General features: G+C 47.3%; 18 protein-coding genes. 3 read left to right on the forward strand and 15 right to left on the reverse strand.

Annotation, left to right across the window (positions count from 1 at the left end; genetic code table 11):
* Nucleotides 1–38: 38 nt before the first annotated feature.
* Nucleotides 39–1232: a purple acid phosphatase family protein gene (locus AB4Z17_RS20170; RefSeq protein WP_441961656.1), complete on the reverse strand. Its 1194-nt coding sequence runs from the start codon at nucleotides 1230–1232 to the stop codon at nucleotides 39–41.
* A gap of 238 nt (nucleotides 1233–1470) precedes the next feature.
* Here AB4Z17_RS20170 and AB4Z17_RS20175 point away from each other — a divergent pair, with 238 nt between their 5' ends.
* Genes AB4Z17_RS20175 through AB4Z17_RS20185 form a run of 3 tightly spaced genes read left to right on the forward strand, consistent with a single transcriptional unit; the run spans nucleotide 1471 to nucleotide 4702 of the window.
* The gene (locus tag AB4Z17_RS20175; RefSeq protein ID WP_441911187.1) at nucleotides 1471–2184 is read left to right on the forward strand and encodes a polyphosphate polymerase domain-containing protein; all 714 of its coding nucleotides are present in this window, start codon (nucleotides 1471–1473) and stop codon (nucleotides 2182–2184) included.
* A 1-nt stretch (nucleotide 2185) separates the two neighbouring features.
* Nucleotides 2186–2902: a DUF4956 domain-containing protein gene (locus AB4Z17_RS20180; protein WP_441961658.1), complete on the forward strand. Its 717-nt coding sequence runs from the start codon at nucleotides 2186–2188 to the stop codon at nucleotides 2900–2902.
* Between the two features lie 18 nt (nucleotides 2903–2920).
* Nucleotides 2921–4702 carry a CotH kinase family protein gene (locus AB4Z17_RS20185; RefSeq protein ID WP_441961660.1) on the forward strand — a complete coding sequence of 594 codons (1782 nt, stop codon included), beginning with the start codon at nucleotides 2921–2923 and terminating at the stop codon, nucleotides 4700–4702.
* A gap of 66 nt (nucleotides 4703–4768) precedes the next feature.
* On the opposite strand, the gene AB4Z17_RS20190 is transcribed toward AB4Z17_RS20185, so the two are convergent.
* From AB4Z17_RS20190 to panD, 14 genes are all read right to left on the reverse strand, one after another.
* A complete protein-coding gene (locus AB4Z17_RS20190) occupies nucleotides 4769–5500 on the reverse strand; it encodes an MOSC domain-containing protein (protein ID WP_441961662.1) in 732 nt (243 codons plus the stop codon).
* A gap of 169 nt (nucleotides 5501–5669) precedes the next feature.
* Nucleotides 5670–6359: a 4'-phosphopantetheinyl transferase family protein gene (locus tag AB4Z17_RS20195; RefSeq protein WP_441961664.1), complete on the reverse strand. Its 690-nt coding sequence runs from the start codon at nucleotides 6357–6359 to the stop codon at nucleotides 5670–5672.
* A 54-nt stretch (nucleotides 6360–6413) separates the two neighbouring features.
* Entirely contained in the window at nucleotides 6414–7757 is a 1344-nt protein-coding gene (locus AB4Z17_RS20200) for a M20/M25/M40 family metallo-hydrolase (protein WP_441961666.1), read from the reverse strand.
* A gap of 43 nt (nucleotides 7758–7800) precedes the next feature.
* Complete coding sequence (fabD, locus tag AB4Z17_RS20205; protein WP_441961668.1) at nucleotides 7801–9072, reverse strand: ACP S-malonyltransferase; 1272 nt, start codon at nucleotides 9070–9072, stop codon at nucleotides 7801–7803.
* A complete protein-coding gene (locus AB4Z17_RS20210; protein ID WP_441961670.1) occupies nucleotides 9066–12278 on the reverse strand; it encodes a non-ribosomal peptide synthetase in 3213 nt (1070 codons plus the stop codon). Before AB4Z17_RS20210 ends, fabD begins: the two co-directional genes overlap by 7 nt.
* An 18-nt stretch (nucleotides 12279–12296) precedes the next feature.
* Complete coding sequence (locus AB4Z17_RS20215; RefSeq protein ID WP_441961672.1) at nucleotides 12297–13022, reverse strand: thioesterase II family protein; 726 nt, start codon at nucleotides 13020–13022, stop codon at nucleotides 12297–12299.
* 41 nt (nucleotides 13023–13063) lie between these two features.
* Nucleotides 13064–14035, reverse strand: a complete 972-nt coding sequence (locus AB4Z17_RS20220; protein ID WP_441961674.1) for a hypothetical protein — start codon at nucleotides 14033–14035, stop codon at nucleotides 13064–13066.
* Nucleotides 14036–14123: 88 nt separating this feature from the next.
* On the reverse strand, nucleotides 14124–23531 hold the full coding sequence (locus AB4Z17_RS20225; protein WP_441961676.1) for an amino acid adenylation domain-containing protein: 9408 nt from the start codon (nucleotides 23529–23531) through the stop codon (nucleotides 14124–14126).
* Nucleotides 23441–27409, reverse strand: a complete 3969-nt coding sequence (locus tag AB4Z17_RS20230) for a condensation domain-containing protein (RefSeq protein ID WP_441961678.1) — start codon at nucleotides 27407–27409, stop codon at nucleotides 23441–23443. Before AB4Z17_RS20230 ends, AB4Z17_RS20225 begins: the two co-directional genes overlap by 91 nt.
* A gap of 64 nt (nucleotides 27410–27473) precedes the next feature.
* On the reverse strand, nucleotides 27474–28265 hold the full coding sequence (locus AB4Z17_RS20235) for a CPBP family intramembrane glutamic endopeptidase (RefSeq protein WP_441961680.1): 792 nt from the start codon (nucleotides 28263–28265) through the stop codon (nucleotides 27474–27476).
* Complete coding sequence (locus tag AB4Z17_RS20240) at nucleotides 28262–29062, reverse strand: CPBP family intramembrane glutamic endopeptidase (RefSeq protein ID WP_441911166.1); 801 nt, start codon at nucleotides 29060–29062, stop codon at nucleotides 28262–28264. Before AB4Z17_RS20240 ends, AB4Z17_RS20235 begins: the two co-directional genes overlap by 4 nt.
* Before the next feature lies 1 nt (nucleotide 29063).
* Nucleotides 29064–29918 (reverse strand): CPBP family intramembrane glutamic endopeptidase, encoded by an 855-nt coding sequence (locus AB4Z17_RS20245; RefSeq protein ID WP_441961682.1) that lies wholly within the window; start codon nucleotides 29916–29918, stop codon nucleotides 29064–29066.
* 30 nt (nucleotides 29919–29948) lie between these two features.
* Nucleotides 29949–42047: an amino acid adenylation domain-containing protein gene (locus AB4Z17_RS20250; protein ID WP_441961684.1), complete on the reverse strand. Its 12099-nt coding sequence runs from the start codon at nucleotides 42045–42047 to the stop codon at nucleotides 29949–29951.
* Between the two features lie 29 nt (nucleotides 42048–42076).
* On the reverse strand, nucleotides 42077–42460 hold the full coding sequence (gene panD, locus AB4Z17_RS20255; protein ID WP_441911160.1) for an aspartate 1-decarboxylase: 384 nt from the start codon (nucleotides 42458–42460) through the stop codon (nucleotides 42077–42079).
* Between the last annotated feature and the right edge of the window lie 6 nt (nucleotides 42461–42466).

The raw sequence follows: 42466 nt of genomic DNA on the forward strand, positions 1-42466 counted from the left end.
AATTTCTTAGCTTGCAAAGAAATCGGCTTTTTGTAATGTCACTTCATTTTAGCATTGGCATCTCCGTGCTGTAGCACGAACTCATCCAGCTTTGCACCTTCCACGTCATAGGCTTGATAAGTTAAATTGTCGCCATTTACCGTAATCCCTGCAAACATTTGCTTCTCATTCTGAAAATGAACCTTATGATAAAACTTATCTTCCTTTTTCTCATTGAATTTTTGCCCTGCTGTATTGGTTACCACATATACAGTGCCCGCTCGGTTTTGCACCGCTTGATCACCGTCGCCTGTGATTTGACCATCACGAAGCGGATAGGATCTGGAGTATTCATGATTATGACCTTGCAGCACCAAATCAACCTCGAATTCATCAAATAGCGCTGTCCAATCCTTCACCTTCTTGTTCGTATTGCCTCCATAAGGCCCTTGATGCAGAGCAACGATTTTCCATGGCTTATCCGTGCTCTCCAAATCTTTTTTCAGCCAGCTTGTTTGCTCCTTTATATTCGATTCCGAATTTAAAATAACAAAATGAACAGAACCATAATCAAACGAGTATGTCGTTCCCGCATTCGATCCCTTAGCGCCGCTCGCAGGTAAGTTGAAATGAGAAACAAATCGCTTGGCATCTCCATCCACTTCATCATGGTTGCCCGTAACTGGCATAAATGGAAACTGTGTTACCCACTTGCCTGCTTTTGCGAAAAGCTCGGTCCAGGCATGCTCATCGGTGGGCTCTTCTGTCAGATCACCATTATGGACGATAAAGGCAGACGCCGGAAAAACGTTAAACGCCTGATCCAGCGTATTTCCCCACAGCTCAAAATCCTGCTCCGTCACGCCTTGCGAATCCGTTACGTTTATGAAAGTAAAAGCATCGCTTGCTTCAGCCTCCGTCCTAAATTGTGCAGCATCGCTCCATGCCTCTTTTTCTCCGCTGCCTACTCGGTACGTGTATATGGTTCCCGGCTTAAGGCCGGTTGCTTCTGCTTTATGAACACCCCGCAAAGTATCCTCACCTATGTCAATCGATGATGTTGTACCCTTAAAAGTCATTACATGAGCCTCTTCCCAATCGCTAGGGACGGCTCCTTCAATGATCTGAACAGTTGAATCGGAGTGTGCATTCGTACTATGCCAAGTGAAGGCGCGGCTAGTTTTTGGATCGCCCTTCAACGTAGTCACAATCGCGGCTGGCTTCACCGACTTATTGGCCTTTAACCATTCCATGCCAATGGCTCCCACAACTAATAAGGCGCAGCATATGAGCAGTATCATCATGTCTTTTCGGATTTTTATCCTAGTCACACTCCTTCTTCTCTATCTAATTTTAATTATATCTTAACAAAAAGCTGTTGCACGGCGCATTCAGCAATCTTTCAGCCAGCCTTAAGTTAAGAATAAGTAAAGGCCCGTAGAATAACATTTGTAAGCAGCGAGGGGCGCTGAACATGAAATGAGGTGTGAGATGAACAAGAACCTAAACTATCGCCATGAATTGAAATTTTTCATTAACTATCATCAATACTTTATTATTCGCCAGCGGCTAAAGGAGCTGATGGAACAAGACAAACATGTCGGTCCGTCAGGCGAGTACCATATTAGAAGCTTATATTTTGATGATATAAACAACAAAGCTTTGCATGAGAAGCTTGGCGGCATTCGCGATCGGGTCAAATATCGTATCCGCATATACAATGGCCAAGACCATGTCATTCATTTTGAGAAAAAAATTAAATTCAAGGACTACATCGCAAAGGTGAAGGAACCGCTAACGAGGGAAATGTACGACAAGCTTATGGATGGCGATTACGACGTCCTTAGAGGGCCGGACAAGCCGCTTTTGAACGAAATTCACAATGAAATGAAGCATCATTTGCTGCGTCCGAAGGTCATCGTCGATTATGTCCGTGAGCCATATGTTTACGCTAACGGCAACGTACGCATTACGTTCGACAAGGAGCTGCGCACCGGGCTTCATGCCGTTAATATTTTTGATGAAAAGGTGGAGCCCGTACGCGCACTCGACAATGATTTAATCATTCTTGAGGTGAAATATGACGAATACATTCCAGCCTTTATCCGAATCGCTTTGCAGCTGGAAGGACTAAACCGGCAATCCGCATCAAAGTATGTCATCTGCCGAAAACATTTGAAGTTCAACACATGGGAGGATTATTAAAATGGAAACCACTACAACTGCCGCGGCAGCAACGGAGACGACAACAAATTTTGCCGATCTTTTAAAAAATTCAGTACTGGATAACTTTGCTTCTGATATCAGCCTTTCGAAAATATTGATTACGCTAGGCGTCGCTTTTTTACTCGGCTTCTTCATTTACTTGCTTTATAAACGAATATTTAGCGGCGTGCTTTATTCAAAAAGCTTTAACGTTTCGCTGATCGGCATGACCATGATTACAGCAGTTGTCATTATCGCAATTAACTCCAATCTCGTGCTGTCGCTCGGTATGGTTGGCGCTCTGTCCATCGTCCGTTTCCGTACTCCAATTAAAGATCCAACCGATTTAATTTTCCTATTCTGGGCTGCTGTTGCAGGTATCGTTACTGGCGCGGGCTTCTTTACACTAGCGGTAATTGGTTCGGTTGTGGTTGGTCTTATTCTGTTCTTCTTCGTTAAGGGCGGATCGGTGGAAACACCTTACCTGCTTGTTGTTAACTGCGACAGCGATGCTACCGAGCAGCTTGTTCACAAGCAAGTCGGCACGCTCGTTAAACGTTATAACGTGAAGCAAAAAACAGTGACGCAGGGCAATATTGAAATGACGCTGGAAATTCGCCTTCGCGACGAAACCGGACGTTTCGTTAACCAACTGACGGAGCTGGCTGGCGTTCGTAACGCCGTACTTATTAGCTATAGCGGGGACTATGTATCCTAATTATCGGGAGGTGTTTTCATGAAAGCGAAAGCGCGTGTAATCTTATTATGCTTTTGCTCCATTCTCCTGGTTACTTTACTCGCTGGATGTGCCGCAGGCGGTACATCCTTCAGTCTCAGCAGCTCTGGTGCGGCAACGGGTACAGATGAGAAATCAGCGGATGAGCAAAAGCTAGATGAAACGGTTTTTCCTAAAGATAAAATCGTAGATGTAAAAATTACGATCGACGAGGATGCGTTCCAAAATATGCTGGACAACGCCAGCGCGGAGGAATATAAAGAAGCCTCGGTCGAATACAACGGTCAGAAGTTCGATAACGTAGCCATTCGAACGAAGGGCAACCTCAGCTTGAACAGTGTCGTAAGAATGACCGATTCCGATCGATACAGCTTTAAAATTTCATTCGATGAATATGTTAATCAAACCTTGCAAGGAATAAGCAAAATTAATTTAAATAACAACTACAGCGATGCCTCTTATATGCGAGAGTTTCTATCGTATGAGCTTGCTGAGCAAATGGGACTTCCAACCCCAAAATACTCATATGTCAATGTTTACGTCAATGGCGAGCTTTGGGGCTTTTATTTGGCTGTCGAGCAGATTGGCGATGCCTATCTTGAACGTAATTTCGGCAATGCATATGGTGCGCTTTACAAAGCAAACGGCGGCAACGGCAGCGAGCTCAACTGGCTCGAAACGATCGATGCCTATACGGGACTCGATTTGAAGTCCGACAAATCAAATGATGATATTTTGCTCGATATGCTGGATGAACTGAACAATGGCGCAAGTTACGAGAGTGTGCTGGACGTTGATGAAGCGCTTAAGTTCATTGCCTTAAACGCAGTAGCCGGCAACTTTGACAGCTACCTCTCTGAGAAAAAACATAATTATTATTTGTATGAGGATGACGGTATTTTCAGCATTTTGCCATGGGATTACAATATGTCCTTTGGCGGTTTCGGCGGCTCCAGCGTGCTCATTGATGAGCCAACTACTGGCGCGATAGCCGATCGGCCGCTTATTGACAAGCTGCTTAAAGTGGATGCCTATAAAGATAAATATCACGAAATCGTTACTGATATGTTAGAAGGGTATTTGGCAACCGATACGTTTCAGGCAAGGGTCGATGTAATTAAAGCTATGATCTCGGACTATGTAAAGGCAGACCCTTCCTCCTTCTACACGTATGAGCAATATGAGCAAGGTGTTGCTCAGGTTGTTTCCTTTAACTCGCAGCAAACCAGCACCATTGCACAGCAGCTCGCCGGTACCATGCCTGCAGCAGGCGACGGATCTGGCAGCGGCGGCGGGATGGGTGGCGGTGGTGGAATGGGCGGTGGTGGCGGATTCGGCGGCAATCGGCCAAACGCTCAGGAGGGTAACGGTCAAGCCGATGCGGGAAACAGCAATGCTGCTGTTAACGCAGGAGCCGGACAGCTTAATGCCGGAATTACAGCGAACAAAGAGCTGAGTCCGCAAGGTGCTGTGGCAGATGGCGTCGTTCAGCAAGTAGTTGACAACACTACCTCCCCTACTACACAGGGCACTCAAGGCGATGCGGGCATGGCGCCGCCAGATGGTCAAATGCCTAATCAGCAAGGCGGCATGCAAGGCGGGTTTGGCGGCCAACGACCAAATGATATGGGTGGCGGCATGGGCGGAGGCTTCGGCGGCCCTGGCACGCAGCAAACTCAGGCACAAGGCAGTCCTAAAGAAGCCGCGACGGCTGGAATCGCCATCGTGATCCTGCTTCTCTCCTGTGCATTCATCGTCTTCTATAAACGTAAACGACTATAAGCATTCTAGTTCAAAAAAAAAAGATCGCGCCCCCTTGCCACAGTGGCATTCGGGCAGCGATTTTTTTCAATCCATAAGAAATACCTTTTCGCCTACTTCAATGTCTCCTGTCTTTTTTACAGAAGCATACACCCCGAAGTTTAAATTCATCTCTGTGTTAATTTTTTTCAATAAGGAAGCATCACGTGCTAGCGAATCTGGATCAAGCGTAACCATGGAGCAGCGATCACAATATTTATCCACTTGCAATTCAGCACCGCCTACCGTTATTCGTCTGCCTAGCCACTCTTTTTCTCCAAAAGCGCCTTCCTCTACTGTAATAAGTATATTTGCTCTAAAGCGCCGCGCGTCCAGCTGTTTTCCYCATATCGCTTCGAGCTTTTGCAAGCTCCTATCGGTGATGATGAGGATACTGCCTTCATCCACCGCTTTAAGGTCAGGACTTTGTGCTTTATAACTGAGCATCCGCATCTTCTTCTTGGAGTACTTCTGCATTTCAGCTAACAGCTCCTCGTCCCAGCTGAAGGTCTGACCCTCTGGAGAAGTTATTTCTAATAGGGGATGCTCTGCGCTCGTGCGTTCATCAACCAGCTTCGCTTTGTATGCCAGCATCGCCGGAATTTCTCTTGCAGTAAAGAAGCTATCCCAGCCTTCCTTTGTTTCATCATAAAAAGCATAACAACGGTCGCCCATTAATCCGTATCTATCGATTTTACAGGCATCCAGTTCCTCTCCTGCAAATGACTTAATCGGGTACCTGCTTATGCCACTAATTTCACCAATCAACGTTAATGTCAATCCAACAACCTCCATACATCCGTTTACTTCCATACATAAATATCTTTGATTATAGTATAAACACAAAAGACGCGCGATAAGCGAAGTCCACCTTTCGATACAGAAAGGGTTTTCGCTTATCACGCGCCATGTCGTTTCACATGAATGGTACAAACGCAATGTATTACAATTAGAAAAAGAGGTGTATTAAATCCTCCATGCTCCAATGCTGCAGCTGATTAGGGAAACCTTTTGGAGCAGTAGTACAAGCCGCCAGCTTATAGCTTCGGTTCAGTTCATATTGTTTGAAAAAATAAGCTTCCGTTCTCGGAGTTAAAGCGATGGAGCTATCCTCACCAATATGTATTGAGAAGGAATCAAGCGGTATGGACAACCCTTTACCCTTTGCTTTTATGTAACTTTCCTTCAGCGTCCAAAGATCATAGAAATAAGCGGTTCGCTCCTCCCCTCTCAAACAAAACAAACGTTCATATTCCGTTTTCGAAAAATAAGATTTTGCTATGCTTTCATCTATTTCACATATTTGTTCCACATCAATGCCTACCGGGGAAGAGCTTATAAATAGGGCAGCCCAATCTCCAGCATGCGAAATATTAAAGTGAAAATCTTCGCAACCGATAAGTGACGGCTTACCATATGAATTGTAAGTAAACTGAATCTCTTGATTGGATAGGTCTAGGTTTCGCACAATTGCAGCACGTACAAGCACTTCACCAAATAAAGTCCGATAAACATCACATTGCTGTCGCAATCGACTTATTTTTAAACGCTTCTCTTCTGATACGAGACTTAACAATTGCCGGTAGTCATTCGACGTGATGTTTTGCGGTATTTTCAAAACCATGATTTCAGCCTGCACAGCTTGCTGCTCCTTTCCCCCTCAACTTATCCTTAATGCACTCGTCTGAATCTATTATAACCTCGAATTTCCATAACGCGCCATCACTTCATGAATAGCTTTTGCCCCAAAACGAATAGCAACAACAGGCACACGCTCATCTGCAGCATGGATCAACTCCGAGAAATTCATGTCCTCTGGGAGCGTCATTGGCAAAAAACCATACGTTTGAATACCTAATGTTGAAAAATGTCTCGCATCTGTTCCACCCGGCAGCAGCATCGGAATGGGCACTGCAGCTTCATCCGCTTTCTTCAGGACATCTGACAGCAATTCAAACAATTCCATTTCCGGGCTTTCTGGACAAGGGTCATGACGAATCACCTCTAACGTTATTTGATGTTTTATGGCATGATCGTACAGCTCGGCTATGAACTGCTCTGGAGTAAAACCGGGCAGCATCCTCCCATCCATCTCCACGATGATTTCACTTGGATGCACATTGATTTTTTCGCCGCCATGCACAATCGTAGCACTTATTGTGTTGCGAAGCAGCGGTTGAAACAGCTTTCCCTTGTCACCCATTATCCTCAGCATGAGATTGCTCAGGCGTGGCCGAAGCAGCCCTTTCAATAATAACCTCGGCAATAGGGGCAATGCCGATGCCATGGATTGAATCATATACGACGCTGCGGGCGTGACATGAATCGGCAGCTTGACCTTATTTAACGCTCCCAGCATATAGGCAAGCTGCGCCATGCTTCCTTCATTTTGGCCAAGAGAACCATGTCCGCCTCCTCCTCTAACAGTAGCTCTAAGGAAACAAATTTGTTTCTCTGCCACCATAATCGGATAAAATTTTTGGCCGCTTACTTGAAAGGAGAAGCCACCAAACTCCCCTATCGCATAGTTCACACCAGCAAAAAGATAAGAATGATGTTTAACTAAGTAGGAGGCTCCTAAATCCCCGCCTGCTTCTTCATCACTTACAATAGCCAAAATCATATCGCCTTGTAATGCTGTTTTCTCTGCATGGGCTCTTAGAAAGGCGGCAAGCATCATCGCTACACCGCCTTTCATATCTAGGCTTCCTCTCCCCCATACGTAACCATCGATAATCTCACCCCCGAATGGATCGCGGCTCCATGCTTGCTTCTCTACACCTACAACGTCAACATGCCCGTACATGAGAAAAGGAGGTGCATCTCCGCACCCCTTTAATCGTGCAATTAAATTAGGTCTATGCTCTTCTTGAGCAATAATGATCGTATCGCTGATTCCCGATTCAAGAAGAAGATCACGAATAAAATAAATACAATCTCGCTCATTGCCTGGCGGATTCGTTGTATTAAACCGTATTAATTGCTGCAATAGATATTGAGGAGACTCATATATTGGCCCGTCCAAGCTGCTAATCATCGTAAAGTCCTCCTTGGCATGGTTGACTTCCCTTTTACATCCTTTAACTTCTATTTGAAGCTAAAAATCGACTACCTAATTTATCCTTAAGGCCGTTGTCTTGAAGCACTTGTTCCAATCGATCCTGCTGTTCGTTCTCTGGAACAAGCTTCGTATGGAACGCAGAGATCAGCATCTCATAAGCCTTAACCAGATGCTTCCACTCTGCCCTGCCACGAGAAAGCTGAAGCTCATTCAACATCGTCTGAACCTCGCGGTAAGGTACAACTACACCTTGCTCATACTGCTCTAAATCCCTGTTCCGATTACGCATGCACGTAACGATAGTCAAACATTGAATAATAAAATCTAACGAATAGTGTTGCCCCTCATCCCGGCCCTTCTCAAGGAGCTGTTCCCTATCCGGTTCGTGGTCGAAAGAAAGCACCCTCAGGGCTGTACTATTGTTGGCTAGTTTCTTCAATATCGATTGGGGGCCCATCTCAACCGCTTCCGAAACCCCGTTCTCCAGCAAAAAACGGATAACCGCTGTCCATTGTACGGGTGCGGTAATCTGCTCAGCCAGCACTGCTGGAATCTCATCCGCACTCCGATATAATCTTGCAGTCACACTGGAAACAACCGGATGCTGGAGTGTTCCAAGCTTCAGTCCTTTAAGCTCCTCTGCAAATAGCTGCGCTGCCGGTGCCATAAGAGGACTGTGGAACGGCGCGCTCACATGAAGCGGGATGACAACGCCTCCCCGCTTGGAGATACGCTGCACCGCTTCGTTCAATACTCCTTTATGTCCAGAAATGACAACCTGATCATCTGAATTAATATTAGACACTACAACAATTTCAGCTCCACCCTGAAACGAGGAACTAGCGTGCTTGCAGATCGCTGCAACTTCAGCTGCGCTAAGCGACATTACCGCCGCCATTGCACCACTGCCGGCATCGTCCGCATCACGCATGAGCTCACCGCGACGATGAACGATACGGACAGCGCTGTCAAATGGGATACCCCCTGCACAAGTCAAGGCGGTAATTTCTCCAAGGCTATGACCGGCTAAAAATTGCGGAGCCTTCCCCAGCAGGTCTCTGTATATTTTGTACATTGCCATCCCTACAGTTAATATAGCTGGCTGTGCATATTCCGTCCTTGTCAATTCCTCCATGCTGCCCTCAAACATAAGTTTTGTGAAATCCATGTTTATCGCTTCATTCGCTTCATGAAAGGTCTCTTTGGCGAGCTCATATTTCCTATACAAATCCTTGCCCATGCCAACATACTGTGAGCCTTGACCGGGAAACAGCAATGTACCGCCTACCATACGCTTTCAGCTCCCTCTTCTAATTCTGCCATTACAACCTTGAGAGATGCTAGATACAGAGTGAGCAATTCATCCACATTTGCTATGTCCCATGAAAGAGCATCATACAGACATCGGATGTTTAACTCGTCTTCACTAAACTCAAGCTGAAGCGCAAAGCCGATTAGCGGCATATAGGACTCCATTCCTCTCAAGTCGGTTGAAGAGAACCATGGTATGATTCCATTGTCCAATGTACGGAAACCAGCTGCTGTCGCAAGCGAGGAAAAGGTATAATAGTYGCCGTTTTCCAGTTGATCAGCTACTTCAGGGATCATTTCCACAACCGTCATATAGTGGGACATATTCAGCGTCACAGGCACCATCCGATCTCCTACACCGTCTTTGACGATGACTGTAACTTCATCGGACATCGTAATATCGGAGAGCACGTACATATAAAGGACAAGCAATATATCGACGATATCTGATCCAATGTCTTCTGATAGCTGCATCAATTTTCCGAGCAGCGCTTCATCCAGCTTGCATAAACGGGGAATGGCTGCATGATCCATACCCGTTTCTCTGCTTATGATGCGATTAGGGAAAGTTAAACCTTTCAGCCCTGCTAGTCCATCCATATCTCCTTCTTCACTGAATGGTGCATCCATTAGCGCAGCCATTCCGCGGAGTGTCGCATGTCCGAACAAATCTGCAACGGATACACGAGAAGGGTAGTGCTGCTCCAAGTTGTGATGTAAAGCAACAAGCAGGATGGAGTTGCCTCCTACCTCGAAGAAGTTGTCTTCAGCGGCAAAGTCGACTGTATGCAGCACCTCTTGCCAAAGAGCCGCTACTTTCCGCTCCGTATCGGTATCCAGCTCAAGCAGCTGCAGAGCAAATGCGGCATTATCCCGCAAACGAGCCACTTCACTCTGCTTTGGCAGCGCCTTGCGATCAATCTTTCCATTATTATTCAATGGCAATGCTGCAAGCCAAATGTAACGCTGCGGCACCATATATTCAGGCACTCGACTTGCCATAAAGCTGCGAAGCTCTGATGTCGACAATTCAGACTCTGCTGCATAATAAGCGCATAACAATCCGCCATTAGACTGCTCCTCTTCCAGCAGCACCGCCGATTCAGTAATGTCCTCGTGCCGTGCGAGCATCATTCCAACTTCCTCCAACTCGACGCGATGTCCGCGGATTTTCACTTGAAAGTCACTGCGCCCGAGAAATTCGAGGTTTCCGTCGTTTAAGTAGCGTGCAAGATCACCTGTTCTATACATTCTCTCACCGGGATAAAAAGGGTCGCTAACGAACTGTTCCTCCGTAAGCTCCGGCTTTCCAAAGTAGCCTTGGGCCAATCTTGTCCCCGCTATGCAAAGTTCACCAGCTACTCCAGGAGGCTGAAGACGTCCCGCCTTATCCAAAATGTACGTTCGTACTCCAGCAAGCGGTTTGCCTATTCCAGGATGATTATCCTCAATCCGCTGTATCGTTGACCATACCGTCGTTTCTGTCGGCCCGTACACGTTGTATATTCGAAGCTGTGGATAAGGCTTCAGCCGATTCCATAGGGTTGGAATAAACGGCTCCCCGCCAATGATCAAATCTTTTAAATAGCGCAAGCATGGTCTCTCTTCTTTGCCAGCCAGCAGCATTTGCAGTCTCATCGGGGTAGTTACCATCATCTCAACATCATGTTTGACGATGAGACGATCGAGCAGGTCTGGGTCTCTGCGCTCCGCTTGTGATGCTAGAATCACCTTCATCCCATAAAGAAGCGGCATAATTAAGTCATGTATAGATACATCGAACGCAGCGCTTGCTAAAGCAACAATCGTTTTTCCTGGTACATATTCTACTTGCTCTGCCATTCCTTCTATGAACCGTATCGCACTCTCATGCTGAATCATGACACCTTTTGGTCTGCCTGTTGAACCTGATGTATAGATCACATAAGCTAGATTTTGAGAGGAATTATCCTGCTCCATGCTGTTTGAGAGTATATGTGAATCCTTCTCTTCCCTGCCAGCAGCGTACTGCTCGTCTCTCTCATCGATACAAACAATATTGCCTTCATATTGAGAAGCTTTCGAGAGGTAATCGTGCTGCGTTAACAAAACCTGTGCCTTAGTATCCTCCAGCATGTAATGAATGCGATCCTCTGGGTATTCCAAATCAATGGGCAAATAAGCGCCTCCAGCCTTCCAGATGCCAATGATGCCAACTACCAGCTCGACCGTTCGCTCCACCATCAGTCCAACCACAATTCCTGAACGCACGCCTTCGCTGCGCAATCTACTAGCAAGTTCGTGGGCCCGCTGATTCAGCGTGTCGTAAGTAAACGACTCCTCGCCGCAAATAAGTGCAGTCTCATGGGGGCGAGATTGAGCCTGCTTCTCGAATAGGTGATGCAGGGTTATGCTTGATTCACCAGCTATTCCCTTTCTATACAAAGGCTTAGCTTCAATCGATGAGCATGAACCAATACAAAGTGATTTTATTAATGCTTGAACTTCATCTTCATCCAATATGGCTGCATCTCTAAGGAGAACGTCGTCGCCTCGAACTAACAGCTCCGCTGCCCGATGAACATGATTAGCTAAATTTTTCATCATTGTCGTGCTGTAAGCAGAGCTATTGTATGTCATAGTAAGCGTTATGGCGGGTGATTCTGACTCTTGGACATTGTACGAAAAGAGCAAACCAACCCCGTCAGCGCTCGGTTTCCCATAACTATTTTCCAAGGTTACGGCTACAGCCTGTCCCGAATTAAAGCTGCTTGTTCTGGCAGAATCCATCGTTTCTAGTTCCAAAATATGTCCCTTGTTACTATCCTCGAATTCATTCAGAGCTCCGTCTAATTGCTTTAGCAATGACTGAAGCATATTTTGCTCATCTACCCTGATTTGAAGCGGAATCCATGTCCCGTCCATATGACTTCCGAATCTCTGAGACGGAATGCCGATCGTTAATTGGTCATCCCCTTTATATTTATAAAGCATGATATAAACCGCAGTAAGCAGTACGCTATACAATCGCTGATTGGAATGTTCAGCATATCGGAGCAGCATTTCTGCGAGCTCTTTGGGTAAATGGATGCGCTGCTCCATAGAACGATACTCCGCTTCTCTGCTAAGCAAGTCCGAGGGAAACCCTCCATCCTCTCGCCACAAATATTGATTTCTCTGCCCAGCGTCTATGAATACCTTATCCATATTTTTTGCTCCTCTCTATTATGAATGGATGATTTCTTTGGCAGCCAATGTCCTCAGGAGCGTATCATTTAGGAGCGCAACGACTTGCTGTTCCCGTTCATGTATGAAAAAATGGCCTCCTTCGAAGTTGACGATTTTACAGGTCTCCGTCGTTTGTGACTGCCAATCTTCTGAAGTCCCGTACAGGCTGCTGTCCTCAGAGCCATTCATAACAATGAGATGAAGAGGGAGCGGTCGCTTAATCTCTGGCTTGTACGTGCCAACCAGCTTAAAGTCAGCTCGCAGTATAGGCATAAATACGTCTCGCAGCTCCTTATGCTCGAACAGCTCAGCAGATGTTCCGCCAAGGCTTAATACTTCTTCAATAAAAGCTTTATCGGGAAGCTGATATATTTCTCGGTTCACATGGCTGGAATGAGGCGCCCCATACCCTGACATAAAAACTACGGAGGGGAGCGTCCATCCTGCTGCATGAATGCTATGAATTAATTCATAAGCGATCAAGCATCCCATGCTGTGGCCGAATAAAGCATACTGATTTTGTGTATAGTCGCGGATTAAATGCAATATATCTTTAACTGCCTCATGAATATCCTCGTAGAGCGGCTCACTCATACGGCTTCCTCTCCCAGCTAATTCAATCGGAATTAATTGAATAGAAGGATCCAGCTGCCGCGACCATTTCTTATAGACCTGAGCCGAGCCCCCCGCGTAAGGCAAACAAAGCAACGGTATACTATCCATAATTAGGAACGACCACCTTGTTAGGAAGCTATTTGATTTTGTTAAACACCACTAGCCAGCGTACGCCAAAATATTTTTTCCATCGCAAATAGTTTTTCTGCTAGAGCTATCTCTCTATCTCGCTGAAATTTATGCGTAACAAAAGATTGCTTGATCGCATTCCAGCCGTCACAGATCATCTCCAATTGATCCTTAAGGGATTCGTATAATGTCACATTTATTTGCTTCTGCTCTCGCAGCGTTCGAATAAGACCTTCATTTGCAATATGCCGGTTGCATATAATGTTGATTCCAATGAGTGCATACGTAATATGAGCACTATATTTATCCGGGCTTGAATCTACTTGCCACATTCCCTCCATGGAGAAATCGTCAAGCTCACGCGTAAGCCGTTCCGCATTGTCAACAACTTCCGATAAGTTCAATTCATACGGTTTAATCGTTGAATGAAGATTATAAATATAATAGGCAGGGCCATTATAGTTTTTGTTGATATTGTATTCTGAATTTTTGAATGCTTTTCTGAGCCGATCTTCAGGAACCTCATGTTCACTATAGCCAGCAAGCGTATCGTCAATGACATAGAAGGACGAGCGTTCATTATCGTAACCATTAAACAGCGAATAATGGTACCAATGAAACTTTTTCCAAGCCATGCTTCCCGGCAGCCAATAAAATAAATCGACATTCACACTTAAATTGCGCCCACCGTCAAGCACCTCTTTTATTTCATCTATAAACATTTCCTTATCGCGGAAGTGCCCCGGCTCAATCCACTTCATAACACCGGTTAATGGGAATTTGGTCCAATCGTCGAGATAATACAGCGTATCAATCGTCGGATATCGAAATTGCTGGTCTGTCGCTGCAGACCAAGGATAATATCGATGAATGTTCAAATATGCTGCATATCGGTAGCTGGGATGAGCAGAAACAGCGATTGAATAGGCTTGATTGAGCATACAGTTCGCCCAGAATTCATTAAATGGTTGTCTGTCCAACGTAACTTTCATCCGCTTATCCTCCTTAATAGATCCAAACTCGTATCATTTAATCGTTTCTCGGCGGTACAGCGCGAAGGAAATACCGCCGAGAAGGATGTTATTTCGGACCATCTTGCAGCGATAGATCGCTTAGTTTCATCAGAGGGCTGGCAGCAGCCGTCATTTCCTCTACGGTTGCACAATAATGCTGAGCCATGCGCGTAATCGTATCTGAGTGGAACAGTGCTGTGGCATACTCCAAGCTGCAAATCATTTCTCCACTGCTCTCCACAACCTCCAGCGTCAAATCGAATTTACTAACTCCCGGCTCTAACGGCTGAAGCTCAAAGGTTAAATCGCCACCTTGCATGACAGAACGATCCATATTTTGCAAAATGAACATCGTGTCGAACAAAGGATTTCGACTCAGATTTTTCCCAAGCTCCAATCGCTTCACCAAATCCTCAAACGGATACTCCTGATGCTCCAGCGCTTGCAGTACATCATTATGAACATCGGCGATGTAACCGCCAAGTGTTCCTTCAGGCTGTGGTCGGCATCGAATCGCAACTGTATTAACGAATATGCCGATTTGGCCCTCAAGATCAACATGGTCACGTCCTGCTGTCGGCGTGCCAATAATAATGTCTTGTTGCCCACTGTACTTGCCAAGCAAAAGAGCATAAGCACCAAGCAGCACCGTATACAATGTTGTCCCCAGCACTTTTGCCATGTGTTGCGCTCGTCTCGTAAGTTCCTCATTCAACCTAAAACTATATCTGCGACCCTCGAAGCTCTGCATCGCTGGTCGCGGATTATCCGTCTGGAGCTCCAGTAATGGCAGTTCGCCTGAGAACATATCCAGCCAGTGGCGCTCATGCGCCTCGTACCCTGGACCATTTAATTGAGCTTCCTGCCAGACGGCATAATCTCTATACTGCACCCGCAGCTCTGCAAGCTCATTGCCGGAGTACAATTCGATCAATTCTTTCAGAAGCACACTGACCGATACACCATCCGTAACAATATGATGCATATCAAGCAGCAGCAAGTGAGAGCTGGAGCTTAGCGGAACAAGAGCTKCCCGCAGCAATAAGCAGCTGCCAAGATCAAATGGTCGTATGAACCGCGCCATTAATCTAGTGATGGTTTCATGCATTCCCGTTTCCGACAACAAACGTTTGGCAGTCATTCGCGCCCATGCATTGCCATCCAGCTTAAATGCGGCAGATGGATGAATCCGTTGCTTGAATTGTCCATCTTCATAATGGAAAGACGTCCGTAGACTCTCATGCCTCATGATTAAAGCGGTGAACGCCTGCTCAAGCTTCTTCGCATCCAGATTCCCACGGATATGCAGTGCAAAAGGGACATTATACATCGTTGCTTCTCCAGACAGCAGAGATAAAACATATTGCCTTCTTTGAGCGCGCGACATCGGGAAATACGCCCTGTCCATCTGACGCGGAATCGATTCATAGGTTTGCTGGCTTTGACCTTCAATTACTAGAGCGAGTGACTCTAGTGTCGGATTCTGAAACAATTCTCTCAGCGGCACGCGCACACCAAATTGTAAGCCTATCCGACTGACCAAAGTTGCCGCCTTTAACGAATGTCCACCTAACTCGAAGAAGCTGTCTGTCGCTCCGATGTTATCCGTCAATAGCAGATCCTGCCAGAGCATAACCAGCTTGCACTCCGTCTCCGTACTCGGCTCCCGGTAATGTCGTACATTCCGTTCTGTCTGCTGCGGTCTTGGAAGTGCCTTGCGATTTATCTTGCCTGTTGGCGTCATCGGTATTTCATCCTGCAGCATCACATAGGTTGGAATCATATAAGCAGGCAGCTTGCCTCTCAGATGCTCGATTAGCTCCTCAGTTACACCGAGAGAATGCCCGTCTACGCTCTCTAACCATACGGTTTCTTCCTTATGGATACTTTCGAGTGCTGCTGCAACATAATGATCTAAGTACGAGGTCATATTTGGCAGATCAGCATCATCAGCCTTTTGTAGGACAACATAAGCGCAGAGAACTGGCTCACCCTCAGGCTCTTGAAACGCGATGACAACCGCTTCCTTCACACGCTCATGCTGCAGCAGCTGCTGCTCCACCTCACCGGTTTCAATGCGATGCCCTCGTATTTTCACCTGATGATCGCGGCGGCCTGCGTATACAAATTCACCATTCGCCAGCCTTCTGCCAAGATCACCCGTGCGGTACATTCTCTCCTCTGCATTAAACGGGCTTGTGATGAATACTTCTTGATCCCATTCCGGATGACGAAGATAACCCCGACCAACGCCCGCTCCTCCGATGCAAATTTCACCAATCACACCTGTTGGCTGCAGCTGCAGCTCTGGACTCAGTACGACCATTGCTGCCCCTGCAATAGGTGTGCCAATCGTAATAGCTTCACCGCTAGTTACTTCGCACACCGATGTCCATACTGTTGTTTCCGTTGGGCCATAGAGATTGAAAATACGTGCACTCGTCACCGCACGCAGTCTCTCCAGCAGATCCATCGTCAACGGCTCCGCGCCAATCATGACTACGCTTAAGGATTTCCAAACCTCACTTTGGCTCACCTGCGCCATCCACCACTTGAAGCGTGATGGCGTAATTTGCAGCACCTCTACCCGATGCTTTTTTATAAGCTCCTGCAGCAAATGAGCATCGCTGCGTTCCACTTCATTACACAGCACCATTTTCATTCCCATTGTTAATGGGAGCAGACTCTCTACGATGAAAATATCAAATGATACGGTCGCCATTGCCAATAGGCTTTGGCCTGCTTCAAATGGAATTCGCTCACGGAATCCACTCACGAAGCTTGCCAGTCCGCGATGCTCGATCATTGCACCCTTCGGCCTGCCCGTTGAGCCGGAAGTATACAGTACATACGCCAGATGCTCCGGACGGCTTACGATCTCCAGATTCCCTCGTTCAGAGCTATACAGATCAGCATCATCCAAAAACCATTCTTCTGCTGCGCTCATGACAAAACCCGCATATTTCCTTTCTGTCAAAAGCCATTGATCGCCGCAATCCTCCAGCATCCACTGGATACGGTCAGCAGGGTATGCCGGATCTATAGCGACATAAGCGCCTCCCGCTTTCAAAATGCCAAGAATGCCGATCATCAACAGGGGTGAACGGTCTGCCATCAGCGCTACAATTCGCTCCGGTTCCACCCCGCGGCTGCGAAGCGTATGTCCCAGCTGGTTGGATCTATCATTTAGTTCGCGATAAGTCATCTGCTCCGATTCAAAAAGGACTGCAACCGCATCTGGAGTTTTTGCTGCCTGCCGCTCTATCTCTTCGATAACGGATCGCCATTTGAACGGGACACCTGGTAACGATGAAACTTGTCGCTGCATATTCAGCGGCATTTTAGCGGGTGCATCTCCTGGTGCTACAGCCCCTTCATCATCAGCCCCACTGCTGTTCATCCACGCCATACTATCCACTTCCGCAAGCAGCTCCAACTTTTCTTCATCGTTTAGCAGCTCTAGTTCGCCAAGAGTCCGCAATCGATTTTCGCTCGACGTCATTGCTTTAATAATCGCGCAGTAGTGGTGCGCCATCCTGATGACCGTCTCCTCATGAAACAGATCCGTTGCATATTCCAAGCTGAAGGCAATGCCTTCCGCGCGCTCTACAGCTTCAAGTGTCAAATCAAACTTGCTGACACCGTGTTCAAACGGCTGCGGCTCGAAGCTCAAACCGCCCGCTTGCAACGCTGAATGCTCCATATTTTGCAAAATAAACATCGTATCGAACAACGGATATCGGCTCTTGTCCTGAACGAGGTTTAGCCGCTCCACCAGCTTCTCGAACGGATACTCCTGATGCTCCAGCGCCTGCAGCACATCCTCATGCAATTCGGCAACGTAGCTGCTAACCGTATGTTCGAGCTGCGGTCGACAACGAATGGCTGCTGTATTGACGAACATGCCGATGAGTCCCTCCACATCAACATGATTGCGTCCAGCTACTGGCGTACCAATAATAATATCCTCTTGTCCGCTGTACTTCCCAAGCATAAAAGCATAAGCACTCAGCAGCACTGAATATAGTGTCACACCTTGCTCTGCCGCCAAACGCCGCGCCCGCTGCGCAAGCTCCCCGTCTAGATGAAAGATATATTTTCGCCCCTTGAAAGTTTGAACGATCGGGCGTTTCCTATCTGTCGGCAATTCCAGCAGCGGGAGCTCGCCTTCAAACTTCTTCAACCAGTAACGCTCATGCGCCTCGATTGCTTCGCCGCCTAGCTGTCCCTCCTGCCAGACCGCATAATCCCTATATTGCACCCGCAGCTCTGGCAGTTCATTTCCGCCGTATAATGCTGTTAATTCCTTTACCAGCACACTCATTGAAACGCCATCCGTCACAATATGATGGATGTCCAGCAGCAGCAAGTAATGCTCTTCTTCCAGTTGAAGAAGTCCTGCCCTTAGCAGCAGCCCGCTTTCCAAATCAAAAGGTCTTATAAACTTCGTAGTGAGCTCATTCAGCCATTCGGATTCGGCGCTCACTTCATCACCAGATGCTCCCAACCACTTGCCAGCTGGTACTAGCTCCTCTACAGCATCCTCGAAATGAAATGCCGTCGCTGGATGAACTCGCTGCCTGAATTGTTCATCCATATAATGAAACGAAGTTCGTAAACTTTCATGCCTAGCGACCAATGATGAAAACGCAGCTTCAAGTCTCGAAGCATCCAGCTTGCCCCGAATTCGCAGTGCAAACGGAACATGGTACATCGTCGATTCTCCTGTTAGCAGCCCCAGCAAATATTGTCTTCTCTGCGCATGCGACATCGGATAATGCTCCTGATCCATCTGGCGCGTAATCGATTCATAGGTTTGCAGATGTTTACCTTCAATTACTTCAGCAAGGGACCCTAGCGTTGGATTTAAAAACAGCTCCCTAAGCGGCACATGTACGCCGAAATGCTCATGGATTCGGCTTACAAGCGCTGCAGCCTTGAGCGAATGGCCGCCAAGCTCAAAAAAGCTGTCCATCACGCCAATATCGTCCGATTTCAGCAAATCTTTCCACAGCTCGGCAAGCTTGCGTTCCGTCTCGTTTCTTGGCCTTAAGTACTTGCGCTCACTCAGCGCAACCTTATGAGGTTTCGGCAGCGCCTTTCGATGCAGCTTTCCGGTTGGTGTCAGCGGTATTGCATCTAGCAGCATCACATAAGCTGGAATCATATAGGCAGGCAGCTTGCTGCTGAGATGGGTCTGCAGCTCCGAAATCATGTCGGAGAGGTTGTGTTCGTTAATATTGTTGTTACAACTAGAGTCGGAAGCAGGTACAACATACGCGCAAAGCGCATGCTCGCCCTCCTCCTCCTGAAATGCGATGACAACCGCTTCCTTCACACGCTCATACAGCAGCAGCTGCTGCTCCACCTCCCCGGTTTCAATGCGATGTCCTCGTATTTTCACCTGATGATCGCGGCGGCCTGCATATACAAATTCACCGTTTGCCAGCCTTCGGCCAAGATCACCCGTGCGATACATCCTCTCACCTGTACCAAACGGGCTCGTAATAAATACTCCTTGATCCCATTCTGGATGGCGAAGATAACCCCGTCCAACGCCTGCCCCTAAGATGCAGATTTCACCAATCACACCCGTCGGCTGCAGCTGCAGTGCTGGATTTAGCACAACCATTGCTGCCCCGGAAATAGGCTTGCCAATCGTAATGTTCTCACCGCTAGTTACTTCGCACACCGATGTCCATACCGTTGTTTCCGTTGGTCCATAGAGATTAAAGATACGTGCATTCGTCACCGAACGAAGTCTCCCCAGCAGATCCATCGTCAACGGCTCCGCTCCAATCATGACCACGCTTAAAGATTTCCAAACCTCGCTTTGGCTCACCTGCGCCATCCACCACTTGAAACGCGATGGCGTAATTTGCAGCACTTCTACCCGATGCTTCTTTATAAGCTCCTGCAGCAGATGAGCATCACTCCGTTCCTCTTCATTGCAAAGCACAATTCTCATCCCCATTGTTAATGGGAGCAGGCTCTCTACAATGAAAATATCGAAGGACACAGTCGCCATTGCCAATAGGCTTTGGCCTGCTTCGAATGGAATTCGCTCACGAAATGAACTTACGAAGCTTGCCAGTCCGCGATGCTCGATCATTGCACCCTTCGGCCTGCCCGTTGAGCCGGAAGTATACAGTACATACGCCAGATGCTCCGGACGGGTTACGATCTCCAGGTTCCCTCGTTCCGAGCTATACAGATCAGCATCATCCAAATACCATTCTTCTGACGCATTCATGACAAACCCGGCATATTTCCTTTCTGTCAGAAGCCATTGATCGCCGCAATCCTCCAGCATCCACTGAATACGCTCAGCAGGGTATGCCGGATCAATAGCGACATAAGCCCCTCCTGCTTTCAAAATGCCAAGAATGCCGATCATTAACAGAGGTGATCGGTCTGCCATCAATGCTACAATTCGCTCCGGTCCTACCCCGCGGCTGCGAAGCGTATGGGCAAGACGATTCGCTTGTTCATTTAATTCGGAATACGTGAGCGTCTCCAAACCAAATAAAATCGCAGCGGAATGCGGCGTTTCTGCCGCTTGCCGCTCTATCTCTTCCATGATGCTCATGCAGCAGGAATGCTCTTCGGTGGATGCAGAGAATTGTGCATTATTTGCTGTCATCTCTACCATCTCTTTTGTTTCATCGAGCAGTGCATCTCTTACCTTCTCCGCGGTGTCATTACTCTTCTGTTCCGCTTTATCATCAGCGCTTGCTAACAACGAAGAAAGCTGCAATCGCTCTGCCTCATCCAATAATTCCAGCTCACCAATCGTCCTCCTGGACCCTTCGCTTGATGTCATCTCCTTAACGATTGTGCAGAAATGCGCGGCCATTCTCTCGATCGTACTCTCATGAAATAAGGAGGTTGCATACTCAAGGCAGCATGTGATCCCCTTCCCCGTCTCCACTGCTTCCAGCGACAAATCAAACTTGCTGAATCCGGTTTCGTACGGCTGCGGCTCGAAGATCAAATCCCCCGCTTGCCTTRCTGGCTGCTCCATATTTTGCAAAATAAACATCGTGTTAAATAGGGGATTGCGACTTAAATCCTGTTCCATATCAAGCTGATTTACAAGATCCTCGAACGGAAATTCCTGATGCTCCAGCGCTTGCAGCACATTCCCGTGCATTTCAGTAATGTAACTGCCAATCGTCATTCCTAATTGCGGACGGCAACGAATGGCAACCGTATTGACGAACATGCCGATTAGCCTTTCTACATCAATGTGATTGCGTCCGGCTACGGGAGTACCCACGATAATATCCTCTTGTCCGCTATACTTCCCAAGGAGAACCGTATAAGCGCTAAGCAGCACCGTATATAACGTCGTCCCTCGTTCCCTTGCCAATTGCCGCGCCCGATATGCCAGCTCCTCGTTTAGCTGAAAAGCATACCTTCGGCCCTCATAACGCTGAACCGCCGGACGCTGCTTGTCTGCAGGCAGATCAAGCACCGGGAGTTCGTCCGAGAACATGCCCAGCCAATAACGCCTCAGCTTCGAGTAATAGTCACCGCTTAATCGTTCCAGCTGCCAGACTGCATAATCGCGATATTGCACCGTCAGCTCTGGCAATGCCTGCCCGTTGTATAAATCGATCAACTCTTTTATGAGCACGCTCATCGATATCCCATCCGTCACAATATGATGGATGTTCAGCAACAACAAGTGACGGTTTTCTGCCAATTCAGCAAGATCGACTCTTAGCAGTGAACCGCTTCCGAGATCAAATGGATCTGTAAATTGGGCCATTAATTCATTGATTCTCTCATCTGCTCCGATTGCAGATGACGCGCGCTGCCATAGATCAGCCTGCTCGCCTTTTATAACCATTTCCGTTAGCTGAAATGGCTCTGCAGGATGAATTCGCTGACAGAACTGTTCACCCACATAGTGGAATGATGTTCGCAGGCTCTCATGCCTCGTAATTAGTGCAGTAAACGCGGCTTCCAGTTTCTTTTTTTCCAGATTACCTAGGATGTGAAGCACAAACGGAATATGATACATCGTCGATTGTCCGGCAATGAGCTCGATCATATATTGGCGTCTCTGTGCAGGAGACATTGGATAATGATCCCGATTTGCTTGCAGTGGAATGATAGCTCCTCCGATCCCCAGCTCAGAATTTAACAGCGTTCCCCCTGCCAGCCACTCAGCCATACTCGCAACAGACAGTCGTTCAAATACGACGCTTAGCGGCATTTCAACATGGAATTTAGCTTGAATCCGGCTTACCAATACCGCAGCCTTCAGGGAATGTCCACCCAACTCGAAGAAATCATCATACATACTAATTTGCTCAATGCCGAGTACATCTCTCCATATTTCAGCCACCTCTGCCTCCAGCGAGGTTCGCGGCAGGGTAAGCTCAGCAACGACTCGTTGCTGTAAAACAGGTTCTGGGAGCGCCTTGCGATCCACTTTGCCATTAGGTGTTAACGGTATCGCATCGATCTCCATAAAAAACGAAGGGATCATATAGTCTGGCATTTTACTTTTCAAAAAGCTCTTTAAATCCTGAGCTCCTATTGTTTGATTCACAACCATGTATGCGCAAAGTTTTTTATCGCCTGCTTGATCCTCATGTGCGATGATAACCGCTTCGTCTACCGCCTCATGTCTTTGAAGCTGCGCACCAATTTCTCCAAGCTCAATGCGAATGCCTCTCAGCTTGATTTGATCATCCATTCGGCCTAAATACATCGTATTTCCGTCTGGCAGCCACTTAGCCAAATCACCAGTACGGTACATGATGGTGCCTGGCTGCAGCGGGTGTTCAACAAACCGCTCCGCGGTCAATTCCGGTTTATTAACATACCCAGCAGCAAGGCCGCTGCCGGAGATRCATAGCTCCCCAGCCGATCCGACCGGTGCAGGCTTGTCTCCAAAATTTAGAATATGAACCGCGACGCCATGCATCGGTCCGCCAATTGGCACATTAACGCCGCTGGCAGCAGCTGATTTATACACATACATATTGGAGCAGATCGTTGCCTCAGTCGGACCATAGCCGTTAACAATACGTATATTCGGATTTAATTGAACAAAAAGCGCAAGCGTTGTATCTTTTATTGGTTCAACGCCAACAAGCAGCTTGTCCAAGGAAATCGTCATCCTCGATTGTTCCAACGATTGCGCCACATCCCGAAGCAGCGTCGGCGGAATATAAGCAAAGGTTATCTGCTCTTCTACTATTACTTTAGCTAGCTCTCTAGGATCAAGCAGCTTGGGATTTGGATAAAGGACAAGGGACGCGCCAAACATAAAAGGCATAAACAGCTCGCATACGCTCACATCAAACGAAATATTGGTAAGGCTTAAGCAGCGATCTCTTTCATCAAAATTTCCGTCGTAAAACAGCTTCAACGAATGGCTGAAGTTATAAAAGCTGCGATGCGGAACCATAACACCCTTCGGCTGCCCAGTAGAACCCGAAGTGTAGATAACATACATAAGATCATCTGAATTGGCAGGTATGCACCGCCAGCCTTCATAATCGCAAGCATTCCTGTCACCATTGAAATCGAGCGTTCAGCCATCACACCGACAATGCTGTTAGGGCCAACACCGCAGCGAACAAGCTTGCGCGCCAGCGCATTTGCTCGCCCATTTAATTGTTCGTACGTTAATGACTCCCCTCTGCACTGAACGGCGACTCTTCCAGGAACTCGTCTTGCCTGTTCTTCAAAGCTGCTGTGGATACAGCGAGCGCTAGGGAAAGCAGCCGCACGACTGCCAAATTCCGTCAACAACTTGTTGTAATCTTGTGGGGACAACATTTCACACTCGCCTAATGTATGCTCTGGATAGTCCGTTACATAACTTAGCAACGCAATGTAATGCCTCATCATCGACCTTACGGTCTCTTCGCGGAACAAGTCCTTGCCAAATTCGACTACCAATCGCAGGGTACCGTCATTTTGCTCCACGGCTTGAACCATCAGATCGTATTTCGCCGTCCCATGCGGGAACCTCTCGTGCCGATAGGTCAATTCTTCACTCGAGTAGTTGGGAATGTTCAAATTTTGCATAATAAACATCGTATCGAATAACGGATTGCGGCTACTGTCTCGCCGATCCACCATGGATGCTAGCTCTTCAAATGGAAAATCCGAATTTTCATAAGCCTCTGTCGATGCTGCTTTTATCTCTTCTAAAAACTGGGTAAACGGTTTGTTTGCCACGGGATACCCGCGCAATACAAGTGTTCCGACGAACATCCCTACCAGAGCTTCAGCTTCACGGTTGACTCGCCCCGCAATCGGTGTGCCTACAGCAATATCTTCCCCGCCAGAATATTTTGCAAGAAGGGTATAATAGACCGATAAAAGCACCATAAATAGCGTAGATTCCGTTGATTTTGCCAGCTTTCGCAGATTATCCGATAATTCGTTGTCCACATACATATCAAATGTTTCGCCGCGATTGCTCTTCATCAGAGGACGAGGAAAGTCTGTCGGAAGCTCCAGCACAGGCCACTCCCCCTGGCATTGCTTCATCCAGTAACTTCTCTGTCGCTCCATCCGCTCCGATTGCAGTTCCTCTCTCTGCCACGCAGCGTAATCTATGTACCGCAAGGTTAACGGCTCAAGACTCTCTCCTCGGTAAAGCATCATAAGCTCTTTGAGCAAAATACCTGCTGAGAAGCCATCCGAAGCAATATGATGCATATCCAAATACAACACATGCCGCTCAGGGTTAACGGTCAATAAAGCAGCGCGAAGCAGCGGCGCATGACTCAGGTCAAATGATGTAAACAAGCTATGCAGCGTTTCAAGCACCGTTTCTTCTGATGCCTGCAGCCGCTGAAGGGAAAAGTGAACATCAGTATGAACAAATTGACAAATTTCACCGTCTACTATGGCGAAAGACGTTCTTAACATCTCATGCCGTTTTACTAATGAATGAATAGACGCTTCCAATCTGCCTGCATCAATTTCCCCCTCTATATGCAAAAGCTCCGGCAAATTATAGCTTCTATCGCTAGGCGAGGCAGCTTGCTGCAAGTACATGCGCTTTTGCGACGAAGAGATCGTATAATACTCCCGCTCCGCCACCAGGGGCATATGAATTACTTTTTCCGTTTCTGGCGAACCGCTTAATCGCCGCTCTTCCACAACACCAGCAAACCCGCTAAGTGTGGGATGTCCTAACAAATGCTGCACTTCTAGCCGAATCCCCCAGCTTTGACTAAGTGAATTAACGATTCGCAGCGCAATGATCGAATCACCGCCCAATTCATAGAAGTTAGCTTCATTGCTGAGCTCACGATAACCGAGCAGTTCCCCCCATACATTAGCGACACTTTGCTCCGATTCCGAGACAGCACCTTCACTGCACAGCCTCACGTGGTTAACTGCCGATTCATGTTTGATCTCTCTCAGAGGTGCTATATTAACACTGCGATCATCTTCCTCTACCCAACACGGATAGGGATCAAATGAATATACAGGCAGCGGTACCCTTCTGCGTCTCTCATCACGATAAAGCTCCTTCCAATCTACTTTAGCACCAGCTGCATATAACTGAGCTAACTGTGTACTTACACCATCGTTGCCCCAATTACTGCGGACAACCTGCTCTAAGAGCTCCTTTTGCTTTCGCTCGTCATTCCCTCCCGAATGCACTGCATTTGAATCGCCGTAATAAATATTCGGCATCATCGTGTTTTTCAACCGCTCAACATCCAAAGCTTCCAGCCTATTTCTAAGCTCAACTTCATTTTTGGCGACGATCGCCAAACGATATCGATAATGTCCGCGACCTATCGCCGCGCTATAGCAGATGTCCGTCAAGCGCCACTCATGCTGCTCCTGATCGGCAAACCAAGCACGATAATTAATAATGGATCGCTTAAGAGCCGATTCGCTTTGGGCGGATAGGCAAAAAACTTCATTTTTTTCTTCCCCATAAGCTGCATGCGCTGCCTCGTCCAACATTACGCTATCATTCATTGACATTGATGGTGCTTCTTCCAGCACAACATGGCAGTTGGTTCCGCTCATACCAAATGCGCTAATACCGCATCTACGCGCACCAAACTCGTCACTCCAATGCGATAGCTTGTCGTTGACATACACTGGAGAATCAACAAACGATATTTTGCGATTGGGGAAACGATAATGAAGCGTAGGTGGAATCTGTTTATTGCAAAGGGAAAGAACTGCCTTCAGCAGCCCCGTAATACCAGCAGCATGATCGAGATGTCCGATATTGCTTTTGACCGAGCCAATCGCACAGAACTGCCTCTTGTCTGTAAAACGTCTGAATGCTCTCGTAATGCCGTCAATCTCAATCGGATCTCCCAATGTGGTTCCTGTACCATGCGCTTCCAAATACATGATCGTTTCGGGATCAATGGCTGCATCCTGCCAAGCACGGACAATGACATCCTCCTGCGCCAAGGCGTTAGGCGCAGTAATGCCTACGGAGCTGCCATCCTGATTCATAGCGCTCCCTTTAATGAGTGCATATATATGATCCCCATCCTGCAGCGCCTTTGCGAGCGGTTTAAGCAGCAATGCGACTACACCATCCCCGATACCCGTCCCGTCAGAGCTGTCATCAAACGGCTTTGCACGGTTGTCGCTTGACTCGATCCCAAGCCGAATGCCCATATCGATCGGAAGCAGATTGAGCTTCACACTTCCAGCGATAGCAGCATCGCATTCACCGCTGCGAATGGACTGACATGCTAAATGGACGGCCACAAGAGAGGATGAGCAAGCGGTGTCGACATTAAGTGCCGGCCCTTTCAAATTCAAGAGATAAGAGATGCGGCTTGCGATCATTGAACTTAAATTGCCTGGCGCTGCCATTGCGAGCGCTTCTGGATTTACCGTCTCAATAATACGTTTATAATCATGCAGCGCATCGGCGTTATGACCGATAAATACACCTGTTCGTGAGCCATGGAGCGCTTCGCCCCCATACCCGCCATCCTCCAATGCGCTCCATGCGGTCTGCAGAAACATGCGCTGGTTCGGACTCATTAGTGAAGCTTCCTTCGGAGACAATCGAAAAAAGGAATAGTCGAAGGAGGAGATATCCTCCAAATATGCACCATCAAATATTGAAATGGTTTCATACAATGCGCTCAGGCGACGAAGATACGGTTCCAGCTCCTGCCGCCTTGACTGCGGGAAGGAGCGTACACCGTCCACTCCATTTTGCAGCATATCCCAAAACTCTCGATGTGTGTCCGACTTCGGAAGCTTGGCAGAAATGCCGATGATCGCAATTTCTTGGCTTGCGGTTTCCAGCACCGCGTCACTGCTTGCGTCTCCTTCATTTTCATTGCGATTTGGTTCCAACAAATCCAACTGGAACATGCTGCACACTCCTCTTTTGCGGTTGTTTGCAGTGGCAATGTGATCACTACCATAAATCATTGATTTAACTCGTTATACTTTTATTGTGCCGCTTCAAATTCTCCGATTGTCTACGCAGCAAAATATACAAATGCACAATAATCGCTATACCGCTTATGAACGACAAAATAAGAAAAGCTTCGGGAGAGGAATCCTTCATAAAATGAGAGACGACATACAAGGTTGCTGTACTGAACACATGCGCGAGCAAAGATGACCATATCGATCCTGTGGTCACGCGAATTACACCATAAATAATTGCTCCAAGAGCAGCGAATACACCAATGGTTACGCTCATAAATACGGTTCCAAACAACAAAGCTTGCAGCAGCACAGACCATGCAGAGGAGAAGCGTTGGCGGAAAACATGGATCAGCATCCCCCGGAACAACCATTCCTCGAGCAAAGAACCTAGCAATAAGCTGCTCAACACAAATACGAAGAAATTCCCTCCACCAGCTACAAATTGAACCAAATTCGCAATTTCCGGGAAATTCTCAGCGATCCAACCAAGCTGTGTGAACACCACGATGAACAGACCAAGCCAAATTCCTGTCCCAGCAGCCATCGCTGCTGATTGTGGTCGAACGAAGCCAAGGTCTTGCATTCGAATGTTTTGCCAGCGAAGCAGCGGCACATAAATGGCGATCACAATCGTATTCGCTGCGATAAGAGAGCTCGCTGGATTTTTGCTAAGCCACGCACTAAACTCATCATCTTGAATCCAATTGTTCAACGCCCAATTGGTGAATAAAACTACGCACATATAAATAGCTAAATAGAGTAGAACTTTACTAATTACAGTTAAAGTTCTCATGTGTGAATGACCTCTTCGTGACTGTATGGCTTGCGAAAGCGGCGATTGCCCAAATATAAGCCAGCTGCAATCATGGCACCTGCAACTGCCATTAAGGCTGACAATATGAATATATCGTTACTCTTCGGGCCTAGATGCCATAGCAAGTATTGAACTCCTTGGCAAGCCACCTGCGCGGCAATCGGCGCCCAGATGGAATCAAACCACACATACAAGAGCGCAAAAATGATAGCCCCAAGAAACCCATACAAGGAAAGCGGAATATCACCAAAGAAGAATAGAACGCCATATAATAACCCTTGCAGCAAAATCGCAACGGTGACAGGCAGAACGCCTCTAAAACTGTTCAGCAGTAAACCTCTGAATAACGTTTCCTTGTATACGTTGCCTAGCAATAGAAAAACGAGGAAAACATACCATTCTGCCCGATTCAAATATTCGAATAGCTCTTGGAATTTGAACTGATTGGACTGGATCGCAGGCAATTGCGAGAATGCCACAGTGAACAACCCCGCACCCAAACCCACCCATAGCGACAAGGAAATAGCGCTGCCATCCATCTTTTGAAATCGGGCTTCCTTGAATAGGTTTTGTTTAAATATTAGCTTTATCGCAAAATACATAAGCGGAAAACCAATAATGTCATTTAATATGATGACAATAAGCGTATTTTGTTCAAACCAAGGACTTAACGGGTAGATATAAGCAAAAAATAATTTGGTAACGGTAAGAAACCAGGCAAAATACAATCCGATGACTAGTAGAACTCTCCCTATTGATACAGTCCAATTTCTCATCTTATCGCCCTCTTCCAACCGTAATCGGGTCTGCTTGTACTGAACTTGCACCTTTTTCGAGCCCTCTGCGCCAAATGTATGCCGTTCCACCTACGAGGAAGAGCAGGCTTCCAGCCGTTAGAACATACAACGCGGGTTCTCCTAATTCGTTAATCGCTTCATGCCATCCAACATATTTTGTAATAAAAATAAGACTCATGGCTGAGGTTTGTACAATAATTGGCGCCCACAGGCTCCCTATTCGGATATACAATATCGCGTAGATGAGTCCAGAACCAAAACCAATGAATGACAGGCTGAGGCTTGGCTGAAAATAGGCGTAAACCAATGCTTGCAATATAAGCGCTGCATACAGCGGCATCACTTGAAGCAATTGTCGGTAAATTAATCCTCTAAACAAAATTTCTTCATAGATGGGGGCAATAAGCCCCGCACCTAAAATAACGAATAAAATGGAATCTCCCCTAATGAGATCATCTACGAGAAAGGGGATCGATGGAAAGTGCTGAGCGATGACATCAATTTCAATTAGGCCAATGCTAAACAGGCATCCGGCTGCTCCCATAGCCAGCATCAACCCGGCATCTTTGCCCCCGATTCTCTTGAATCCGCTAGTTTGAAACAAGGTTTGCTTCTGCTCTTTCCATATGCTTCTCTTCAAACGGAAAACAAGCATATAGATGAGCAAAATGGAGCTAAATAATATCGCCATGAACATCGCCGGGTTACGATCCATAAACTTGGCAAGGCCGAGTGTAGCTTCATACTGATAGGTTGAACGCAGCAGATAAAGCAAAGCGTAAAAGATACCTAAATACCATGCGATATTCCCGAGCATAAACAAAATCTTTTTCAACGTAATGCTCCTTTGCATATGGGGTTGTCCTTACTGCTTGCCGCCAGCTCTAGCATTAGAAGTCTGCTGAAATTGATGAACGGCCATTCTGAGCAGTTTAATATAGCACTGAGCCCATGCTTTAACCTTTTCTTTCTTTAATCGACGTGCATTAAATTCCCATAAGCCGCTCATTCCTTTACCTGCTGCGCCCCTGCCGCTGTCTAACGTCAGAATGATATCGAAGAGATGAAGGAGCTGATTTTCGGGAATGAAGCCTGTGCGCGAGCGATCTACAAACAATGGCGTTATAAGGGAACTATTATGGCTCCCAAGCTCTCTCTCCACTTGATTCCAATCGTAGGAAATTTTCGTATTGTCAAACAATGAGTCGGCTGCTCGGATTAGCTCGCTAAACTCCAGCACCGTACTAAAGTCAAGCTCTAAAGGTGTGAGCCGTCCCCTTGATGATGCAACCGGCATTACCAGATCATTAGCGCCTGACTGCTGCTTCCAAAAGAGCAGATAGATTGCTAGAGCAACGGTTGTAATGGACACAGACTCCGAATATGCCATTTCCGCCAGTCCCTCAATTAAATCGTCCTCAAGGGTGAATTGGTACGAACCATTCCTTTGCGCAGCGTATGTGTTATTGAAGCAGTCCTCACCTGCAGCAATTCCAGCGTAATGCCAAATGTGAGGAAGATTGCTTTGGGAATCAATATATTCCGCAAGCGCGGCAATCGTCGGATAATTAAATAGATCCGTCACCTTGAGTAAACCTGGGTACAGCTCTTCCAGTCGCTGGTGGGTACGGACAAGCAGCAGCGACTCTCCCCCAACATCAAAGAAATTATGATGGGTCCCAATAGCGGTTCGGCMTAGCACTTCTCCCCACACAATAGAAATGGTTTTTTCCGTTTCGCTTGCTGCCTCCACATAACGCACGCCTGCATCCAACCGCTCGTCTGGTGCTGGCAATGACTTCCGATCTACCTTGCCATTTGGAGAAAGCGGCATGTGATCCAGTTCCACGTAGACAGCCGGAACCATATAATCGGGTAATGTTTTAGCCAAATGATAACGTAATTGTGCAGTAGTGACTGCATCACTCGTTACGACATACGCGCATAGAAAAGCGCTTTCCCCCGCAGCCCCGTCACGCTTCATGACAACGGCTTCCCTTACGTCTGGATGCCCCGTAAGCGCATGCTCGATCTCCCCGCATTCAATGCGGTACCCCCTAATTTTCACCTGGTGATCCATTCGTCCCAGAAATTCGATGCTGCCATCAGGCAGCCACCTCGCAAGATCGCCTGTACGATACATGAGCTCGTTAGCTGCGAATGGATTTATCACAAACTTTTCCGAGGTCAAATCAGGACGTTTCCAATACCCCCGCGCCAAGCCAGCTCCCGCAATACACAGCTCTCCCGCCACGCCTACCGGTTGAACCTGCATAACATCATTGACCACATATAAGGAAATATTGTCGATAGGTTTGCCAATAGGCACGCTCGTTAAACTTTGCTCTCCTATACACTCGTAATAGGACACGTCGACCGTCGCTTCGGTTGGACCATACAGATTAATGAGCTTCGCAGCATTAGGTTCTCCGATTCGCTCTCTGAATCTCTCTACTTGATTGACCGTAAGCGCTTCTCCACTGGCAAAAACATAACGTAAGCTCTCAAGCTTTTTACTATCATTAACAAGGCCCGGATAATTCAAAAACAGATGAAGCATAGAAGGTACAAAATGTAGCGTAGTCACCGCATACTTATTAATGGCATCATATATCGCCCCAGGGTCCTTTTCTCCGCCTGGTGCAAGCAAGCATAGCTTAGCGCCTGAGAAGCTCCATAAGAACAACTCCCATACCGAAACATCAAACGTAAATGGCGTTTTTTGCAGAATCACATCATGCATATCAAGCGTGTATCTGTTTTGCATCCACGTAAGGCGATTCACTACGGAATGGTGCTCAATCATTACCCCTTTCGGCTGTCCTGTTGACCCTGAGGTGTACAACACATACGCTAAGCTGCGCGATCGATGGATTTTTTCTAGCGGACCATCATTTTTCTCATGCTGCAGCGCTTCCTCTATGTTCAATCGTTTAGAATCTAGCGACATGTTGCCAAACTGCCCGTCTAAGCCCTGAGTCAAAACAATCCTTGCTCCCGAGTCATCCAGCATATACCGAACTCGCTCTTCAGGAAGCCCAGGTGAGATCGGAACATACGCCGCTCCCGCCTTCAATATGCCGTAAATCGCAATGATCATGTCAACAGAACGCTCCATGATGACGGCTACAGTATCCTCATGCTTCACCCCGTGTTTTCTCAGAACTCTTGCCAGCCGATTAGCCTTCCCATTCAGTTCACGATAGGACATTTCCCCAGTCTCATAGATCAGGGCAGTAGCATGCGGGATCCACTCAGCTTGTGCTTCCAAGTAAGACTCAACAGTCATATGACTTGGATAAGCGGCAGCCGTTTCATTAAATTGAACAAGTTGAATGGCTTCTTCATCCGAATTCAGCAAGCTTATCTGGTTTAAAGAGATATGCGTATCTTTCGTAATTTGCTCCACAATTCGAATATAGTAGCTAATCATTCGGTTGATTGTTTGCTGTTCGAATAGATCCGTTGCATATTCTACAGTAAGGTCTGCACCATCCTCGCGCATTGCAAGCTCAAACGTCAGGTCCAGCTTGGATACAGCGTGCTCCAGCGGCTGCGTCTTTAATTGCAGCACATCAGCTTTCATTGCCGGCACATCCATATTTTGCATTACAAACATGACTTCAAAGATTGGATTTCGGCTCAGGTCTCGCTTTACATCAAGTGCAGTTACACAATGCTCGAACGGCAGCATCCCATTATGCATCGCACCAAGCACCTTCTCCTTGATCTGTCGGGCAAAATGAAGAAAGCTGTGCTCACGAGATGGCTGGCTCCGTATAGCAACGGTATTGACAAACATCCCAACAAGCGGGGCTGTCTCTGGATGGGATCTTCCTCCAATCGGCGTACCAGAGATGATATCCTCTTGCCCCGTCAGCTTATGAAGCAGCACGTGAAAACAAGCAAGCCATATTGGAAAACTAGTCATGCCAGCCGTTGCTGCCAATGACTCTACCTCGAACATTAACGAGAGAGGCAGCGCATGGATGATTTTGCTCCCCTTAAAGCTTTGTTCGGCTGGCCTTGGCTTGTCCACTCGCAAATCCAGAAGCGGCAGCGTTCCCGCCAGCTCCTCTCGCCAGTACTGCTCTTGCCTATCCAGCTCTCGGCTCTTCATAAAGCCCTGCTGCCATACAGCTACGTCCTTGTACTGGATTTCAAGCGGCAGCAACGTGCCGCCTTCATAAAGCTTGGTGAAATCATGCGCCAGCACTGTCATTGAAATACCGTCAGATACGATATGATGCATATCAAGCAACAGCAAATGCTCTTGCGCGCCATTCGTAATAAGCGAAGCGCGCAGCAGCGGAGCAATGCTCAAATCGAATGGCTGAACGAATTTCTGCATGCTGCTCAACCCATCCACTTGATCCGTTTTTGTTACATCAGCTCGCACCATTACTCGCTCATGAATGCGCTGCACGGGGGCGCCATCGCGCCATTCAAAGCTTGTTCTGAGCGGTTCATGACGGTCAATGAGCCGCTGCAGCGCCTCTTGCAATCTCTCAACGTTCAGTTCACCACGCATACTGAGTGCGAGCGGCAAATTGTAGGCTGTACTTGAAGGCTTCATATGATGCAGAACGAAAAGCCTATTCTGTGCAAGCGACAATGGGTAAACATCCCTCTGCTCGGCCCTTGTGATAGATGCAGCTGTCCTTTTCGGCGATCTATCAATGAACGCTGCCATCTCTTCTAGGACAGGGTAGGCGAACACATCCTTTAGTGTAAATATGACCTCTAACTGCCGCTCCACTGCACCCGTTAACTGCGCTGCGCGCAGCGAATGTCCGCCAAGCTGGAAAAAATGATCGTCGGTGCGTACGATATGAACACCAAGTATGCTCTTCCATAGCTCTGCCAGTCGGAGCTCCGTCTCACTGCGCGGATCAGCGCCGCCAATGGAATCAGCAAACGTCGGCTTTGGAAGGCGGCTGCGGTCTATCTTCCCGCTAGCATTAAGAGGAAAGGAGTGCAGGCAGGCAAACAGAGAAGGAATCATATATTCCGGCAGCATTCCCCTCAGTTTCTCCTTCAGCTCACGTTCATTGAGTTCAAAAGAAGAAACCACATATGCACATAAGGCTGGCTCTCCCGTCCGATCCTTCACGGTCATGACGAGCGCATCGGAAACCTCCTCCAGCTGCATCAGCGCATGCTCAATCTCTCCACATTCCATTCGAAATCCTCTAATCTTCACTTGATGATCGAATCGACCCAAATACTCGATATGACCGTCAGCAAGCCAGCGCGCGCGGTCTCCGGTCAAGTACATGCGTTCCCCAGCAAAAAAAGGATCGGGTACAAATTTTTCCGCTGTCAATTCTTGACGGTTCAAATAACCTCTAGCGAGTCCCACTCCAGCGATGCAGAGCTCGCCCGGAATTCCAATCGGCTGCAGCCGCCGCTGCTCATCCACAACGTACAGCCGAATATTTTGAATCGGCGAGCCAATTGGAACAGATCCTTGCTTATAGTTCGCACAGTCATATGCGCTGACATCCACGGTCGCTTCAGTAGGTCCGTATAAATTTATGAGTCGTGGACTTTCGCTGCCTGCAGAATGTCGGCTGTAGAACCCTTCCACCTGTGCAGGCTTCAACGCCTCTCCGCTTGCAAATACGTAACGCAAACCTCCGAAAGGCTTGTCCGCCTTAACTTCCGATGCATACTGGAGATATACGCCCAGCATGGATGGGACAAAATGCATGACCGTCACCGCTTGCTCACGGATGACTTTCATCATGACCTGCGGCTCCCGCTCCCCCCGCGGTTCCAGCAAGTAAACAGATGCCCCTGCAAAACTCCACCAGAACAGCTCCCACACCGAAACATCAAATGTTATAGGTGTCTTCTGAAGAATGACATCTTGCGCGTCAAGCGGATATTGATCTTGCATCCAATGTATACGGTTGATGACCGCAGCATGCTCGATCATAACTCCCTTTGGTTTTCCAGTAGAACCTGATGTGTAGATGACATAAGCCAAATGATGTGCGTTCACTGCAGGCTCCCATAGCCATTCCTCAGCATCATGCGAACCCTTGTCTTCAACAGCATCTATATCTATAATTTCACCATTAAACGGCAGTTGGTCCATCCATTTGCGTTGGGAACATAATAACTTGGCTCCGCTATCTTCAAGAATGTACCCAATACGCTCCTCTGGAAAATGCGGATCGATAGGCAAGTAAGCGCCCCCGGCTTTTAGAATGCCTAAAATCGCTGCCATCATTTCAAAAGAGCGCTCTGCAACAATCGGAACAATCGTCTCTGCTCCAACACCTTTCTGACGGAGCAGCAGAGCAAGTCGGTTTGCACGATCATCAAGCTCACGGTAAGTAAACATACCGTCGTTCGATCGAATGGCTGGAGCATTCGGCGTCTTGCGTACCTGTGCCTCAAAACAGCCATGAATGGTTTCGCCACCAGGATACGGCCTTGCTGTATCATTCCATTCTTGAAGAAGCATTTGCGCTTCCTTCTCCATAATTAAGCTGAGGGAAGAGCATTTCATACCTGGCTCATCCGCCACTTGTTTCAATACATTGAGCCAATGATCCGCCAGCCTCATCATCGTCGCTTTATGAAATAATCGCGTATTGAACTCTAGCTCCGCTCGAAAGCCTCCGTCACCTTGAGGATAAAGATCAAGCTTAAAATCCAATTTAGATGTCATGTTTTTACCTGAGCGTATAGGCTGTACCCCTACAGTGTGACCCTTTACTTCCAGATCATTTCCGATCTGGTTGTGCAAAATCATCATCGTATCGAACAGCGGGTTTCGTGAGGGATCCATCGTCATTTGCGCAGCTTCAATCATCTGGTCAAAGCTCACATCTTGATGTTCGAGTGCTGCAAGCAGGTGATCATGTGACGCCCTCGCAAATTGATCAAATTTCATGCCATCGCCAATTTTAAGGCGAATCGGTAGAAAATTATTGAACATACCGATCATATTAGCTATCTCGGGATGTGATCTTCCTGCCGCTAGCGCCCCAATAATCAAGTCATTTCCGCTTGTATACTTTTGAAGAAGCAGAGCGTAGGAAGCAAACAACAGACTATTTAAGCTAATATTGAGCGTACCGGATATAGATTGAAGCCGAATTGCTAGATCTGAAGGGACATGGAATCCAAACGTCTCCCCCTCCAGCGATTGCCGTTCCCCACGCGGGAAGTCAAGCGGCATGTCGAGGCTCGGAGGTGGATCGCTTAACTCGGTCTCCCAATATCGGAAGCTCTTGCGCATGCGTTCCGTATTCCCTTGGCCTGATCTCCATACCGCATAATCCTTGTACTGAATATGCGGCTCTTCCAAGCGCTTGCCGTCTAATAGTTTGACTAGCTCTTCAATAAGCAGACTCACCGAAATGCCATCCGCAATAATATGGTGGATATTTAGAAGCAAATAAGTTTCTCCGCATGCGCTGCTTAGMAGCCGTGCGTTAAGGAGCGGTGCTTGTGAAAGCGGCAACGGCTTAGCAAATTCGCAGAACTGTTGCTCCAGATCTATTGTTGTGTCGCTTATCTCTTGAAGCTCGAACGAAGCATGCTCATGTATAATTTGACGCGCCTCACCGTCAATAAACTGGAATGACGTACGAAGCGGCTCATGCAAAGCAATAAGTCCTTTTATGGCTCGTTCCATATCCGTTCGCTGAACATGGCAAGTTAAGCGCAGCGCTAGCGGGATATGATAGGCTATACCCGCGTTTGCAATTTCTTCAATGAGAAAAATACGCTGCTGGGATGGACTTAACGGGTAAGAACGAGAAATGTTAATCGGTTTTATCGGTTCATATGCCTCTATATCTGCCCTATCAATCCATTCTGCTTGCTCTCTAACTGTTGAACGTAGAAATACTTCCTTGATCGGCATTCGGACATGATATTGCTTGTAAATTTCCGATACAAGCGTTGCAGCCTTCAATGAGTGACCGCCATGTGCGAGGAAATGATCATTAACGCCAACAGCCTCTACCTTAAAAACCATTTCCCAAATGGTTGCAAGCTGAATCTCGGTTTGGGTTTTAGGCGGGACATAGGCTGCTGCCATTCCGATGCTCAGTTTAGAAAAGTCAGGCTCAGGCAATGCGTTTTTGTTAATCTTGCCGTTAGAGGTGAGCGGGAGCTTCTCCACCCGCACGAAGACTGCCGGAATCATAAATTGCGGCAGCTTTGCTCCCAGTTCTGCTTGCAGCCGATCTATGGAAAGTTCACCATTTGCTACGATGTAAGCAGCAAGCTGTGGATCGCCGCTGCGGTATTTCAGCATAACTACCGCTTCCCTAACGTCCTCACACTCTAGCAGTTTGCTCTCAATTTCCCCCAGTTCTATACGAAATCCACGCAGCTTTACCTGGGTGTCGAGCCGATCCAAAAACTCTAGATTACCGTCAGGCAGCCGCCTGACCAAATCCCCTGTCCTGTAAAGCTTTGTTCCCTCCTTAAAAGGATGGGGAACAAATTTATTTGCAGTAAGCTCCGGCAGGTTCAAGTAACCTTGTGTTAAACCATCGCCGGCAATACATAACTCCCCAGGCACAAGTGGTGGGAGCAAGGTGCCATTTTCGTCCAATACAAGTGCTTCTGAATGTGCGATAGGCTTGCCTATTGGAATTGCAGCATTGTCCTGTTCTAGCGAGTCAATCGGATAACAAGTAGCGAAAACAGTAGACTCTGTTGGACCGTACACATGAAGCAGCACGCCTGAACCGACGGTCTTATAAGCTCTTCTAATATGCGAGGCTGATGCGCGTTCACCGCCAAACAATAGATGACGAAGGAAAGGCAAGTCCTTCAATCCAGAGTCAACGAATGCATTAAACAAAGCTGTAGTCGCAAAAAATACCGTAACCCTTTGTTTCTTCATCAATAAAATAAGCTGATGGATATCAAGCAAATCGTTTTCATTCACAAGGACGAGCTTTGCGCCGTTCAAAAGTGCCCCATAAAAATCAAACGTCGACCCGTCAAACGCATAATTCGATAACTGCAGCAGTGCATCCTCATTCGTGATTCGGATATAGTCAGTATCCCGAGCAATGCGAATGACGTTTCGGTGCGTAGTTAAAATTCCTTTTGGCCGTCCTGTGGAACCCGAGGTGTACATTACATAAGCTGCGTCGTCCCCTGTTACATCCACGTTCAAATTATGTCCCTCTGCCTGTCTCCACTCGTTCCTCATAGCATCCATGTCAATCTTATCTACTGGTCTATTCCCAGCTTGAGCAAGCTTGCCGCCTATATGGCTTGTCCGGGCATCTACTATCATTGTAGAAATATCAGCGTCCCCAAGCATAAACTCAATCCTGTCGATTGGATAACTCGGATCGATTGGCACATAAGCGGAGCCGGTCTTTAACACAGCAAGTATCGCAACTGGCATATTAAAGGATCGATGAAGAAGCAGCGCCACACGTGAATGCGGAACTACTCCATGGTTGATGAGCCATCTAGCCAGAGCATTTGCCATTTCATTCAGCTCTGTGTAAGAGAGGCTCGCCTCATCCATAACTATAGCCGGGAGCTGCGGTGTATGAGCCACCTGCCTCTCGAACAACCGATACAGCGTCGAATCGTTAGGATAAGATGAACGCCGTGCCATGCTATTTTCCAAAATAAGCTGGCATTCATCCACGTCTAACATAGGAATCATCTCAACAGTCGTCTCAGGGGATTGAACTGCTCCATGAGCCAATGTTTTAAAATGGCGAGCAAATCCTCTTACTGTTTCCTGACTGTACAAGTCGAGGGAATATTCAATAGATACTGTAATGTCTTCCTCCGAAGCTATACATTCCCAAGTCATATCAAATTTAGATGTACCTGTCCCTATCGGCTCAGGCTTGAATATGACATTCGCTGTATGAAACTGTGGAATTTCCATGTTGTGCAGCGTAAATACAGTGCTGAATAATGGATTACGGCCATGTTCTTGTTTTGCCTCTGCCAGCTCTACAATTTCTTCGTAAGGGACGTCCTGATGGTCTAGCGATAACAATATTTGTTTATTGATCTCTTCAAAGCATTGAAGGATCGAAAGCTCCTTGCCAGCCCGAAGTCGCAGCGGCACCATATTGACGAACAAGCCCACGATACCTTCCATCTCCGGCCTTGTTCTCCCTGCCGACGCAGTACCGATCACCATATCAACTGCTCCGGTGTACTTGCTCAGCAGCATAAAGTAAACGGAAGTTAAAACGGTATACAACGTACCGCCTGTTCGGAAAGCTAATTGCTCCAGCTTAGCTGTAAGCGTTGCATCGAGTACAAATTTTTCGATAGCTCCCTTGTAGCTAGGAGTGAGCGGGCGCCGATAATCTGCCGGGATGTCGATCTCCCCCGCTCCCTCCTTGAAGATTTGCCGCCAATACTCTCTCTGCCTTATCATGCGCCTATCTTCTGCCCTGAACCTTTTCTCCCAATCAGCAATATCGCTGTATTGAAAAGAAATTGGAGGCAGCTGAGCCCCTTCATACATCGCCACAAATTGCCCTATTAATATTCCCATCGACGTGCCATCCGTAATGAGATGATGCATATCAAATAACATCAGATGGCGGTTATGACCGAGTGTGATTAACTCCATTCGGAACAACGGCGCCTTAGACAGCTCATAGGGCTGTAGAAATGTACTTATTTTGTGCTGCATAACACTCTCTGACCAGCCGCGGCCGTCTGTAAAAACAATGGGCAGCTTTACTGAATCTGCAATGCGACCGACCACGATATCATTGTCCATAACAAATGATGTACGTAGTGAAGAATGTCTGTTGATCAAAGACTCCCACACCTGTTGAAACTTACTGAGGTCCAGCTCCCCCTCAATGCTTATGCGCTGCGGAAGATGATAACGAAGGAGGCCTGAATTCATTTCCTCAACAATAAATAATCTCTTCTGAGCAGATGTAGCGGGATACCAATCCCTCATGCCTCCATTTGAAATTACTTCGCACTGGCTATTTCTTTGCTCTTCCCCAGCAGCCGCTTCCGCGACATAAGCGGCGAGTAACCGAACAGTATAATGCTGAAACAACTCACTCAGAGATACATTTATGCCAAATGTCGACTGCAGCTGGGCAGCTACATAAGCTGCACGCAGTGAATTACCGCCATGCTCCAGAAAATGATCATCTATTCCAATGCGATCTGTCTTCAGCACTTTTTTCCAAATAGACAATATGCGATGTTCGGCATCCGTTTCAGGAGCTGCAGCAGCCGACTCGGGAGCTGTTTCTTCCATAATCGCTGCCAGCGACTCCAATTCCGAAATGACTGAAGAGAATTGTCCGCTCTGCATACTCTCAGCAAGCGTGTAACGCTGAATTTTCCCAGAGGTCGTTTTCGGAATACGCTTCACTGGAACAATGAGCTCCACTTGGAGTCCAGTTTTTCGATTTAGCAATCGCTGCACGCTTTGCCTCAGCGGCACAAAACTGTTAAGCTTTCCTCGATATTGAATAAATACGGCGATCTCATCCTGCTTCGTTGCTTCATTGTGAATCGCGCTAACAGCTACTTTGCCTATTTCTGCTCCCTTAATTTCACTTGCCAGCATTTCCAAATCATGCGGGTATACGTTCTGGCCATTGACGAAAATAATATCCTTCATGCGGCCAGTCACATACAATCTGCCGTCTTGCATAAATCCCAGATCACCGGTATTCAGCCAACCGTCTGTCGATAGTATGACGGCGTTCACATCAGGGCGGTTAAAATAACCCTTGGTGACATTCCTCCCTCTAATATGAAGGAGTCCAACATAGCGATCTGGCATTTGCCGACCAGCCTCGTCGCAAATTTTAAGCTCGCATTCGGATACAGGGAACCCGAGCTCAACGATTTCTATTTTATTGGGATCATCTGCTGGAGTATCCTGAATAACATCCCCGAAATTCAAGCCTTTTCGGCTTACATATAAGGTATTCAAGCTCTCCTCCACATGCGGAAATGTAACGGCCAAACTTGCTTCCGCTAGTCCATAGACGGGAAATATACATTGTTCTCTAAGCCCATAAGGCTTCATCTGTGCGAGAAACTCGCGGCAATTGCTCGCGGATATTGGTTCCGCTCCGTTAAAGATAAGCCTTACCGAGCTAAGGTCCCAGCAGGTGGCATTCTCAGGTTTAAAATGCTGCAGAAAGTGAACATAACCAAAGTTAGGTGATGATAGACAGGTAATGCGATGCTGATGCGTCAGCTCCATCCACTTCATCGGATGAAGCACGAATGTCGAGGTCGGCATCTGCCATTGATTCATAAGCCCAAGCATCGGAGTTAGATGAAATCCAATCAAACCCATATCATGCGTAAGCGGGAGCCAGCTTAAAGAGGAATCAGCCTCGGTCGACTGCGCGCCCTCCAATATCGCCCGCATATTCGAAAGTAAGTTGCCATGTGTCAAAACAACACCTTTAGAATCACCTGTGGAACCAGAGGTGAATTGGATAAATGCAACATCATCCTCGGTTGCCGCATAGACTGTTCCTTGGCGTTCTATTGCAGCTGCTTCATCCAAAACATTCTTGATCGGCAGCATTTTATTTTGCAGCAGCTGCCCTGCGGCATGCTCTTCATTCTTGAGACAATAAGCTGCAACAGATTCCCATATTTCTGGATCGCACAGCAAATACGGATTTCCAAGTTGGCTGCTTACTTGAAGAAGCTTCTTCCTTCCTTCGTCAGTTCGTCCCGCTGTAAGTGGAACGGGAATCATGCCACCCAATAGACAGGCCCAAAACAAAACAAGAAATCGTTCATTATCTTCGGTCTGCAGCACAACATGCTGCCCTTTGCCAAGCCCTCTTATCTGCAGCTGACCGAGTACTGCACCCGCTGCCTTGCGTAGTTGTCCATACGACACGAATCGATCCTTACCCGCCTCGCAGAACGTAATGCCCGCACCGCTCGTTCCGCTTGCAATGAGTACTTCTGAGAGATTTCGGATGATATTCATATAGCTCCCCCTACTTTTTGTCTGTGGCATTATACCGTTGTAGAGTGCAGCTCTTGATACTTGTCCGTCACAATCCGATTATTCTCATCCATAATGACCACATCGGGCTTGTACACCCTCGCTTCATGATCTTCCATCATGGCGTAGGAGATAATAATAACGAGATCTCCTGGCTGAACCATTCGCGCAGCCGCTCCATTTAGACAAACCATGCCTGAACCTCTTGGGCCAGTGATCACATACGTCTCCAACCGCGCGCCGTTGTTGATATTTACAACTTGCACTTTCTCGTTCTCTAAAATATTGGATGCGTCTAAAATATCTTGATCAATCGTGATGCTGCCTACATAATTCAAATTTGCTTCCGTAACGACCGCACGGTGAATTTTGGATTTGTGAATTTCTCTAAACATAAATAA

It is taken from the genome of Paenibacillus sp. TAF43_2 (assembly GCF_052113545.1).
Taxonomy (GTDB): Bacteria; Bacillota; Bacilli; order Paenibacillales; family Paenibacillaceae; genus Pristimantibacillus.

Coding starts and splice junctions, on each gene's coding strand:
- fabD (WP_441961668.1), bottom strand. CDS start 9,072: ATGGTAGGCGGTACATTGCTGTTTCCCGGTCAAGGCTCACAGTATGTT.
- AB4Z17_RS20175 (WP_441911187.1), top strand. CDS start 1,471: ATGAACAAGAACCTAAACTATCGCCATGAATTGAAATTTTTCATTAAC.
- AB4Z17_RS20200 (WP_441961666.1), bottom strand. CDS start 7,757: ATGATTAGCAGCTTGGACGGGCCAATATATGAGTCTCCTCAATATCTA.
- AB4Z17_RS20185 (WP_441961660.1), top strand. CDS start 2,921: ATGAAAGCGAAAGCGCGTGTAATCTTATTATGCTTTTGCTCCATTCTC.
- AB4Z17_RS20220 (WP_441961674.1), bottom strand. CDS start 14,035: ATGAAAGTTACGTTGGACAGACAACCATTTAATGAATTCTGGGCGAAC.
- AB4Z17_RS20240 (WP_441911166.1), bottom strand. CDS start 29,062: ATGAGAAATTGGACTGTATCAATAGGGAGAGTTCTACTAGTCATCGGA.
- AB4Z17_RS20180 (WP_441961658.1), top strand. CDS start 2,186: ATGGAAACCACTACAACTGCCGCGGCAGCAACGGAGACGACAACAAAT.
- AB4Z17_RS20170 (WP_441961656.1), bottom strand. CDS start 1,232: ATGGAATGGTTAAAGGCCAATAAGTCGGTGAAGCCAGCCGCGATTGTG.
- AB4Z17_RS20215 (WP_441961672.1), bottom strand. CDS start 13,022: ATGGATAGTATACCGTTGCTTTGTTTGCCTTACGCGGGGGGCTCGGCT.
- AB4Z17_RS20235 (WP_441961680.1), bottom strand. CDS start 28,265: ATGAGAACTTTAACTGTAATTAGTAAAGTTCTACTCTATTTAGCTATT.
- AB4Z17_RS20230 (WP_441961678.1), bottom strand. CDS start 27,409: ATGTTCCAGTTGGATTTGTTGGAACCAAATCGCAATGAAAATGAAGGA.
- panD (WP_441911160.1), bottom strand. CDS start 42,460: ATGTTTAGAGAAATTCACAAATCCAAAATTCACCGTGCGGTCGTTACG.